Genomic DNA, 56316 nt, shown 5'->3' on the forward strand with positions numbered 1-56316 from the left:
CTGCTCGGGAGGCTCGCGACGTCGGGCGCCGACCTGCTCGTGGCCACGCTCGACGGCATCGCCGAGGGCACGCTCGAGGCCCGGCCGCAGCCGGGCGAGGGGGTGTCGCTCGCGCCGAAGATCACCACCGCCGGCTCGCGGGTCCACTGGGATGCGCCGGCCCCCGCGATCGACCGCCTGGTCCGCTCGGTCACCCCGGACCCGGGGGCCTGGTGCACCTTCCGCGACGAGCGCCTCGGCCTCGGCCCGGTCACACTGCTCGACGCCGAGGCGCCGGCACTGGCACCGGGGCAGCTGCTCGCGGAGAAGCGGCGAGTGCTCGTCGGGACCGGTGGCGGATCGGTGCAGCTGGGCGAGGTACGTCCGGTGGGCAAGCGCGCGATGCCCGCGCCGGACTGGGCGCGCGGTGTGCGGATCGTGGACGGGGAGCGGCTGGCATGAGGCGTGCGGGAACGACACACGTGCAGACACACGCGCACGCGGGGCGCGCCGCGCGCCCCCTCGCGAGTCGCGATCTCCGTGCGCGGGAGTCGCGGGCTGGGTACGTCCGGGCGCGTTCCGCGGGAGGGTCGCGATGAGCGCCCCCGGTCGCGACGGTCCGCGCAGGTCCCCGCGAGCCCGCGGCGCCGGGCGGTCCGGACCCCCGCGCGGGCGTTCGGGCCCGGCGCGCCCGCCGGAACCGGACCTGTCCCGGCTGGCCGCGTTCCAGCTGCTCGTGTCCGTGCGGGTGCGTGACGCGTACGCCAACCTGGCACTGCCCTCGATCCTGCGCCGGCACCGGCTGCGGGGGCGCGACGCCGCGCTGGCCACCGAGCTCGGGTACGGCACGCTGCGGGCCCGCGGGCTGCTCGACGCCGTCATCGAGGCGTGCAGCGACCGCCCGCTCGAGCGCGTGGAGCCGCACCTGCTCGACGCGCTGCGCCTGGGCTCCTACCAGCTGCTGCGCACCCGGATCCCGCCGCACGCCGCGGTGGCCACCACGGTGGAGCTGGTGCGCGCCGAGGCCGGGAGCCGGGCAGGCGGCTTCGTCAACGCCGTGCTGCGGCGGGTGGGCGAGCGCGACGAGGCGGCGTGGGTGGCGCAGCTCGCGCCCTCGGCCGCCGAGGACCCCGTGGGGCACGCCGCTTTCGCCCACGCACACCCGCGGTGGATCGCCCAGTCGTTCGCCGACGCCCTCGGCAAGCCCGCCGACCCCGCCGACGCGGAGCTGGACGCGGCGCTCGCCGCCGACGACGCGCGGCCCGCGGTGCACCTGCTGGCCCGCCCCGGCGAGATCACCGCGGCCGAGCTGGCGCTCGTGACCGGTGGTGCGGAGGCGCCGTACTCGCCCTACGGGGTGCACCTGGAGGCCGGCAGCGGCGACGTCGCCGAGCTCGACGCGGTGTCCGAGGGCCTCGCGCTCGTGCAGGACGAGGGCAGCCAGCTGGTGGCGCTCGCGCTCACCCGCGCCGAGCTCACCGGCACCGACACCGGCCGCTGGCTCGACCTCTGCGCCGGCCCCGGGGGGAAGGCCGCGCTGCTCGGAGGGCTCGCCGACCTCGACGGCGCCACGCTGGACGCGGTGGAACCGAGCGAGCACCGCGCCGAGCTCGTGCGCCGGGCGGTGCCCGAGCTCCCGGTCACGGTGCACCAGGCGGACGGACGCAGCGCCCCGCTGCCCGACGCCGCGTTCGACCGGGTGCTGGTGGACGCGCCCTGCTCAGGGCTCGGCGCGCTGCGTCGCCGCCCGGAGGCACGGTGGCGGCGGCAGCCGTCGGACGTGTCCGCCCTCGCCTCGTTGCAGCGCGAGCTGCTGGCGGCCGCGTTGCGGCACGTGCGGCCCGGCGGGGTGGTGGCCTACGTGACGTGCTCGCCGCACCTGGCCGAGACGGTGGGCGTGCTGACCCGGGTGCTGCGGGCGCACCCGGAGGTGCAGCGCCTCGACGCGCGCGAGTGCCTGCCCGGGGTGCCGGACCTCGGCGACGGGCCGACGGTCCAGCTGTGGCCCCACCGCCACGGCACCGACGCCATGTTCCTCGCGTTGCTGCGGCGCGACTGACCCGCTGGCCGACCACGTGCGGCGCGTGTTCGCGGGGGCGCGGAGGGCGCCGGGTGATCGCGAGACATGTGCTCGACGCAGCCCTGGCTGCCGTGGGGCCATGATCAGCGTTTGGGCGCAGGGGCGGCATCATGTCGCCGTTGTTGCACCGATGTGGCGATCATGGCGCCGAATGCGGGCGGTCCCGGGTGCTGTCGCGTGATCGGCGCTGGAGGCGCGCGAACCGAGGCGACAACTCCTGCGAACTGCTCAACGCGGTCGCCCGGTACCGGGACACCGATCCTCGTGATCGTCGCGAGCAGCACACGGCGGCGCCGCGGACGACGCTGAGGTGCGGCTCGTCGCGATCACGGACGCATGATCAGCGCGAGAGGTACAGCGGAGCGGGGACGACAACCGCCGCGTGCCGCTCGCAACGATCAGATGCGGGCCGTCGCGCACGGCAGCCTGGGCGCACCGGCGCTCGACGAGGCCGCGCCCGGCGCGCCGCGCGCGGGCTGCTGCGCCGCGGTGCCACCACGCCGCCCTCATCGGCCCGAGCCGTACGTCAGAGTCGCCCGGGCGAACGCGCACCACCGGGAACGACCAGCCCCGGCAGTCCTCGTCCCGGCCCGGAGGCGGCGTCACCTGTCCCATGCTGCGCCGATCCCGTGATCACGGCACGCGCCGCGGGCCATGATCAGCGTTTCGGTGCAGGAGCGGCATCATGTTGCCGTTGTCGCGCCGATCTGGCGATCATCGCCCCGGCCCCGGCCCCGGCCCCGGCCCCGGCCCCGGCCCCGGCCCCGGCCCCGGCCCCGGCCCCGGCCCCGGCCCCGGCCCCGGCCCCGGCCCCGGCCCCGGCCCCGGCCCCGGCCCCGGCCCCGGCCCCGGCCCCGGCCCCGGCCCCGGCCCGTTCGTCAACGCCTGCGGGCGGCGGCCTTGTGGTCGGCGCGGTCGAGGGCGGCGTCGACGGCCAGGTCCAGGTAGTCGACCACCACCTCCTCCTCGTCGGGGCCGGCGCCGACCTCCACGCGGACGTCACGGGTGCGCCCGCGGCCGAGCAGCCGTCCGTGGGGGTCGGGCAGGTCGCCGCCGTGCTCGAAGCCGACGTTGACGCCGCCGTCGCGGGGGAACAGCGCCACCACGTACCCGCCGCGGGGGTGGTGGAAGGCGAGGCCGTGCCAGCCGCTGTTGACCCGCTCACCCAGGTCGGGATGCGCGTCGCGGACCACGGCGCGCAGGCGGTGGACCAGCTCCGCCACCGCGGGCGGCTCGGGGGACAGCAGTGCGTGCAGTTGCTCGTCGACGGAAGCAGTGGCGGGCATGGGCCCAGTGAAGCGCGGGGGTCCGACAGAACGCCAGCCGCTCGCACATCGACTCCTGGCCCCCTACACCGACTGCCGTCGGTGTAGGAGCGGGGGAATCGGTGTGTCAGCGCCCACGGGTGGTCGGGCGGGTGGTCCGGCGTACCCTCCTGGGGTGCACCCCATGATCGCCCCGAGCATCCTCGCGGCCGACTTCGCGCGGCTCGCCGACGAGGCCGCCGCCGTGGCCGGGCCGCCCGGAACGGGCGCCGACTGGCTGCACGTGGACGTCATGGACGCGCACTTCGTGCCGAACCTCACGCTCGGCCTCCCCGTGGTGAAGGCCCTGCACGCGGCCACCGACGTGCCGCTGGACTGCCACCTGATGATCGAGGACCCCGAGCGCTGGGCGGTGGGCTACGCCGAGGCCGGTGCCTACAACGTCACGGTGCACGTGGAGGCCTCCCGCGACCCGGTGGCGCTGGCGAAGGACCTGCGCGCGGCCGGGGCCCGCGCGGGGCTGTCGATCAAGCCGGACACGCCGATCGAGCCGCATCTGGAGACGCTGCGGCACTTCGACACCCTGCTCGTCATGAGCGTGGAGCCCGGCTTCGGCGGCCAGGAGTTCCGGCCGTCGGTGCTGGAGAAGGTCCGCACCGCGCGCAGGCTGGTGGACACCGGGCACCTCACGTTGCTGGTGGAGATCGACGGCGGCATCAACGCCGAGACGATCGAGGACGCCGCCGAGGCCGGTGTCGACTGCTTCGTGGCCGGCTCGTCCGTCTACGGCGCCGCCGAGCCGGGCCGGGCCGTGCAGGCGCTGCGCGAGAAGGTGCGGGCGTCGTCGGCGCACCGCGGCTGGTCCGGCTGAGCGCCGGACGAGCGGCCGGAGAAGGGGAGAGCGGGATGTTCACGGGGATCGTCGAGGAGATCGGCGAGGTGCTCGACGTGCGGGAGAGCGCCGACGTCGTCGTGTTCACCGTCCGTGGTGGCACCGTCAGCTCGGACGCCCGGCACGGCGATTCCATCGCCGTCAACGGCGTGTGCCTCACGGTGATCGATCCGGACGGGGGCGCGGGCGGCACGTTCCGCGTCGAGCTGGTGCCGGAGACGCTGAAGCGCTCCAGCCTGTCCGCGGTGGTGCCCGGTACGCGCGTGAACCTCGAGCGCGCCGTGCCGGTGAACGGGCGCCTCGGTGGCCACATCGTGCAGGGCCACGTGGACGGGGTGGCGACGGTGCTGTCGCGTACCCCGGGCGAGCGCACGGACGAGGTGCGCTTCAGCCTCGCGCCCGACCTCGCCCGGTACGTGGTGGAGAAGGGCTCGATCACGGTCGACGGGGTATCGCTCACCGTGGCCGGTGTGAGCAGTGACACGTTCTCGGTGGCGCTGATCCCCACCACCTTGTCCGACACCACACTCGGTTCCCGGGATCCGGGGGATACCGTGAACCTGGAGGTCGACGTGGTGGCGAAGTACGTGGAGCGACTCACAGCGGGATACCGCGGTGCCACGCCGGCGCGCGACGAGGCAGGGGAGCGGTGATGGGTGTGGAGCAGGCGGCAGGCGATGCCGCCCCGCGGCCGGTGGCCGGCAGCGGCTTCGAGGCGATCGAGCGGGCCATCGCCGACCTCAAGGCCGGCCGCGCCGTGGTGGTCGTGGACGATGAGGACCGCGAGAACGAGGGCGACCTGATCTTCGCGGCCGAGATGGCGACGCCGGAGCTGGTGTCGTTCATGGTGCGCTACACGTCCGGCTACATCTGCGTGGCGCTCACCGAGAGCGAGTGCGACCGGCTCGACCTGCCGCCGATGCACCACACCAACGCCGACAGCTTCCGCACCGCGTTCACCGTGACGGTCGACGCGAAGGCGGGCATCACCACCGGTATCTCGGCCTCGGACCGCGCGCACACGATCCGGCTGCTCGCCGACGCGGGGGCGGGCCCGGGGGACCTGGTGCGCCCGGGGCACGTGCTGCCGCTGCGGGCCCGCGAGGGCGGCGTGCTGCGCCGGCCCGGGCACACCGAGGCCGCCGTCGACCTGGCGCGGCTCGCCGGGCTGTCGCCCGCGGGCGCACTGTGCGAGATCGTGTCGCAGAAGGACGACGGCGACATGGCCCGCGGTGACGAGCTGGGCGTGTTCGCCGCGGCCCACGACCTCACCCTGATCACGATCGCGGACCTGATCGCCTACCGGCGGCGGTTCGAGAAGCACGTCGTGCGGGTGGCGCAGGCGCGCATCCCCACCGAGCACGGCGAGTTCATCGCCTACGGCTACGACTCGCTGCTCGACGGCATCGAGCACATCGCGATGGTGCGCGGTGACATCGCAACTCCGGAAGGCACCGGCGAGGACGTGCTGGTGCGCGTGCACTCGGAGTGCCTCACCGGCGACGTCATGGGCTCGCTGCGCTGCGACTGCGGCCCGCAGTTGGACGCCGCGCTCGCGGCGGTGGCCGCGGAGGAACGCGGAGTGGTGCTCTACATGCGCGGGCACGAGGGCCGGGGCATCGGCCTGTTGCACAAGCTGCAGGCCTACCAGCTGCAGGAGGCCGGCGCCGACACCGTGGACGCCAACCTCGCGCTCGGGCTGCCCGCCGACGCCCGCGACTACGGGATCGGCGCGCAGATCCTCGTGGACCTCGGCGTGAAGTCGATGCGCCTGCTCACCAACAACCCCGACAAGCGGGCCGGCCTCGAGGGCTACGGTCTGACGATCACCGGGCGGGTGCCGCTGCCGGTGCGCGCGCACCGGGAGAACCTGCGCTACCTGCGCACGAAGCGCGACCGGATGGGTCACGACCTGCCCGACCTGGGCGACGGCGCGCTGGCCGACGGCACCGGCACCTGACACGGGGAGAGAGTCGATGACTGGCGAGGGCCGTCCGACGACGGACGAGCTCCCGGACGCGTCCGGGTTGCGGCTGGCGATCGCGGCCACCACCTGGCACGCGGACATCGTGGACGTGATGCTGGAGCGCGCGGTCGCAACCGCGGAGAAGGCCGGTGTGCCACGACCCACCGTGGTGCGGGTGCCGGGCACCGTCGAGCTGCCCGTGGTGTGCCAGGAGCTGGCCGTGCGGCACGACGCGGTCGTGGCGCTCGGCGTGGTGGTGCGCGGTGGAACGCCGCACTTCGAGTACGTCTGCGACGCCGTCACCGCGGGCCTGACCCGCGTGGCGCTGGACGAACGCACGCCGGTGGGCAACGGCGTGCTGACCTGCAACACGAAGGAGCAGGCCGTGGAGCGCTCGGGAGCACCGGGCTCGGCGGAGGACAAGGGCGCCGAGGCGTGCGTGGCGGCGCTGCAGACCGCGCTCGTGCTGCGCGGCCTGCGGAGCGGGCGGTGACGGCCGTGCCCGCCGCGCGGCGGGACGTCGCCGAGCCGGTGGTGGTGCGCCCGCGCAAGGTGCTCATCGCGGCGTGGGTCGGGGCCGTGGCCATCGTGGGGCTGTTCGTGGCCATCGCCCTCGTGCTGCGCAACAGCCCCACCGGTGTGTTCTTCCGGCTCGCCGACCAGATCGCGCTCGTGCTCCTGGGCCTGTTCATCGCCGGTGGGCTGCTGCTGCTCGCCCGTCCGCGGGTGCGTGCCGACGCCGAGGGCATCGAGGTGCGCAACATCCTGGTCACCCGCAGGCTGCCGTGGTCGCTGGTGGAGCGGGTGGCGTTCCCCGACGGCGCCTCGTGGGCGCGCCTGGACCTGCCCGACGACGAGTACATGGCGGTGCTGGCCATCCAGGCGGTGGACGGCAGGCGCGCCGTGGACGCGATCACCCGGGTGCGGGCGCTGCACGCCCGGGCCCACGGCCGCTGAGCACTCGCACGTAGCATCGGAGCCGTGCTGCGCACCCGGGAACCCGCAGGTCCGACCGCCTCCGTCGAGGAGAGCGTGCGCCTGGGCGACATCGTCCTCCGCAACCGGCTCGTCACCTCGTCGAGCCTGCTGGGCTACGGCGTCTCGAACACGCCGCTGCTGCCCTACGGGATGAGCCCGATCTCGCTGTTCGTGCCGCTCGCGGAGTTCGGCGCGGTGACCACGCGCACCCTGACCGTCGAGCCGCGCGAGGGCCACTTCACCACCCGCGACGACTGGTCGCTGCCGGAGCTGCCCGGCCTGCTGCGCCGTTACGGCACCGTGCTGCGCGGCACCGACGGCGGATGGATCAACGCGTTCGGCTGGTGCAACGTCGGGATCGACGCCTACCTGCGCGACTACTACCCGCGCACCCGCGACCAGCGCGTGATCATCTCGCTCGGCGGGTTCTCCGCGGAGGAGTTCGTGACGCTCGTGGACCGGGTGAACGCGGTCGTGCCGGTGGGCGACATCGCCGCCGTGGAGCTCAACGTGAGCTGCCACAACGTCAACTTCGACTTCTCGACGATCCTGCAGGACGTGCTCGACGAGGCCGTGCCCCGCAGCAACCACCCGGTGATCCTCAAGCTCTCGCCGGACAACGACTACCTGCGCAACGCGCAGCAGGCGGCGAAGGCCGGGGTCTCCGCGCTGACCGCGATCAACACCGTGAAGGCGCTGCGGCTCGACCCGCGCACGGGCACCCCGCTCCTCGCCAACCGCTACGGCGGCCTGTCCGGCCGCGCGATCAAGCCGATCGGCCTGCGCGTGGTGAGTGAGCTGCGCGAAGCCGGCGTCACGCTGCCGATCATCGCCACCGGCGGCATCCGCACCGTGGACGACTGCCGCGAGTACTTCTGGGCGGGCGCGGACGCTGTGAGCCTCGGAAGCGCGACGTGGCTGGCCAGCTATCCGGGGTACGCTCTGGCCCCTGTGCGCGCGTTGCACGTCCGGCGCGTGCTGCGGGCCATTCGGCGCCACGGCGCTCGCCCGGTCCGTGGCGGCCCGGCGCGCTGAGTCACGATCTTCGTGGACCCGGGCACCCGCCCGGTCGGAGCACGACGGACGAGGTGGCGTGATGCCCACGACGATGTCCGGAGGCACTGCGGAGCAGTTGCGCGCCCCCGACCGGCGGCCGCGTGCCGTGCTCCTCGACGTGTTCGAGACGATGCTGGCGGTGGACGCGCTCGGCTCCCGGTTCGTGGACGTGGGGCGGCCCGCGCACGAGTGGGAGCTGTTCTTCACCCGCGCCCTGCGGGACGGGATGGCCCACACCCTCGCCGGCCCCACGCGTCCCTTCGCCGACGTGGCCCGGGCCGCCCTGCACACCACCACCCACCACACCCTCTCCGACGAGGCGGTCGAGCACGTGCTCGCCGGGTTCGCCACGTTGCCGCCGCACCCCGACGTGGAGCCGGCCCTGATGGCGCTCGCCCGCGCCCGGATCCCGGCCTACGCGTTCACCCACGGCGCGGAGGCGGTGGCCGCCTCCGCGCTGGACGGCGCCGGCCTGCGCACCTACCTGCGCGGTGTGCTCTCCTGCGAACAGATCCACTCCTTCAAGCCGCCCGCTCGCGTGTACCACTGGGCCTGCCGGCAGGTGGACCAGCCCGTCGACCGGGTGGCGCTGGTGGCCGTGCATTCCTGGGACGTTCACGGCGCCGTGCGCGCGGGCCTCGTGACCGGCCTCGCCACCCGGCTCGAGGGTGCGGTGCCCGACGTGGTGGAACTCCCGCACGTGGCGGCCGAACGACTGGACACGGTGGTGGAGCGGATCATCGCCCTGCCGTCCTGACAGGTCCGACGGGTTCCGCCGCCCCGGCTCCGCCCGGCCCCTACGCCCCCACCGCCCGACGGCGCCCCCGGCCGAGCCCGCCGCCCCTCCCGAGGTCGGCCGCCTCCCCGGCCTCGGCTCCGGCCGCCCAGCCCGAGCCGGACAGCACCCTGCGCCGGGCCGTGCCCAGGCGGGGGAAGGCGGTGGCGAACTCGCGGTCGACGCGCTCGCGGCGGTCGGCCAGCACGAGCGCGACGCCGCCCGTGCCCGGGGGAGCGGCCGTGGCGTCGTGGGTGGCGGCGTGGGTGGCGGCGCGCTGCTCGGCCGCCAGGAGCCGGCGGTGCACCTGTTGGGCGAAGCCCTCCAGCCAGGACCGCCGGTAGGCAGCGACCGACTCGCCCGGCCACGGCGGCCGGATCCGCACGAGCTGGCTGGTGGCCTGCAGTTGCAGCGACGTGTAGAGCACCTCGATCCGCTCACGGTCCGATGCGTGCCCGAAGACCGTGACCGCGGCGACCTTGCCTGCCCACGTGCCGTGCAGCACCCAGCGGCAGCCGAGCGCGGCGGCCGTCCAGCCCAGCAGGCGCGCCTTGCCCGCGCTGTACGGATCGCTCATCGCGACCCGAAGCCCGCCGATCTCGTCGCGGCCCGGCTCGGCGGCGTCGAGCAGTGCGGAGTCGATGCCGTGGCGGGCCATCAGCTCCACGGCCTTGGCCGTGTAGATCTCCGCCTCCTCAGCGGTGGCCGCGCGCTCGGCCTTGGCGAGCAGCTTGCGGACGGTGGCCAGCTTCTCGGTGCTCATCGGGTCTCCTCGGGGTCGAACAGGCGTTCGTACTCGCCAGAGGATTTACCACGCGGCGCCGACAGTTCCGCGGGAGGGAGCGCCTACACCACGCCGCGACGCGCCGGGTGGCCGGTCCCCGCCCCGGCGTGTCGGGGGTCCGTCCTACCCTGGGGTGGCCATGCGCGATCCCGCTTCGAACGACCCCTCCCGGTACCGGCCGGCGCCCGGGTCCATCCCGGAGGCCCCCGGGGTGTACCGCTTCTCCGACCCGCACGGCCGCGTGATCTACGTCGGCAAGGCGAAGAGCCTGCGGCAGCGGCTCAACTCCTACTTCGCCGATCTCACCGGGCTGCACCCGCGCACGCGCCAGATGGTCACCACCGCGGCGAAGGTGGAGTGGACGGTCGTCACCACCGAGGTGGAGGCGCTGCAGCTCGAGTACAACTGGATCAAGGAGTACGACCCGCGGTTCAACGTCCGCTACCGCGACGACAAGACCTACCCGGTGCTCGCGGTCACCATGAACGAGGAGTTCCCGCGGCTGCACGTCTACCGGGGTCCCCGCCGCAAGGGCGTGCGCTACTTCGGGCCCTACGCCCACGCGTGGGCGATCCGGGAGACCCTCGACCTGTTGCTGCGGGTCTTCCCGGCGCGCACGTGCAGCGCCGGGGTGTTCAAGCGGCACGGGCAGATGGGCCGGCCGTGCCTGCTGGGCTACATCGACAAGTGCTCCGCGCCGTGCGTCGGGCGGGTCGACGCCGACGAGCACCGCGCCATCGTCGCGGATTTCTCCGACTTCCTCGCCGGGCGCACCGACCACCTGGTCAAGCAGCTGGAACGCAAGATGGCCGACGCCTCCGAGCAGTTGGAGTTCGAGCGCGCGGCACGGCTGCGCGACGACGTCGGCGCGCTGCGCCGCGCGATGGAGAAGCAGGCCGTGGTGCTCGGCGACGGCACCGACGCCGATGTGGTGGCGTTCGCCCAGGACGAGCTGGAGGCCGCCGTCCAGGTCTTCCACGTGCGGGGCGGTCGGGTCCGCGGCCAGCGCGGCTGGGTGGTCGACAAGGTCGAGCCCACCGACACCGCGCAGCTCGTGGAGCGCTTCCTCACCCAGTTCTACGGCGAGCAGGCGGCCCTGGCGGGCTCGGCCGACGACGCCACGCAGCCGGTGCCGAAGGAGATCCTCGTGCCGGAGCTGCCCGCCGAGGCGGGTTCGCTGGCGCAGTGGCTCACCCGGCTGCGGGGCTCGCGCGTGCAGGTGCGGGTGCCGCAGCGCGGCGACAAGCGCGCGCTGGCCGACACCGTGGCGCGCAACGCCGCCGAGGCGTTCACCCAGCACAAGCTGCGCCGGGCGGGGGACCTCACGGCGCGGTCGGCCGCGTTGCAGGAGATCCAGGACGCGCTCGGGCTCGACACGGCGCCGCTGCGCATCGAGTGCGTGGACGTCAGCCACGTGCAGGGCAGCAACGTGGTCGCCTCGCTCGTGGTGTTCGAGGACGGGCTGGCCCGCAAGTCGGACTACCGCCGGTTCGAGATCCGCGGCGGGTCCGAGGGCGGTGACGTCGCGGCGATCGCGGAGGTCGTCCGGCGGCGGTTCAAGCGCTACCTCGCCGAGACCGGGGGAACCGAGACCGGGGGAGCGGCGGACGGGGCGGGTAACACCGCGCAGGGGCCGGGCGAGTCCGGTGAGGTCCCGGCCGCCGTCCCCGACCCTGAACACCGGCCGGGTATCGATCCCGAGACCGGACGCCCGCGCAAGTTCGCCTATCCCCCGAACCTGCTCGTGGTCGACGGCGGCCAGCCGCAGGTCGAGGCCGCAGCCGACGTGCTGGGCCGGCTCGGCATCACCGACGTGGCCGTCTGCGGGCTGGCCAAGCGCCTGGAGGAGGTGTGGTTGCCCGCCGAACCGGACCCGGTGATCCTGTCCCGCACCAGCGAGGGCCTCTACCTGCTGCAGCGCGTGCGGGACGAGGCGCACCGGTTCGCCATCACCTACCACCGGCAGCGTCGTTCGCAGAGCATGATCGTGTCCGAGCTCGACGCCGTGCCGGGGCTCGGGCCCGCCCGGCGCGCCGCGCTGCTGAAGCACTTCGGGTCGGTGCGCAAGCTCAAGGCCGCGGACGCCGAGGAGATCGCCGCACTGCCGGGGTTCGGCCCGCGCACGGCCGCCGCCGTGATCACGGCGCTGCACGGCGAGCCCGGTGCTCCGGTACCGGGCGGGCACGAGGTGCCGGCCTCGTGAACGAGCGAGCGGACGGACCGGCGACCACGCAGGGGCGAGGGGGGATCGTGACGGGCAGCGAGCCGACCGGCAGCGAGCCGGCGGGCATCGAGGTCACGCTGGTGAGCGGCCTCTCGGGAGCGGGGCGCAGCACCGCGGCGAAGGTCCTGGAGGACCTCGGCTGGTTCGTCGTCGACAACCTGCCGCCGGAGCTGATCTCCACGATGGTGGAGCTGGGCTCCCGCGCGCGCGGTGAGATCACGCGGATCGCGGTGGTGATGGACGTGCGGAGCCGGGCGTTCACGGCCGACCTCGGCGCCGTCATCAAGGACCTCGACGCCCGCGGCTACCGGCCGCGCCTGCTGTTCCTGGAGGCCTCGGACGCGGTGCTCGTGCGCCGTTTCGAGCAGGTGCGCCGCAGCCACCCGCTGCAGGGCGAGGGGCGGCTGGTCGACGGGATCGCCGCCGAGCGGGAACTGCTCACACCGCTGCGGGAGAGCGCCGACCTCGTCGTCGACACGTCCACGGTGGCGGTCCCGCAGCTGCGGGCCACCCTGGAGCACGCCTTCGGGGCCGAGTCCGCCAAGGTCACGCGCGTCACCCTGCTGTCGTTCGGCTACAAGTACGGCCTGCCGATGGACTCCGACCTCGTCGTGGACGTCCGGTTCCTGCCCAACCCGTTCTGGATCCCGGAGCTGCGCGAGTTCACCGGACGCGACGAGTCGGTCCGCGACTACGTGCTGAGCCAGGACGGCGCGCAGGAGTTCATCAGCCGGTACCTCGACCTGCTCCGGCTGGTCGGGGCGGGTTACCGCCGTGAGGGCAAGCGGTACCTCACGGTCTCGGTCGGCTGCACCGGTGGCAAGCACCGCAGCGTCGCGATCAGCGAGGAGTTCGCCCGCCGGCTGGCCGGCTCCGAGGGGGTCACGGTGAACGTCGTGCACCGGGACCTGGGGCGCGAGTGACGGCCGGCACCGGGGCACCCGGGGGACCGGTCGCGGTCGCGCTCGGCGGGGGACACGGCCTGCACGCCACGCTGTCGGCGCTGCGGCGGCTCACCGACACGGTCACCGCCGTCGTCACCGTCGCCGACGACGGCGGCTCCTCGGGCCGGCTGCGCCGTGAGCTGGGCCTGCTACCGCCCGGTGACCTGCGGATGGCGCTCGCCGCGCTGGCCTCCGACGACGCCGCGGGACGGCGCTGGGGCGAGCTGGTGCAGCACCGGTTCGGCGGTACGGGCGCGCTCGCCGGGCACGCGGTGGGCAACCTGCTGCTCGCCGGGCTGATGGAGGTGCTCGGGGACCCGGTGGCGGCGCTGGACGAGGTGGCGGCGCTGCTCGGGTTGCGCGGGCGGGTGCTGCCGATGAGCTGCGACCCGCTCGACATCGAGGCGGAGGTGTCGGGCCTGGGAGGCGGGCCGAAGGTCACCGGATCGGGGTCGCCCGATGGGGCGTTGATCCGCGGGCAGGTGGCGGTGGCCTCCACGCCGGGACGCGTGCAGCGGGTGTGGTTGCGCCCGGACCGCCCGCGTGCGTGCCCGGAGGCGGTCGAGGCCGTGCGGAACGCGGACGTGCTGCTCCTGGGCCCGGGCTCGTGGTTCACTAGCGTGCTGCCGCACCTGCTCGTGCCCGAGTTGCGCGAGGCGCTCATCACGAGCCCGGCGCGGCGCATCGTGGTGCTGAACCTGGCGCCGGAGCCGGGGGAGACCGCCGGGTTCTCGCCCGAGCAGCACCTCGCCGTACTCTCACAGCACGCCCCGGCGCTGCGGGTCGACGCGGTGATCGCCGACGTCGCCGCGGTCCCGGTGCCAGAACGGTTGCACCGCACCGCGGCCGCGGTGCTCGCCCCCGGCGGCCGGGTCCACCTGGCGCCGGTGGCCGCGGCCGATCCCGCCGATCCTGAGATGACAGTGCCGCGCCACGATCCGAAAGCCCTGGCCGATGCCCTCGGCGCCGTGCTGGCGGAGTGGGACGAGGACGCCGGCGCCGCCGCCGCGATCGGTGGGGCCGAGAGGAGGAGGTCGAACCCATGGCGATGACCGCAGCGGTCAAGGACGAGCTGAGCAGGCTCGTCGTCACGAAGCCGTGCTGTCGCCGCGCGGAGGTGGCGGCGTTGCTGCGTTTCGCAGGCGGCCTGCACATCGTCGGCGGCCGGGTGGTCGTGGAGGCCGAGGTCGACACCGGCTCGGTGGCGCGCCGTCTGCGGCGCGAGATCCACGAGCTCTACGGGCACACCTGCGAGGCGCACGTGATCAGCGCGGGCGGGCTGCGTCGCGGGGCGCGCTACGTGCTGCGCGTGGTGCGCGACGGCGAGGGCCTCGCCCGCCAGACCGGCCTGCTCGACGTCCGCGGTCGCCCGGTGCGCGGCCTGCCGCCACCCGTCGTCTCCGGCGGGGTGTGCGACTCGGAGGCGGCATGGCGCGGCGCGTTCCTCGCCCACGGCTCGCTCACCGAGCCGGGGCGCAGCTCGGCGCTGGAGGTCACCTGCCCCGGGCAGGAGGCGGCGATGGCGCTGGTGGGTGCCGCGCGGCGGCTGGGTGTCACGGCGAAGTGGCGGGAGGTGCGCGGCGCCGACCGCGTGGTGGTGCGTGACGGCGACGCCATCGGCGCATTGCTCACCCGCATGGGCGGGCACGACAGCGTCCTGGCCTGGGAGGAGCGGCGGATGCGCCGCGAGGTCCGCGCCACCGCGAACCGGCTGGCCAACTTCGACGACGCGAACCTGCGCCGCTCGGCCCGCGCTGCCGTCGCGGCGGCCGCGCGGGTGCAGCGGGCCTTGGAGATCCTCGCGGACGAGGTGCCGGAGCACCTGCTCGCGGCGGGCCGGCTGCGCGCCGAGCACAAGCAGGCGTCGCTGGAGGAGCTCGGGCAGCTGGCCGATCCGCCCATGACCAAGGACGCCGTGGCCGGCCGGATCCGCAGGCTCCTGCACATGGCCGACAAGCGTGCGGCCGATCTGGGCATCCCGGACACGGACTCCGCCGTCACCGCGGAGATGCTGGAAGAGGCCTGACACCGCGGCGCCGCGGTGTGCCTGCGGCCACATGAATCGATACAGGGCCTCCTGACGCCCGCAGCGCTCGCGCGGACTAGGGTTGGGCCCGGTTTCAGCACAAGACATCCAGTACCAGGGGCTAGGCACAGGAGGCGCGCACATGACCGTGCGGGTGGGCGTGAACGGGTTCGGCCGGATCGGCCGCAACTTCTGGCGGGCGGTCGACGCCCAGCGGAAGGCCGGCAGCACCGAGATCGAGATCGTGGCGGTGAACGACATCACCGACAACGCCACGCTGGCGGGCTTGCTCAAGTACGACTCGATCCTCGGTCGGCTGCCCTACGAGGTGACCCACACCGACGACGAGATCGTCGTCGACGGCAAGGGCTTCAAGGGACTCGCGGTGCGCGACCCCGCCGAGCTGCCGTGGAAGGACCTCGGCGTGGACGTCGTGGTCGAGTCCACCGGTATCTTCACCAAGCGCGACGGGGCCACCAAGCACCTCGACGCCGGCGCGAAGAAGGTGGTCATCTCCGCTCCCGCGACCGACCCCGACCTCACCGTCGTGATGGGCGTGAACGACGACGCCTACGACGGTTCGCAGGCCATCATCTCCAACGCGTCCTGCACCACGAACTGCCTTGCGCCGCTCGCGAAGGTGATCGATGACGCGTTCGGGATCGAGAAGGGTCTGATGACCACGATCCACGCCTACACGCAGGACCAGAACCTGCAGGACGGCCCGCACAAGGACAAGCGCCGCGCCCGCGCCGCCGCCCTGAACGTGGTGCCCACCTCCACGGGTGCCGCCAAGGCGATCGGCCTCGTGCTGCCGCACCTCAACGGCAAGCTCGACGGCTACTCGCTGCGCGTCCCGGTGCCCACCGGCTCGATCACCGACCTCACGGTGGACCTGCGCGAGGAGGCCTCCCTCGAGCAGATCAACGCCGCGTACAAGGCTGCGGCGGAGAGCGGCCCGCTCAAGGGCTTCCTGCGCTACAGCGAGGACCCGATCGTCTCCTCCGACATCGTCACGGACCCGGCGTCCTGCATCTACGACGCGCCGCTGACCAAGGTCATCGGCAACCAGGTCAAGGTGTTCGGCTGGTACGACAACGAGTGGGGCTACTCGAACCGCCTCGTCGACATCACCGACCTGGTGGCCTCGAAGCTGTGAGGACGCTCGACGACCTGATCGCCGAGGGCCCGTCCGGGCGGACAGTGCTGGTCCGCTCGGACCTCAACGTCCCGCTGGACGGCTCGCGGATCACCGACGACGGGCGCATCCGCGCCTCGGTCCCCACGCTGCAGAAGCTGCGCGAGGCCGGGGCGCGGGTGGTCGTCACCGCGCACCTGGGCCGGCCCAAGGGCGGTCCCGATCCGAAGTTCTCCCTCGCCCCGGTAGCTGGGCGGCTCGGTGAGCTGCTCGGTGCCGAGGTCACCCTCGCCTCCCACGGCGAGGAGGCGCAGGCCGCCGTGGGTGCGCTGACCGACGGCGGCGTCGTGTTGCTGGAGAACATCCGGTTCGACCCGCGCGAGACCTCCAAGGACGAGGACGAGCGGGCGGCCCTGGCCCACGAGCTGGCGGCGCTCACCGGTGCGAGCGGCGCGTTCGTCTCCGACGGGTTCGGCGTGGTGCATCGCAAGCAGGCCTCGGTCTACGACGTGGCGCAGGACCTGCCCGCCTATGCCGGCGGGCTGGTGCTCGCGGAGGTCGAGGTGCTGCGGCGGCTCACCGAGACGCCCGATCGGCCGTACACCGTCGTGCTGGGCGGTTCCAAGGTCTCCGACAAGCTCGCGGTGATCGAGGCCCTCCTGCCGAAGGTCGACGCGCTGATCGTCGGCGGCGGGATGTGCTTCACGTTCCTCGCCGCCCAGGGCTACGGGGTCGGCGACTCGCTCCTGGAGCGCGACCAGATCGACACCTGCCGTTCGCTGCTCGAGACCGGGAAGATCCTGCTGCCGTCCGACGTGGTGGTGGCCGACGACTTCTCGGCCGAGGCGAACACCCGGACCGTCGGCGCCGACGCGATCCCGGACGGCTGGAAGGGCCTGGACATCGGCCCGGCGTCGGTCACGGCGTTCGCCGACATGCTCGGCGGCGCGGCCACCGTGTTCTGGAACGGCCCGATGGGCGTGTTCGAGCTGGCCCCGTTCGCCGACGGCACGCGGGGCGTGGCGCAGGCGATCATCGATTCGGGCGCGTACAGCGTCGTGGGTGGCGGTGACTCGGCCGCCGCGGTGCGCGCACTCGGCCTGGCCGAGGACGGGTTCTCGCACATCTCCACCGGCGGTGGTGCGTCGCTGGAGTACCTGGAGGGCAAGTCCCTCCCCGGCCTCGCGGTACTGGAGAAGAAGTAGATGCGCAAACCGCTGATCGCCGGCAACTGGAAGATGAACTGCAACCATCTCGAGGCCATCGCGCTGGTGCAGAAGGTGGCGTTCGCGCTGCCGGAGAAGTATTACGACAAGGTCGAGGTGGCGGTGCTGCCGCCGTTCACCGACATCCGCTCGGTGCAGACGCTCATCGACGGCGACAAGCTCCTGATGGTGCACGGCGCGCAGGACCTCTCGCCGCACGAGTCCGGGGCCTACACCGGTGACGTGTCCGCAGCGATGCTCGCCAAGCTCGGCTGCAGCTACGTCACGATCGGGCACTCCGAGCGGCGCGAAGTCCACGGGGAGGACGACGCGCTGGTCAACAAGAAGGTGCGCGCGGCCGTCAAGCACGGGATCGTCCCGATCCTGTGCGTGGGTGAGAACCTGCAGGTCCGGGAGGCCGGCGAGCACGTCGCCCACACCACCCGGCAGGTCGGCGCGGCGCTGGAGAAGGTGGAGAGCCAGCACGCGCAGACGCTGGTGATCGCCTACGAGCCGGTCTGGGCCATCGGCACGGGGCGCGTCGCGAGCGCCTCCGACGCGCAGGAGGTGTGCGCCGCCATCCGGGAGGCCGTGTCGGCGAAGTACGGCGAGGCCATTGCCGCCGGCGTCCGCGTCCTCTACGGCGGATCGGTGAAGGCCAAGAACGTGGGCGAGATCGTCGCACAGCCCGATGTCGACGGTGCCCTCGTCGGAGGCGCGAGCCTCGACGCGGACGAATTCGCCCAGCTGTGTGCCATCGCGGCCGGTGGGCCGCTCCCGTAACACCCCCGTGAGTGGATACGAGTGTTCCAGCACTCGTATCCACTCCCGGCCCCTGTCGGGCGCCGCGCCGGCCCCGGGTACCCTCGACTCTCCGGCACAGGTGGCGACGCCGCGCCCGGAGCCGCACGCGAGGAGAATGAGGATCGGATGGAAATCGCCCTGCAGGTCGTGCTGATCATTTCCAGCGTGCTGCTCGTGCTGCTGATCCTGCTGCACCGCGGTCGCGGTGGCGGGCTCTCCACCCTCTTCGGCGGCGGAGTGCAGTCGAGCCTGTCCGGGTCGAGCGTGGTCGAGAAGAACCTCGACCGGCTCACGCTGTTCGTCGGCGCGATCTGGTTGATCGCGATCATCGGCACCGGGCTGCTGGTCCGGGTCGGGGGCTGAGGGAGGCATGGCGATGTCGGGCGGTAACGCGATCCGCGGCACCCGGGTGGGGGCCGGTCCGATGGGGGAGTCCGAGCGAGGAGAGACCGCTCCCCGCGCGCGCATCCCCTACTTCTGCACGAACGGGCACGTCACGACGCCGTCGTTCGCCTCCGAGGCGGACATCCCGGATTCCTGGGACTGCCCGCGCTGCGGCCTGCCGGCCGGCCGGGACGGGGAGAACCCGCCCGCCCCGCCGCGCACCGAGCCGTACAAGACGCACCTCGCCTACGTGAAGGAGCGGCGCAGCGATTCCGACGGCGCCGCCATCCTGGAGGAGGCGCTCGGCCGCCTCCGCGCGTCGCGCGAGCTCTGATCGTCCCGCCGGTCCGCCCTCTCGGCTGAGGGCGTGCCGGCTCTACGGACGTAGCGCCGCGACCTGCTGGTCGAACGCCACCACCAGGCGGGCTGCCGTGGTGCCTTCGGGCACCGCGGATGCGGCGACCGTCACCAGGCGGCCGTCCCGCACCGCCGCGGCGAACACGCTCCCGCCCTGGAAGCGGCACACCACGCCTGCGTCACCGGCTGCCACCTCGGAGCCGTCCTCGCAGAGCGCGGTGACGGTGTCGAGCGCGGAGTCCGGATCCGCAGCGGGCGCCACCTCCACGGTGACGAAGGCAGGCTCCGCCCCCGGGGCAGCGGACGGGTCGTAGACGCAGCGCGTGTCGCTCGCCGTGCTCGGATCCGGCGCCCAGCCCAGTCCGGTGGCCTCGGCGAGCGCGGCCGTGTCGAGCAGGCACGCGGCCGGTGGCGGGGGCGGAGGTGGCGGCGGGGCAGGCGGCGCCGGGGCGGCGGCCGGCGAGCACGCCCCGGCAAGGCCGGCGGCGGCCGCCACCACCGCGACGGACGCCGCCAGGCGCGCGGTACGGAATCCGATCGGGAGCACGGTGTCAGCCTCCCACGCGCGGCGTTCCCCACCTCTCTCGGAGACCGTGCTGCTGGTTCGCGGGGTGTCGCCGGTGGAGATCCTCGACGGGACGGGGCGCTCCCGGAGGCTGTGATCGTCGGATGGGCGCAAGGACAGCGATATCCGGCCGTTGGTGCACCCGTCTGGTGATCACCGGGCGGATCAGCGGAGATGATCGCGTATCCGGTGCAGAGGCGGCCATATCCGGCCGTCCTCGCACCGATCTGGCGATCTTCGTCCGCCATGGGCCGGCCGCGCGCCCCGCTCATGAAGCGCATTGCCGGTGCGCTCTGCACGAGGGCGGGAGAGTCAGGGGAGGGCGTCCTGGAGGGTGCTCGGGCCCGCGGTCGTGGCGCCCGCGTCGAGCACCTGGGAGCGTAGGGCGCGGTCGGCGGTGATCACCAGGACCGGGGCGTCCGCGCCCGCCAGATCGCCGGCGAGGGCGGTGATCGTGGTGTCGCCGTCGGCGGGGGCGTGCACGACGTCCAGGTGGGGGTGCGTGGGCAGGTCGGCGACGCGCGCGGCGCCCTCCAGCACGAGGTGCACCCGGAGGTCGGAGCCGGGGTGCCCGAGCGCCGCCGCGAGGTGGGCCGGGTCCTCGGCCAGCACGGCGACGAGCCGCCCGGCCAGCGTGCGCGCCGCACCGGCCCGGTCGCGCCACCACCCGTCCGGGCGGGACCCGACGACGTTGGCGCCGTCGACGACGACGTGCAGGGTGGCCATCAGCCGATGGACGGCACAAGGTCTCGTGGCAGCTTCGACGCCGCGGCCCGGTCGAGCAGCCAACGGGTGCGGCGCGTGCCCTGGGCCCCGGCCACCGGGATCGCGACCTCGCCCGCCCCACCGAGCCCCATCGCCACGGCTGCGGCCTTCCCCCCACCGGTGGTCATGATCCAGACCTCGGTGGCGCGGCGGATCGCGGGCAGCGTCAGCGACACGCGGGTCGGTGGTGGCTTCGGGCAGCCGTGCACGCCCACCACGGTGCGCTCGGTCTCGTAGACGGCGGGGGAGTGCGGGAACACCGACGCGGTGTGGCCCTCGCCGCCCATCCCGAGCATCAGCACGTCGAAGGTGGGCACCGGGCCGTGATCCTCGGGCCGGGCCGCGCGGGCGAGTACCGCGGCGTAGGCCTCGGCGGCGGCATCGGCGCCGGCGGGCCCGCCGCCCTCGTCCGCTCCCATCGGGAAGACCTTCGCCGGGTCGATCGGCACGTGGTCGAGCAACGCCGCGCGGGCCTGGGTCTCGTTGCGCTCCGGGTCCCCGGGCGGGAGGAAACGCTCGTCGCCCCAGTAGAACTCGACCTTCCCCCAGTCGACGGCGTCGCGGGCGACGGTGGCGCGGATCTGCTCGAGCACCGCGGTGCCGGTGCCGCCGCCGGTGAGCACGATCTTCGGGATCGTGCCGGCGGCCTGCAGATCGACCAGCTTCGTGACCAGGCGCGCAGCCACCGCGGCGGCGAGCACGTCCGGGTCGGCGTGGACCGCGACGTCCGGTGTGGCCATCAGTAGCCTGCCAGCGCGGGGACCTTCACCGGGGTGCGACCGCGGCCGATCCGTCCCACGCCGGTGAGGGCGGCGCCGTAGATCTCGTCCGGGTCGAGGCGACGCAGCTCCTCGGCCAGGCAGTCACGCACCTCGCGGCGCGCCAGCGCGACGAGGCGGTCCGGCTGCCCGGGCTGGCGCAGCGTGCCCACCTTGCCGTCCGGACGCACCAGCTCGACGGGTCCGGAGCGCCGCTCGAGGCGCACCGACACCAGGCCGGGGCCACTTTCCGCGGGCGAGCGCTTCACCCGCGCGTCCAACCGCACCGCCAGCCAGCCGGCGAGGAGATCGGTGGACGGCGACACCGCCTCGCCCGCCACCACGGCACCGGTCACCGGTTCGTGCGGCGGCGCGTCGAGCGCCGTGGCGAGCAGGGCGCGCCACGACGTGAGCCGGGTCCAGGTGAGATCCGTGTCGCCGGCCACGTACTGGGCCCGGCGCTGCTCGAAGGCGCGCAGCGGGTTGCGTGAGGAGAGCGCGTCGGTGATCCGCCGTTGTGCGAGCCGGCCGACCGCGTCCTCCGACGGCACCGCGGGCGCGTCGCTCGGCCACCAGGCGACGACCGGCGCGTCCGGCAGCAGCAGCGGCATCACCATGCCTGCGCCGGCCTCGTCGGCGGCGAGCGGCCCGTAGCCGCGCAGGACGATGACCTCGCTGGCGCCGGCGTCGCCGCCCACGCGGATCTGCGCGTCCATCCGCGGCGCCGCGCGGCGCTGCCCGCGCGCCAGCACGATCACCCGGCACGGGTGCTCGCGGCTGGCCTCGTTGGCGGACTCGATGGCGTCCTCGATGCCCGCACCGTCGTCGGTGACGATCACCAGCGTGAGCACGCGACCCAGGGCCAGGACGCCCCCGCGCTCGCGCAGCTCGACGATCTTCTTGTTGACCGCGGACGTGGTGCTGGACGGGAGGTCGACAATCATGACCCGCTCCTGGGGCTCGTAGCGGTCGGGTTCGTGGGAGTTGACTCCGTGGGACTCACGGTCGCCGCCAGTGGCGGCCGGTGCGGGCGAGCATCGTGTTCGCCGACTCGGGTCCCCAGCTGCCCGCCGGGTACGGGTCGGGGCCCTCCTCCTGCTCGGCCCAGTGCTCGATGACGGGGTCGAGGATCTTCCAGGAGCGCTCGACCTCCTCGTTCACCGGGAACAGCGACGGCTCCCCGAGCAGCACGTCGAGGATGAGCCGCTCGTAGGCCTCCGGGGAGGCCTCGGTGAACGCGGTGCCGTAGCCGAAGTCCATCGTGACGTCGCGGACCTCCATCTGGCTGCCCGGCACCTTCGATCCGAAGCGCATCGTGACGCCCTCGTCCGGCTGCACGCGGATGACCAGCGCGTTCTGGCCGAGCTCCTCGGTCATCGTGGCGTCGAACGGCAGGTGCGGGGCCCGCTTGAAGATCACAGCGATCTCCGTGACGCGCCGGCCGAGCCGCTTGCCCGTACGCAGGTAGAACGGCACCCCCGCCCAACGCCGGGTGTCGACCTCGCACGTGATCGCCGCGAACGTCTCCGTGCGGGAGTTGGGGTCGAAGCCCTCCTCCTCGGTGAGACCGCGGACGAGCTCGCCGCCCTGCCACCCGCCGTTGTACTGGCCGTGAGCCGTGGTCTCGGTGAGCGGACCCACGAGCTTGGTGGCGTTGAGCACCTTGATCTTCTCGGCCCGCAGCTCGTCGGACGAGAACGAGACCGGCTCCTCCATCGCCGTGAACGCGAGCAGCTGCAACAGGTGGTTCTGGATGACGTCGCGGGCCGCGCCGATGCCGTCGTAGTAACCGGCCCGGCCACCGAGGCCGATGTCCTCGGCCATCGTGATCTGCACGCTGTCGACGTAGTGGCTGTTCCAGATCGGCTCGAACAGCTGGTTGGCGAAGCGCAGCGCGAGGACGTTCTGCACCGTCTCCTTGCCGAGGTAGTGGTCGATGCGGAACACCGAGTCCTCGGGGAAGACGTCGCCGACGATGTCGTTGAGCTCCCGCGCCGAGCGCAGGTCGTGCCCGAACGGCTTCTCGATCACCACCCGGCGCCAGCGGTCGCCGTCCTGGCTGGCCAGCCCGGACCGCGAGAGCTGCTTGAGCACCACGGGGAACGCGTTGGGCGGGATGGACAGGTAGAACGCGTGGTTGCCACCGGTGCCGCGTTCGCGATCGAGGGCATCGACGGTCTCCTCGAGCCGGTCGAACGCGTCGTCGTCGTCGAAGCTGCCGGACACGAAGCGGAAACCCTCGGCGAGGCGGTCCCACACGGTCTGGCGGAACGGCGTGCGCGCGTGCTCCTTCACCGCCTCGTACACGACCTGTCCGAAGTCCTGGTCGGCCCAGTCGCGGCGGGCGAAGCCGGTGAGGGCGAAGCCGGGCGGCAACAGCCCGCGGTTGGCGAGGTCGTAGATGGCCGGCATGAGCTTCTTGCGCGCGAGGTCGCCGGTGACCCCGAAGATGACCAGGCTGCACGGCCCCGCGATGCGTGGGAGCCGCTTGTCCCGCGGGTCGCGCAGCGGGTTGGTCCACCCCGTTGCAGCGGACGTGGCGGCGCTCATCTCTCTCCTCATGATTCGGTTCGGGGGATCATCGCAGGTTCTTCACAGCTGTTGCACGGCGTGCGCCAACGTGACCAGGCCCGCCACCCGGTCGGTGAAGTGCAGGCGCAGCACCGGGCGGCCGCGAGCGGCGAGCGCGGTGGCGTCGGCGCCTGCCTGGGCGAGCTGGACGCGGGCGAGGGCGTCGACGTCGGCGGACGTGGCGCCCGGCTCCCCGTCGAGGGCGCCGGTCAGCTGGCAGACGCGCCCCCCGGGCGGGCCGCCCTTGGCGTGCTGGCCCGCGCCGGGCAGGCAGCGCGGTGCCCAGTCGAACGTGGTGGGCCGTCCGGTGCGCCGGGTGAGCTCCGGCCGCAGTACGGCGGCCGAGGCGTCCTCGATGCGGTCGAGGTAGGCGTGCACGGCGAGGTGCTGCGCGTCGTCGGCCAGGGCGCGCAAGGCATCGGCGACGGTGGCGGTGCCGGCGGGCAGCCAGGAGTCGGCGTAGACCTCGACCGCCCCGTCGGTGAACGCCGGTGTGGCGCCGGAGTTCCCGGGCGCCGGGGTGGCATCGGGCCGGTCGGTGGGGTCGACCTCGAGCAGGTGCGCCGCCACGGCGACGGCGTACTGCCAGGTGAGCATCTGCGCGGCGGGGGAGCCGTCGGTGTGCAGCGCCGCTGCGGGGACCTCACCGACGCCGACGGCGGGCAGGTCGCCCCACTCGGGTGCGTCCGGCCCCTCGACCAGCACCGGGAGCGGGCCGCGCCCCTCCTTGCCGAGCCCGCCCGCGACGAGCTGCGCCGCCCACTCGGCGAGTGCGGCGCAATCGGGGCCCGGTGCCAGTGCCACGGCGGTGGCACCGGCGAGCAACGCTCCGAGCTCCAGCGCGGGGTTGGTGGGGGAGTCGAGGGCGAGCGCGTCCCGCGCGGCGTCGGCCTCGGCGAGGGCCGCGCCGATGTCGGCGCCCGCCAGCCCGGCCGGCACCAGCGCGTACGCGGTGAGGGCCGCCCACGGTCCGTCGACGTCGTCGGGGCCCAGGACGACGATCCCGGCGTCGGCCCCGGGGGCACCTGCCTGCAGTGGCCCGCCGGGCGGGGTGACCACGACGGTGTGCGCCGCCGGCTCGAGGCCCTCGGCGCGGAACGCCGCGTGCACGGTGTCGCGCAGCAGCGCCACCGGCTCCGGGTCCTCTCCGGGCGGCACGGACACGACGAGCACCGTGGCGGCGAGCTCGCCCGCGAGCGCGTCGAGGACCTGGACCGGGTCGGTGGTGTCCAGGACGATCAGCCGTGGATCGGCGTGGGCCAGCGCCTCGGCGGCGACGCCGACCCCGCCGGCCGCGGCGAGCACGACGCGGATCTGCCCCGCCACCCGACGCTCCTCGTGCAGGGCCGCGATCTCACCGACGAGCGGCCGGGCGGCGCGCGCGGCGCCGGTCCAGCCGGGTCGGGCGACCCGGGGCCAGAGCGCGCGGTCACCCGCCGCGGTCCGGGTGGCGACGGCGGCCTCCACGAGCTGCGCGGTCACGGGGTTCGTGCTCGGCCCGCTCGTCAGCGCGCTCCTTCGAGCTGACCGGTGACCGTCTCGCCGAGCTCGGTCCAGGACTTCTCGAACTTCTCGACGCCCTCGTTCTCCAGCACGAGGAACACGTCGGTGAGGTCGACGCCGACGCGGTCGAGCGCGTCGAACACCTCCTGCGCCTCGCCCGCGGTGCCCGTGACGCGGTCGCCGTGCACCTCGCCGTGGTCACCGAACGCCAGCAGGGTCTGCTCCGGCATCGTGTTCACGGTGTCGGCGACGACGAGCTCGGTGACGTAGAGCGTGTCGGAGTAGTCGGGGTTCTTCACACCGACCGAGGCCCACAGCGGCCGCTGCTTGCGCGCGCCCTTGGCCTCCAGCGCCTGCCACCGGTCGGAGGAGAACACCTCCTCGTAGGCGGCGTAGGCCAGCCGGGAGTTGGCGACGGCCGCCTTGCCGCGCAGGGCGAGGGCCTCGTCGCCGCCGATGGCCTCGAGCCGCTTGTCGATCTCGCTGTCGACCCGCGAGACGAAGAAGCTGGCGACCGAGGCGATGCGGGAGAGCTCCTGCCCGTTCGCGGCGGCCTGCTCGAGGCCGTCGAGGAAGGCGCCCATCACCGCGCGGTAGCGCTCCACCGAGAAGATCAGCGTGACGTTGACGCTCACGCCCTCGGCCAGCGCCCGCGTGATGGCCGGCAGCCCCGCTTCGGTGGCCGGGATCTTGACCAGCAGGTTGGGCCGGTCGACGGCCTTCCACAGGTCCAGCGCCTGCGCGACGGTGCCCTCGGTGTCGCGGGCGAGGCCGGGGTCGACCTCGAGCGAGACCCGGCCGTCGACGCCGCCCGTGGTCTCCCACGTGCCGCTGAAGACGTCACAGGCCTGCTGGACGTCGGCGACGGTGATCTCGCGGACGGCGTCGACGACCGATGCGCCACGGGCGGCGAGCTCCCGGACCTGCTCGTCGTACGCGTCGCCCTTGGCGAGCGCGCCCGCGAAGATCGTGGGGTTGGTGGTGACGCCGACGACGTGCTTGTCGGTGATCAGCTCCCGGAGGTTGCCGCTCCTCAGGCGCTCACGCGACAGGTCGTCGAGCCAGATGGACACGCCGGCGTCGGCCAGCTGCCCCAGACGGTCGTTGCTCATAAGTCCTCCTAGGAAAGGGTCGCGAGGCTGCGGCGGGCGGCGTCGACCACGTGCTCGTGGGTGAAGCCGAACTCGCGGAACAGCGTCTGGCAGTCGGCGCTGGCGCCGAAGTGCTCGATCGAGACGTTCTCGCCCGCGTCACCGGTGAACCGGTGCCACGGCTGCGCGACGCCGGCCTCCACGCTCACCCGCGCCCGCACGGCGGCGGGCAGTACGGACTCGCGGTAGGTCGCGTCCTGCGCGTCGAACCACTCCACGCACGGCATCGACACCACCCTCGTGGCAACGCCGTCTGCCTCGAGGACCTTCCGCGCCTCGACGGCGATCTGCAGCTCGGAGCCCGTGGCGATGAGGATCACCTCGGGCTCGCCGGACGGGGTGTCGGCGAGCACGTAGCCACCGCGCGCCACGCCCTCGGCCGAGGTGCCCTCCAGCACGGGCAGGTTCTGCCGGGTGAGCGCGAGGCCCTTCGGGCCCTCGGGGCGCTCGAGAGTGGCGCGCCAGGCGTAGGCGGTCTCGTTGGCGTCGCCGGGGCGGACCACGGCGAGGCCGGGGATCGCGCGCAGCGCCGCCAGGTGCTCGATCGGCTGGTGGGTGGGGCCGTCCTCGCCGAGCCCGATCGAGTCGTGGGTCCAGACGTACACGACGCTGGAGCGCATCAGCGCCGCGAGCCGCACCGCGGGGCGCATGTAGTCGCTGAACACGAGGAACGTGCCGCCGTAGGGACGGGTGGGGCCGTGCAGCGCGATGCCGTTGAGGATCGCGCCCATCGCGTGCTCGCGGACGCCGAAGTGCAGCGTGCGCCCGTACGGGTGGGCGTTCCACATCTTGGTGGCGGTGGAGGTGGGGCCGAACGAATCGGCGCCCTCCATCGTGGTGTTGTTGCTCTCCGCGAGGTCGGCCGAGCCGCCCCACAGCTCCGGCAGCAGGTCGGCGAGGGACTTGAGCACCTCGCCGGACGCCTTGCGGGTGGCCACGCCCTTGGGGTCGACGTCCCAGCTCGGCAGGGCCTTCTCCCAGCCCACCGGCAGGTCGCGGCCCAGCACGCGGTCGAGGAGCTCCTTGCGCTCCGGCTCGCGGGCGGCCCAGTCGTCGTAGGTGGCGGTCCACGCCTGGTGCGCCTCGCGGCCGCGGTCGACGACCTTGCGGGCGTGCGCGAGCACCTCGCCGTCGACCTCGAAGCTCTGCTCCGGGTCGAAGCCCAGGATCGTCTTGACCTCGGCCACCTCGTCGGCGCCCAGAGCGGAGCCGTGGGCCTTGCCGGTGTTCATCTTGTTCGGCGCGGGGAAGCCGATCACCGTGCGCAGCAGGACGAACGACGGGCGGGTGGTCTCGGCGCGCGCGTTCTCCAGCGCCTCGAGGATGCCGGTGACGTTCTCGCCGCCGTCGACGACCTGCACGTGCCAGCCGTAGGACTCGTACCGCTTCGCGGTGTCTTCGGACAGCGCGATGTCGGTGTCGTCCTCGATGGAGATCTTGTTGTCGTCGTAGATCACCGTGAGGTTGCCCAGCTGCTGGTGCCCCGCCAGCGAGGAGGCCTCGGAGGTGATGCCCTCCTCGATGTCGCCGTCGGAGGCGATCACGTAGATCTGGTGGTCGAACGGGCTCTGCCCGGGAGCGGCGTCCGGGTCGAACAGGCCCCGCTCGCGGCGGGCGCCGATGGCCATGCCGACGGCCGAGGCGAGACCCTGGCCCAGGGGGCCCGTCGTGATCTCGACGCCGGGGGTGTGCCGGTGCTCCGGGTGGCCGGGGGTCTTGGAGCCCCAGGTGCGCAGCCCCTGGAGGTCCTCGAGCTCGAGGCCGTACCCGGAGAGGTAGAGCTGGATGTAGAGCGTGAGGCTGGAGTGGCCCGCGGACAGCACGAACCGGTCGCGCCCGATCCAGTCGGCGTCGGCGGGGTCGTGGCGCATGATGCGCTGGAACAGCGTGTACGCCAGGGGTGCGAGGCTCATGGCCGTGCCCGGGTGGCCGTTGCCCACCTTCTGCACGGCGTCGGCGGCGAGGACCCGCACAGTGTCGACGGCGCGCCGATCGAGGTCGGTCCAGTCGTCGGGGAGGCTCGCTCGGGTCAGGGTGTCGATGTCGGTGTCGGCCACAGCACTTCCCTCGGGTTCGGGTGGGGGCGCGGGCGGTGCGCCTCGACGCGCCCTGCCCTGCGCGGACGAACGCTTCCGCAGGTTCCGCTCGCGGTCCAGCCTAGTCACTCGTGGCGGCCACGGTGATCGCCCGTGCGACGACCGTCGACCGGTCGCGCACGGGGGCTACCCGGCAGTGGGGAGCACCATGCCCCGGGCTATCATCGACAAGCCGTAGAAGTCGGCCCCTGGATCAAGGGGCCCGAGCTTCCCCACCACGCGGATCGAGGTTGTGCCGGTGAGTCTGCCCGTGTCTCAGCAGCCGCCTGCGCAAGGCGCCCGGGCAGGGTGGCGGGCGCGGCGGCAGCGGGCTGCCCACACGGTGCGCGCCTACCTGGGCCTGACCAAGACCCGCATCATCGAGCAGCTGCTCGTGGTCACGGTGCCGGCGATGTTCCTGGCCGAGCGCGGCGTCCCGTCGGTGTGGTTGATCATCGCCACGCTGGTCGGTGGCGCCATGGCAGCCGCGAGCGCCCACGCGCTGAACTGCGTGGTCGACGCCGACATCGACGCCGTCATGAAGCGCACCGCGCGCCGGCCGCTGGCCAAGGGGCAGGTGCCCACGCGCCACGCGCTCGTCTTCGGCCTGGTGCTCGGGGCGTTGAGCTCGGTGTGGCTGGGGCTCACCACCAACTGGCTGGCCGCAGGCCTGTCCGTCGCGGCCATCGCCTTCTACGTCCTCGTCTACACGCTCCTGCTCAAGCGACGCACCTCGCAGAACATCGTGTGGGGTGGCGCCGCCGGCTGCATGCCGGTGGTGATCGGCTGGGCCGCGGTCACCGGCACCGTGGAGTGGCCGGCGCTCGTGATGTTCGCCGTGATCTTCTTCTGGACGCCGCCGCACTTCTGGGCGCTGGCCATGCGCTACCGCGAGGACTACGCCAACGCCGGGGTTCCGATGCTGCCGGTGGTGGCGAAGCCGGCCCAGGTGACGATCCGGATCGTCGCCTACTCGTGGGTGATGGTGGCCGCCACGCTCCTGCTCGTGGCGGCCACGTCGTGGATCTACGCCACCGTCGCCGTGCTCGGCGGCACCTGGTTCGTCTACCAGGCCCACCGCCTGCACCAGGACACCACCGCAGGCCGCGAGGTCAGCACGATGAAGCTGTTCCACCTCTCGAACGGTTACCTCTGCGTCCTGTTCGCCGCCATCGCCGTCGACGCCGCGATCGGGCTGCCCGTCCTCGTTTCGTGACCCCCGCGCTCAGGCGGCCGGGACCATCCCGTGCGGGTCGAGCACGTACTTGCGCGCCGCGCCCTGGTCGAACTCCTGGTAGCCGCGCGGCGCGTCGTCCAGGGAGATGACGGTGGCGTTGACCGCCTCCGCGATGCGCGCCTTGTCGTACAGGATGCTCATCATCAGGTTGCGGTTGTAGCGCAGCACCGGGCACTGGCCGGTGGCGAGCGAGTGGCTCTTCGCCCAGCCCAGCCCCAGGCGCACCTTGAGGGTGCCCTCCTGCGCATCGGGGTCGGCGGCGCCGGGATCGCCGGTGACGTACAGCCCGGGGATGCCGAGCCGGCCACCTGCGCGCGTCACGGCCATCACCGAGTTCAGCACGGCCGCGGGTGCCTCCCCGCCCGCAGCGCCGTGCCCGGTGGCCTCGAACCCCACTGCGTCCACGGCGCAGTCCACCTCGTTCGTGCCCAGGATCTGCGCGATCTGGTCCTCCAGCGTGGCGTCCTGGGAGATGTCGACGGTCTCGCACCCGAACGAGCGGGCCTGGGAGAGGCGGTCGGCGTTGAGATCGCCGACGATCACCACGGCGGCCCCGAGCAGTTGGGCGGCGTGGGCGGCGGCGAGCCCCACGGGACCGGCGCCCGCGACGTAGACGGTGGAGCCGGTCGTGACGCCCGCCGTGTAGGCACCGTGGTAGCCGGTGGGGAAGATGTCCGAGAGCATCGTCAGGTCGAGGATCTTCTCCAGGGCCTGGTCCCGGTCGGGGAACTTCAGCAGGTTGAAGTCGGCGAACGGCACCATGACGTACTCGGCCTGGCCGCCCTCCCAGCCGCCCATGTCCACGTAGCCGTACGCGGAGCCCGCGCGCGCCGGGTTGACGTTGAGGCAGACACCGGTCTGGCCCTCCCGGCAGTTGCGGCACCGCCCGCAGGCGATGTTGAACGGCACCGAGCAGATGTCGCCGACGTCGACGAACTGGACGTCGCTGCCCTTCTCCACCACCTCGCCGGTGATCTCGTGGCCGAGGGTCTGCCCCGGCGGGGCGGTGGTGCGCCCGCGCACCATGTGCTGGTCGGACCCGCAGATGTTGGTGGACACGCACCGCAGGATGACCGCGTGGTCGGCCTTGCGCGTCATACCCATCGCCTCGGCGACCTCGGCGGGCACCTCGAGCGTCGGCATGTCGTGGTCCTCCACCGCGACCACGCCCGGCTCCTTGTAGACGACGATCCTGTTGCCACCCATAGTGATGCACCTCACTTCATCGGTCGGCCCAAGGCCTACCCGCCGCGAGGCGCCTTTACAAGTGGAGGGCGCGAGCATGTGGTCACGACCGTCCGTCGAGCGGCCACCCGACACACCCCCCTCTCCTCCGATGAGGCTCCTCGACGGGGTTGCGTGAGCCCCCCTCGCCTCATGCCCCGCCATCGCTGCTCCCCGGGCCCTGCCTCGTAGGCCGGGTTGCGGTGGGCGCGCCGTTCTCGGCTCGAGGCTTCCTGTCCCACCCCGCAGCTGGGCCTCACTCGCAGTGGGTCCGGCGCCGGGCTCGTCCTCCGCGCCGAGGGTGGCCGGGTTGGGCGCTACCCACGAATATCGTGGTCGTTCGGGCGACCGCTCCCGGCTTGGCCCAGGCCCGTTCTGGACGAGCCCGTCTCCGCCGGGTGCGACTCAACCGGCTGTGGTGCCGTCCCCGAACCCCTCCGACAACGGCCTTGATCAGTGAAGCAGGGCCATGAGCTGCACCCCTGCCACTGTTCGTCCCGATCCTGCCGATCATGAGAGGTGGGCACGCCGCAGACCTGACTGATGATCATCGATAGGGAGTGTGGAACGGGACCACCGCAAGGTGCGCACGCACGCGACAGGGACGGTCTCGTCCCGAACGGGCCTGGGCCAAGCCGGGAACGGCCGCCCACCCAACTCCGGTACTCAGCAGTTCTGCCAACCCGGCCACCCCGGCCGACGGGCGGGGTCAGGGAACCCGGCCGACTGCGCAGAAGACCGGGGCCGGGGGTGAGGCAGTGGTCGTGAGCCGGGACGGCGCGCCCACAGGCGATTTCACGACCACATAGAGGTGATGGGGGTTGGATCTTTCCTGAACCCCGATCACGTCTATCTGGTCATGAAACGGGCGCGTTCCGCGGAACGCGAGGCGGCCATGATCAGCGGGAGAGCGGCAGATCGAGCCGAATCGGACGGTCGGATGCCGGAGGGTGATCGCTGCCAGACGCACCTGATCGTCGCCACGACAGCACCCACGCACCGCTCGGACCGATCATCGCGGGCCGTCTCCCGGCCCGCAGTGGCGATCACGACGGTGAGTCGACGTGGGCGACTTGCAGCGCGCGCCTGCACGTGACCACAGCCCGGGTCGACGCATCAACGCAGCAGGTCGGGCGTCTCCCAGCCCTTGCCCAGGACGTGGTGGTCGAGGAAGGCGGTGACCGTTCGTACCAGACGGCGGCGTTCTGCGGCGTGAGCACCCAGTGGTTCTCGTCCGGGAACAGCAGGAAGCGGTGGGGGAGGTCGTCGGGGTCGCCCTCGTGCCGCGACACCAGGTCCCACCACAGGCGCAGTGCCTCACCCACCGGCACGCGGTAGTCCTTGTCGCCGTGGATGACCAGCATCGGCGTGGTGATCGCGTCGGCGAAGCGGTGCGGGCTGTAGCGGTGCGCCATGTCCGCGGTCATCTCGCGCAGCCAGTAGTGCGGCGCGTCGGTGGTCGGCCCGAACTGGTCCAGCGTCCAGAGGCTCGCGTGCGAGACGATCGCGCGGAACCGGTCGGTGTGCCCGGCGATCCAGTTGGCCATGTAGCCGCCGAAGGACCCGCCGATGGCCGCCGTGCGCCCCGCGTCGAGGTCCGGACGGGTGAGTGCGGCGTCGGTGACCGCCATCAGGTCGGTGAACGGCGCGCCGCCCCATTCGCCCCAGCCACGGGTCACGAAGTCCAGGCCGTAGCCGGTGGACAGGGCGGGGTCGGGCAGCAGCACGGCATACCCGCGGGCGGCCAGCACCCACGGGTTCCAGCGCCAGTGCCAGGAGTTCCAGCTGTTCAGCGGACCGCCGTGCACGGCCAGCAGCAACGGTGCCGGTGCCGCTGCCGACGCCCCGCCGGGCAGCACGAGCCAGGCCCGCAGCGCGCTGCCGTCCTCGGCGGTGGCGTGCACCTCGGTGAGTGAGCCCGGCAGGACGGGCGGGGCCGCCGGGCCCCGCAGCGCCACCGGTTGCTGGTCCGCCCGGGCCGGGTCGAGCCGGACCGGGGCGGGCGGGGAGTCGACGCTGCTGCGCAGGGCGTAGACCGCACCGCCGTCCGGCGCGACGACCAGATCGGAGTACGCGCCGTCGTCGGCCGTGAGGCGGGTGACCGAGCCGTCCGCGAGCGCGATGCGGAACACCGGGGCGCGCCCGCCGTCGTCGGCGACGACGAGGAGCGCGCTGCCGTCGGGCATCCACCGGGGGGCGGCAGCCCAGCGGTCCCAGCCCGGTGCGACGTCGCGGGGGGTTCCACCGGCGAGCGGGAGGACGACCAGTCGCGTGTCCGGCGGGCTGGCGGGGGTGGACAGCGACTCGCGCCAACACACCACCTGCGTACCGTCCGGGCTCACCACCGGACCCCCGAACTCGTGCCCGGGGTCGTCGGCCAGGACGCGGCGCTCCCCGCCGGCGACGTCGATCGCCACGAGGACGCTGCGCGTAGCCCCGCGCGGCTGCGCCAGCCGCCAACCGGCCACGACGGTGCGGCCGTCCGGGCTGATGTCGTGCTCGGACTCCACGAGCGCGTCGCCGGGGGAAGGGGTGAGGTCGCGCCACTGCGCCGCCGAGCCGTCGTCCGGGAGGTCGGCCGCCACCAGCCGCGGCTGGGCCGGGCCGAGGTCCGCGTCCCAGAACCGCACCGGGTGCCCGGCGTGCAGGATGCCGCTGACCTTCCGGTCGCGCCGGGCCTTGCGCCGCTCCGCATCCTCGCCGGCCGAGCGGGCGCCGGGCAGGGTCATCGAGGTGGCGACCACCGTGGCGACGTCCGCGGCCACGGAGGGCGCGGCGAGCCCGCCGGGGCGCGTGCCGGCGACGTGCGCCTCCCCGGCGGCGGGCAGCCGCCACAGCGCGGCGGGGTCGTCCGGCTGCGGCTCGGCGCGTCCGGGATCGGTGCGGGCCGAGGTGAACAGCAGGTCCCCGCCGGGGGTGAACACCGGTGACGTCTCGCCGGTGGCACCGCGGGTGAGCCGCCGCGCCGGCCGCGTCCCGGACGGGTCGATCTCCCACAGCGCGGTGCGCAGTCGCGTCCGCTCGGGGTCCGGGACGGCCGCCGTGGTGACGAGGCGGGTGCCGTCGGGGGAGAGGGCCAGCCCGGCCAGACGCGGGAGTGCGAGGAAGTCCTGCAGGTCGCGGAAGGGGGAGCCCGGGGTGTCGGTCACCGGGCTTGTCTAGCACGGCCTCCGGGCGGTCGTGAGCGGATACGAGTGCTCCAGCACTCGTATCCACTCACGGGGGCCGAGCGGCTGGGCTCAGGGGATCAGCAGGAGCTTCCCGGTCGTGCGCCGCGCCTGCAGGTCCTCGTGGGCCCGGCGAGCCTCGGCGAGCGGGTACCGGTTCCCGATCCGCACGTCGAGTGCGCCCTCACCGACGACGTCGTAGACGGCCGCGGCGCGCGCGGCGAGCGCGTCCGGGGTGGCGACGTAGTCGAACAGCTTCGGGCGGGTGAGGTACACCGACCCGGCCGCGTTGAGCCGCTGCGGATCCAGCGGCGGCACCGGGCCGCTGCTCGCCCCGCAGAGCACGAGCAGCCCGCGCGTGCGCAACGAGGCCAGGCTCGCGTCGAACGTCGTGGCCCCGACGCTGTCGTAGACCACGTGCACGCCCGCGCCGCCGGTGTGCGCGCGCACGGCCTCGGCGAGGTCGTCGACCTCGGTGTAGCGCACGACCTCGGCGGCGCCGGCAGCCCGGGCCAGGCGCTCCTTCTCCGGTGTCGAGACCGTGCCGATCACGCGGGCGCCGCGGGCGGTGGCGAGCTGGGTGAGCATGAGCCCGAGCCCGCCCGCGGCCGCGTGCACGAGCACGTCCTCGCCCGGCCCGACCGGGTGGGTGTCGGTGATGAAGGCGTGGGCGGTCATCCCCTGCAGCAGGGCGGCCGCCGCCACGTCGTCGGGCAGGGCGTCGGGCACCGGCACGGCCTTCGTGGCCGACACCGCCACGAGCTCCGCGTAGCTGCCGAGCTGCTCCGCCCACGCCACCCGGTCACCGACGGCGAACCCGCTCACGTCCGGGCCGACCGCGCGCACCCGCCCGGCGCCCTCGAGGCCGGGCACGTAGGGCAGCTGCATCGGGTAGATGCCCTCGCGCTGGTAGGTGTCGATGTAGTTGACGCCGGCCGCGGCGACCTCCACGAGGAGCGTGCCGGGCCCGGCATGGGGGTCGGGCAGTTCCATCGGGTTCAGGACGTCGGGACCGCCGGTCGAGCTGATCTGGATCGCGCGCATCGCCCGATCATCCCTGCCCGGTCACGACCCCTTGTCGGCAAGTGCCGATTCCTGGGCCGCGCCCGGAGCCGGTTGCGCGGCCGGGGCGAGCGCGGGTCGCTCGCTGAGTGCCGCCCACAGCGCGGCGGCCGCCACCGTCACGAGGGCGGCGCCGAGCACGTGCAGCGACACGAGGATCTCGGGGACACCGAGTGCGTACTGGACGGCGCCGAGCAGCCCCTGCGCGGCCACGACCGCCACGAGGACGCCGTAGCGGCGCAGTACCCGCGCCGGCGCGGCCACGGCGCGCAGCGCGAAGCCGAGCCCGACGAGCAGGCCGAGGTAGCCGACCAGCAGTTCGGCGTGCACCTGCGCGACGGTCTCCACGCTCACGTCCAGCCGGGGAGTGGCGGCGTCACCGGCGTGCGGGCCCGCAGCGGTGACGAACGACCCCGCGACGAGCACGGCGGCGAGTACGGCCGTGCACGTGGCGACGAGGCCGCGCACGGCGCCGCCCACCAGCCGCCGGGCCGGACCGTCCCCGTCGGAGGCGGCGGCCACGAGTTGCACGGCGAGCCAGACCAGGACCATCGACACGAGCAGGTGCACGCTGACGCTCCACCACACCAGCCCCAGCTGCACCACCGCGCCGCCGATCGCCGCCTGGGCGACCACGCCGAGCGGCTGCACGAGGGCGAGGCGGGTGAGCCGGGTGCGGCGCGGGCGGGTGGCCAGCGCGGCGAGCAGGCAGGCGCCCGCGACGAGCACGACGGCGAACGTCAGCAGCCGGTTGCCGAACTCGATCCACTGCGTGAGGGGCTCGACCTCGGGATGCGGCGTGGGCACGAGGCTGCCGGGGAAGCACTCCGGCCACTCCGGGCAGCCCAGCCCCGATCCGGTGACGCGCACGACCGAGCCGGTGACCGCGATCCCGGCCTGCGCCACGACCGCGGCGATCGCCAGCGCCCGCACCAGCGACGGCGGGGCGGCGGGTAGGCGGTCGAGGAACGCGGGCCGGGTCACCGACACATCGTAGAAGCTGAATGAACACGACCCCGGCGGGGCACCCGTCGATCGGGGGGCTGACAGACCGGTCACCGGCTCCTACCGTCATCGCAGGAGCCCCGGGCCCTGCCGAGGGAGGCACCATGACCGCCGTCGAACCGAAGCCGGTCGCGCCGCAGTACCCGGCGCGGCGCGCAGCCAAGGGCTCCACGTTCCTGAAGATGCTGCACACGACGGACCCCAAGGACATCGCGATCCTGTACATGGTCACGTCGTTCGGCTTCTTCCTCGCCGGTGGCGCGATGGCGCTGCTCATGCGCGGCGAGCTGGCGGTGCCGGGGCAGCAGTTCCTGTCCAACGAGCAGTACAACCAGCTGTTCACCATGCACGGCACGATCATGCTGCTGCTCTACGCCACGCCGATCCTGTTCGCCTTCGCCAACTACATCGTGCCGCTGCAGATCGGCGCCCCCGACGTCGCGTTCCCCCGGCTCAACGCCTTCTCGTACTGGCTGTTCCTGTTCGGCGGGCTCACGGTCCTGTCCGGTTTCCTGACCCCGGGCGGTGCGGCCGACTTCGGCTGGTTCGCCTACGCGCCCCTGCACAGCAGTTCCTTCTCGCCCGGCCCGGGCGGCGACCTGTGGGCCGTCGGGCTGATCGTGTCCGGTCTGGGCACGATCCTCGGTGCCGTCAACTTCACGACCACCATCGTCTGCATGCGCGCGCCCGGCATGACGATGTTCCGGATGCCGATCTTCACCTGGAACATCCTCGCGACGGCGATCCTGATCCTCATCGCGTTCCCGGTGCTCACCGCCGGGCTGTTCGGCATGCTGGCCGACCGGCACCTGGGCACCCACGTGTTCGACCCGGCCAACGGTGGCGCGGTGCTGTGGCAGCACCTGTTCTGGTTCTTCGGCCACCCCGAGGTCTACATCGTGGCGCTGCCGTTCTTCGGCATCATCACCGAGATCATCCCGGTGTTCAGCCGCAAGCCGCTGTTCGGCTACACCGGCATGGTCTTCGCCACGATCGCGATCACGATGCTGTCGGTGGCCGTGTGGGCGCACCACATGTACGCCACGGGCGCGGTCCTGCTGGCGTTCTTCTCGCTCACCACGTTCGCGATCGCAGTGCCGACCGGGATCAAGTTCGTGAACTGGATCGGCACGATGTGGAAGGGCAAGCTGACCTTCGAGACGCCGATGCTGTTCAGCGTCGGGTTCCTGGTCACGTTCCTGTTCGGCGGGCTCACCGGGGTGCTGCTGGCGTCGCCGCCGGTGGACTTCCAGGTCTCGGACACCTACTTCGTGGTGGCCCACTTCCACTACGTGCTGTTCGGCACGATCGTGTTCGCCACCTACGCGGGCATCTACTTCTGGTTCCCCAAGATGACCGGCCGGCTGCTGGACGAGACGTGGGGCAAGGCCCACTTCTGGCTCACGTTCGTCGGCTTCCACCTGACGTTCCTGGTGCAGCACTGGCTGGGCAACGAGGGCATGCCCCGCCGCTACGTGGACTACCTGCCCGTCGACGGGTTCACGACGTTGAACGCGATCTCCTCGATCGGGGCGTTCGTGCTGGGCGCGTCGGTGCTGCCGTTCATCTGGAACGTGTTCCGCAGCTACCGCTACGGGCGCGTGGTCACCGTCGACGACCCGTGGGGCTTCGGCAACTCGCTGGAGTGGGCCACCTCGTGCCCGCCGCCGAGGCACAACTTCACCGAGCTGCCCCGCATCCGCTCGGAGCGTCCGGCGTTCGAGCTGCACTACCCGCACCTGGTGGAGCGTTACCGGGACGAGGCCCACATCGGGCGCAGGGCTGCGCCGTCGGAGGAGATGGCGCACGCCACGAGCCGTGAGCAGAAGCCCGACGACGACCCGAAGTCCCGCTGAGGGGTGGCGCTCAGCGCAGCCGGACCGTGCGGACGGCGACCGCGGTGGCCACCAGGGTCCACGCGATCAGCACCAGCAGGGACGCGCCGCTCGGCGCGCCGCCGTCGGTGAGCGTGGTGCGCAGGCCCTCCGCGAGCGCGCCGGAGGGCAGCAGCGCGGCGATCGCGGCCATCGGGGCGGGCAGCTGCGCGAGCGGGACCACGATCCCCCCGGCCAGCAGCAGCACGAACCAGACCAGGTTGGCCACGGCAAGGGTGACCTCGGCGCGCAGGGAACCGCCGAGCAGGATCCCCAGCGCGCCGAACGCGGCGCAGCCCAGCAGCACCAGCAGCAGGCCCCAGCCGAGGCCGGACGCGGCCGGCCGCCAGCCCAGCGCCACGGCGATCGCGCCGAGCACCACGACCTGCACCGCGACGACGCCGAGCACGGCGGTGAGCCGTCCGGCCACGAGCAGCCAGCGGGGGAGCGCGGTGGCTGCGAGCCGGCGCAGCACCCCGTAGCGGCGGTCGAAGCCCAGCGAGATCGCCTGCCCGGTGAACGCCGTGGACATCACGGCCAGCGCCAGCACCCCGGGTGCGACGGCGGCGACCCGCGGCTCGGGCAACGGCACCACGGCGAGCAGGGTGAGGCCCACCAGCAGGACCACCGGGATCAGCATCGTCAGCAGCACCTGCTCGCCGTGTCGCAGCGCGAGGCGCAGCTCCGTGCCCGACTGGGCGGCGAGCATCCGCAGCGGCGAGCCCGGCCCGGGGCGCGGGGTGAAGGTGCCCTCGGGGAACGTTTCCCCCGTCGTGGGCCGTGCGGTCATGACCGCAGCTCCCGTCCGGTGAGCTCCAGGAAGACGTCCTCCAGGCTGCGCCGGGCGACGTGCACGTCATCGGCGAGCGCGCCGTGCGCCGCGCACCACGTGGTGATCGTGGAGAGCACGGCGGGGTCGATGCGGCCCTGCACGACGTAGCGGCCCGCCGCCGGTTCGGCGGCGCCGTAGCCGGTCGGCAGCGCGGCGGCGAGCTCGGCGACGTCCATGCCCGCGCGGGCGCGGAAGCGCAGCTCCTGCTGCCCGGATGCCGCGGTGAGCTGCGCGGGCGAGCCCTGCGCCACCACCCGGCCGTGGTCGACGATCACGACGTCGTCGGCCAGCGCCTCCGCCTCCTCCATCAGGTGGGTGGTGAGCAGTACGGACACACCGTCGCGGCGCAGGGCGCGGATGAGGTCCCAGACGAGCCTGCGGCCCTGCGGGTCCATGCCGGCGGTCGGCTCGTCGAGGAACACCAGCTCCGGGCGGCCGACGATGGCGCAGGCGAGCGCGACGCGCTGCTGCTGGCCGCCGGAGAGGCGCTTGTAGGGGGTGCGCGCGCAGCCGTCGAGGCCCAGGACCGAGCCGAGCCACCCGACGTCGAGCGGGTGGGCCGAGCACGCCGCAACCAGGCGCAGCATCTCCGCGGCGTGCACGCCCGGGTAGGCGCCGCCGCCCTGGGGCATGACGCCGATGCGGGCGCGCAACGCGTCCGGGGCGCCCGCCGGGTCGACGCCGAGGACGCGCACCTCGCCGCCGTCGGCGCGCAGGAAGCCCTCGCACACCTCGACGGTGGTGGTCTTGCCGGCGCCGTTGGGTCCGAGCAGGGCGAGGACGGTGCCGGTCCGGAGCTCGAGGTCGAGACCGTCGACCGCGGTGGTGCGGCCGTAGCGCTTCACCAGCCCCCGGACCACGACGGCGGGCGGCACGGTGTTCACGGCCGACGAGCTTAGGCTCGTGACGGGGCTCTCCGGCTGGAGGGTCAACGCGGCGCCGGGTCCGGTCCGGGCGCCACCACGGGGGACCGGCCGGGCAGGGCGTCGATGTCCACCCCGCTCTGGCCGGCCATGTGCCGGCGCAGCACCAGCAGCATGACGATCAGGATGCCCAGGCCTGCGATGATCGCCATCGGCAGTTGGAAGGCACGGAAGTTGAAGTCGGCGCCGGTGGGCGGCACGAGGAGCGCGAGCACGGCCGAGGCGGCGAGCGCGAGGCGCCGGTAGCGCGGCAGCCCGCGGGTGGCGGCGAGCGGGATGGCGGCCCACAGCAGGTACCAGGGGTGCACGATCGGGCCCAGCAGCACGACGGCGCCGAGGCCTGCGCCCATGCCGGTGATGGCGTCGAGCCGGCCGCGCAGCACGGCGAACAGCAGCAGGACGACCAGCACGCCCGACACCGCGAGCCCGATCCCGCGCGCGACCACGAGCGTGGTGTCGGTGTGGTCGCCCATCCCGGCGATGATGCCCACCTGCCCCGACAGCAGGCCGAAGTCGGTGGACACCGACATCCAGCTGCGGATGAGGCTGGGCACGCCGAGGGTCTGCAACCAGCCGATGCCCACACCCGTGCCCACCGACAGCGGTATGTAGCAGAGCAGGGTGAGCAGCAGGAACACGGAGGCGACGGCCACGACGTGACCGGCCTTCGCGCCGCGGCGGCGCGCCCACTCCATGCCGAGGAACCCGAGCGCGAGCAGGGCGGGCAGCTTGACCGCCGACGCCGCCACGATGAGCAGGGCGCCACCGAGCAGCCGGGGGTCGAGCAGCCGGGAGCCCGCGCGCAGGCCGATCTCCATCCCGGCGAGCATCAGCCCGATCATGATGGCCTCGTTGTGGATGCCGCTCACGAGGTGGAACAGGACGAGCGGGTTGGCCGCGCCGAGCCACATCGCGAGGCCGGTGTCGAGGCCGCATCGGCGCGCCAGCTTCGGCAGCGCCCACACGATGAGCCCGACGCCCGCCAGCGCGAGCAGGCGGTGCTCGAAGAGCCCGAGCACGACGTCGTTGCCGGACAGGGCCGTGATCACCCGGCCCATCACCAGGAACAGCGGCCCGTACGGAGCCGGGGTGTCGCGCCAGATGGTGGGGATGCTGCGGGTGAGCGGGTCGTCGACGCCCAGCGCCTCGGCGGGCCCGAGGACGTAGGGGTCCAGGCCACGGGCGAGCGTGGCGCTCTGGGCGAGGTAGCTGTAGACGTCGCGGGAGAACAGCGGAGGCGCGACCGCGAGCGGCACCGCCCACATCACCGCGGTGCGGGCCAGCTGGCTGCGGCTGGGCGCGGGCGCCACGGCGCCGCGGGCGCGCAGCATCTTGCCGATCCACAGCCACGCGAGCACCAGGAGGCAGATGCCCGTGTAGCTGACGGCGATGGCGATGGTGGTGTTGCGGCTGGGCAGGCCGAGCAGTCGCAGGCCGAACACCGGGTTGGGAACGGGCAGCGCGCCCGCGCCGAGGCCGCTGACCGCCATCAGGAGCGTGCCGGTGAGGCCCACGCGGCGTGCGATGCGGCTCGGATCGCGGGGAGCGGCGCCCGCAGGCCCGGGTTCCGCGTCCGCCGCGGCGGCATCGATCTCCCGGGCGACCATGACGGGCAGCGTAACCATGCCCCCTGACGTGACCGTCCTCACCTGTGGGTGGGCCGACTTTGCCCTCGCCGGGGATATAGGCAACACTGGTGTTGTGAAAAGCGCCGGGCCTGTCGCTCCGGTCGACGTCCGTCCTTCCGAGGCGCCGTCGACCGGTGAAGGCGGCACGCGCGAGGCCGTGGCCCGTCTGCTGATGGAGCAGGGGCCGATCACGGCCGCAGCGGTGGCCGCCGAGCTGGAGCTGTCCGCCCCGGCGGTACGTCGCCATCTCGACGCGCTGCTGGCCGACGGGGAGGCCGAGGCGCGCAGCGCGCCGCGCCGCGGCCCGCGCGGACGCGGCCGTCCGGCCCGGCAGTACCTGCTCACCGACTCCGGGCGCGCCCGGTTCGGTCACGGCTACGACGAGCTCGCGGTCGCGGCGCTGCACTACCTGGCCGAGCACGGCGGGGAGGCGGCGGTCCGCGGGTTCGCGCGCAGCCGGGTCGAGACCCTGCTCGGTGCAGGCGCCCAGCAGGTCACTGCGGCGTCCGGGCCGCACGAGCGGACGGAGGCGCTGGCCGCGCTGCTCACCGCGCGCGGCTACGCGGCACAGGCCCGCGAGTCGCACACGGGTGTGCAGCTGTGCCAGCACCACTGCCCCGTGGCCCACGTCGCGACCGAGTTCCCGGAGCTGTGCGAGGCTGAGACCGAGGCGTTCGCCGCCCTGCTCGGCACCCACGTGCAGCGGTTGGCCACCATCGCGCGCGGTGATTCCGCGTGCACCACACACGTTCCGCTGGACGCTCCCGAGATCCGGCGGCTCGACACCACCACGATCCCAACTGGGAGGCAGTCCGAATGACGACCGCTCCTGAGGCCCTCACCCAGGAGGAGACGCTCGCGACGCTCGGCCGCTACGACTTCGGCTGGGCCGATCCGGACGCCGCCGGTGCCACTGCACGTCGCGGCCTGTCCGCCGACGTCGTCGCCGACATCTCCGCCCTGAAGAACGAGCCGAAGTGGATGCTCGAGTTCCGGCTCAAGGCGCTGGACCTGTTCGAGCGCAAGCCGATGCCGCGCTGGGGCGCCGACCTGTCGGGCATCGACTTCGACAACATCAAGTACTTCGTGCGCTCCACGGAGAAGCAGGCGGCCAGCTGGGACGATCTGCCGGCCGACATCAAGAACACCTACGACAAGCTGGGCATCCCGGAGGCCGAGAAGGCCCGCCTCGTGTCCGGTGTCGCCGCACAGTACGAGTCCGAGGTCGTCTACCACCAGATCCGTGAGGATCTGGAGGAGCAGGGCGTGATCTTCCTCGACACCGACACGGCGCTCAGGGAGCACCCCGAGCTGTTCAAGGAGTACTTCGGCTCGGTCATCCCCAGCGGTGACAACAAGTTCTCCGCGCTGAACTCCGCGGTGTGGTCGGGCGGCTCGTTCATCTACGTGCCCAAGGGTGTGAAGGTCGACATCCCGCTGCAGGCCTACTTCCGGATCAACACCGAGAACATGGGCCAGTTCGAGCGCACCCTGATCATCGTCGACGAGGGTGCCTACGTGCACTACGTCGAGGGCTGCACCGCGCCGATCTACAAGTCCGACTCGCTGCACTCGGCCGTGGTCGAGATCATCGTGAAGAAGGGCGGCCGCTGCCGCTACACGACCATCCAGAACTGGTCGAACAACGTCTACAACCTGGTGACCAAGCGGGCCAAGGCCGAAGAGGGCGCCACCATGGAGTGGGTCGACGGCAACCTGGGCTCCAAGGTCACGATGAAGTACCCGGCCGTCTGGCTGATGGGGGAGCACGCCAAGGGCGAGGTCCTGTCCGTCGCGTTCGCAGGCGAGGGCCAGCACCAGGACGCCGGGGCGAAGATGGTGCACCTCGCGCCGCACACGTCCTCGACGATCATCTCCAAGTCGGTGGCGCGCGGCGGTGGCCGCACGTCCTACCGCGGACTGGTGCAGGTCAACCCGAGGGCGCACCACTCGCGCTCCACCGTCAAGTGCGACGCGCTGCTGGTCGACACGATCAGCCGCAGCGACACCTACCCCTACGTGGACGTCCGCAACGACGAGGTGTCGATGGGCCACGAGGCCACGGTCTCGAAGGTCAGCGGCGACCAGCTGTTCTACCTGATGAGCCGCGGGCTCACCGAGGACGAGGCCATGGCCATGGTCGTGCGCGGGTTCGTCGAGCCCATCGCGCGCGAGCTGCCCATGGAGTACGCGCTGGAACTCAACCGGCTCATCGAGCTGCAGATGGAGGGCTCCGTCGGATGACGACCGAAGTTGCCGGCCTCGCGCCGGAGCTTGCCGGTGCCAAGGAAGGCCAGGGCTCGAAGCCACTCGCGTCGGCGAAGGAGCGATTCACCGCTTACGACGTCGACGCCTTCGAGGTGCCGGGCGGCCGTGAGGAGAACTGGCGTTTCACACCGCTGCGCCGCCTGCGCGGGCTGCACGACGGTTCCGCGGCGCTGGACGGCAAGGTGGCGTTCAGCGTCGAGGGTGTGGACGGTGCCGATCCCGTCGGCGTCACGGTCGAGACCGTCGGCCGCGACGACCCCCGCATCGGCGAGGGCGGCGTCCCGGCCGACCGGGTCGCCGCAACGGCGTGGTCGGCGTTCCGCGAGGGCACGCTCGTCACGCTCGACGGCACCCCGGGCCCGGTCACGGTCACCGTCACCGGGCCCGGCGAGGGCTCCACGGCCGTGAGCCACCTGCAGCTGCGCACCACGCCGCACACCGAGGCCACCGTGGTGCTCACCTACCGCGGCTCGGGCGCGCTGGCCGACAACGTGGAGGTCGTGCTCGCCGACGCCTCGCGGCTCACCCTCGTCGTCACCGGCGAATGGGCCGACGACGCCGTGCACGTCGGGGCGCAGCACCTGTCGATCGGCCGCGACGCCGTCCTGCGCGCCACATCGGTGGCGCTGGGCGGCGACCTGGTGCGGATCAGCCCCACGGTGAAGTACCGCGGCCCCGGCGGCGACGCCGAGCTCGCCGGGCTCGGGTTCGCCGACGCCGGGCAGCACCTGGAGCAGCGGCTGCTGGTCGACCACGCCGTGCCGAACTGCACCTCCAACGTGATCTACAAGAACGCGCTGCAGAGCGTGAAGGGCTCCAGCGCCCACACGGTCTGGATCGGCGACGTGCTCATCCGCGCGGCCGCCGAGAACACGCAGACGTTCGAGCTCAACCGCAACCTGGTGCTCACCGAGCACGCACGCGCCGACTCGGTGCCGAACCTGGAGATCGAGACCGGTGAGATCGCCGGCGCTGGCCACGCCAGCGCCACCGGCCGGTTCGATGACGAGCAGCTGTTCTACCTGCAGAGCCGCGGCATCCCCGAGGCCGTGGCGCGGCGGCTCGTCGTCCGCGGCTTCTTCGGCGAGATCCTGAGCCGGATCACCCTGCCCGAGCTGCGCGAGCGGCTCGAGGCGGCGATCGAGACCGAGCTCGCCGTCACCGGCGTCTGAACCCACCACACGGAGTCGAAACACACATGTCCACCTTGGAGATCAAGGACCTGCACGTCTCGGTCGCGACCGAGGACGGCGCCAAGGAGATCCTCAAGGGCGTCGACCTGACGGTCCGCGCCGGCGAGACCCACGCGATCATGGGGCCGAACGGCTCCGGCAAGTCCACGCTGGCCTACGCCGTCGCGGGCCACCCGAAGTACGAGATCACGTCCGGCAGCGTCGTGCTCGACGGTCAGGACGTCCTCGCGATGACCGTCGACGAGCGCGCCCGCGCCGGCCTGTTCCTCGCGATGCAGTACCCGGTCGAGGTGCCCGGCGTCTCGATGTCGAACTTCCTGCGCTCGGCGGCCACCGCCACCCGTGGGGAGGCGCCGAAGCTGCGCACCTGGGTCAAGGAGGTCAAGGCCGCGATGAGCGACCTCGACATCGTCCCGGAGTTCGCCGAGCGCTCGGTCAACGAGGGCTTCTCCGGCGGCGAGAAGAAGCGCCACGAGGTGCTGCAGCTCGCGCTGCTCAAGCCGAAGTTCGCCATCCTCGACGAGACCGACTCCGGCCTCGACGTCGACGCGCTGCGCGTGGTGTCCGAGGGCGTCAACCGCTACCGGGCCGGCGGTGAGACCGGGGTGCTGCTGATCACGCACTACACCCGGATCCTGCAGCACATCACCCCGGACGTCGTGCACGTGTTCGCTGCCGGTCGCGTGGTCGAGTCCGGCGGCCCGGAGCTGGCGGACGAGCTCGAGAAGAACGGCTACGTGCGGTTCACGGGTGGGAAGGCCGAGGCGGCGGTCTGATGACTGTCGTGTCGGCCGAGGGCACACGGGCCCTGGACGTCGCGACGATCAGGGCCGACTTCCCGATCCTGTCGCGCACGGTGCGAGAGGATCGGCCCCTGGTCTACCTGGACTCCGGCGCCACCTCGCAGCGGCCGCGCCAGGTGCTGGACGCAGAACGGGCGTTCCTCGAGCAGCACAACGCGGCGGTGCACCGCGGTGCCCACCAGCTCGCCGAGGAGGCCACCGACGCCTACGAGTCGGCCCGCGCGCGGATCGCCGCGTTCGTCGGCGCCGACCCCGGCGAGGTGGTCTTCACGAAGAACGCCACCGAGGGGATCAACCTCGTCGCCTACGCGATGGGGAACTCGTCGGTGCGCACCGGGCTCGGCCCCGAGACCGAGCGGTTCGCGCTCGGGCCCGGCGACGAGATCGTGATCACCGAGCTGGAGCACCACGCGAACCTGGTGCCGTGGCAGGAGCTGTGCCGGCGCACCGGCGCCACCCTGCGCTGGTACTCGGTCGACGAGGACGGGCGGCTCGACCTCGACTCGGTGCAGCTGTCCGAGCGCACCAAGCTCGTGGCCTTCGCCCACCAGTCCAACGTGCTGGGCACGATCCTGCCGGTGGCCGAGCTCGTGCGGCGCGCCCACGCGGTGGGCGCGCTCACCCTGCTGGACGCGTGCCAGTCGGTGCCGCACATGCCCGTGAACCTGGGGCAGCTGGGCGTCGACTTCGCCGCGTTCTCGGGCCACAAGATGCTCGGCCCGTCCGGCGTCGGGGTCCTGTACGGGCGCGCGGAGCTGCTGTCGGCGATGCCGCCGTTCCTCACCGGTGGGTCGATGATCGAGCTGGTGCGGATGGAGGGGTCCACCTACGCCCCGCCGCCGCAGCGGTTCGAGGCGGGCGTGCCGATGACGTCGCAGGCCGTGGGGCTGGGCGCGGCGGTGGACTACCTGTCGGGCATCGGCATGGACCGCGTGCACGCCCACGAGATGGCGCTCACCCGGGCGGCGCTCGAGGGCCTCGCCGAGGTGCCAGGGGTCCGGATCATCGGGCCCCGAACGCTGGACGAGCGTGGCGGCTCGGTCGCGTTCGTCGTCGACGGGGTGCACGCCCACGACGCCGGGCAGGTGCTGGACGACCGCGGAGTGGCCGTGCGGGTCGGGCACCACTGCGCGTGGCCGTTGCACCGCCGCTTCGGCGTGGCGGCCACCGTGCGGGCGTCGTTCGCGGTGTACAACACCCCGGACGAGGTCGACGCGCTGATCGACGGCGTGCGCGCGGCCCGCGACTTCTTCGGTGTCGATGCTCGCTCCGGCGAGCCTTCGCGAGGGGCGAGCTGAGCCGACATGCAGCTGGAACAGATGTACCAGGAGATCATCCTGGATCACTACCGGTCGCCGCACGGCGCCGGTCTACGCGAACCGTTCGACGCCGAGTCGTTCCAGATCAACCCGACCTGCGGCGACGAGATCACGCTGCGCGTCAAGATGGACGGCTCGACGATCGCCGACGTCTCGTACGAGACGCTCGGCTGCTCGATCAGCCAGGCGTCGGCGTCGGTGCTCACCGACCTCGTCGTCGGGCGGTCGGTGGATGAGTCCCGCGAGGTCCTCGGGGCGTTCCAGGAGATGACACAGGGCCGTGGCCAGGTCGAGCCGGACGAGGACGTGCTCGGCGACGGCGTCGCGTTCGCGGGCGTGGCCCGCTACCCGGCCCGCGTCAAGTGCGCGCTGCTCGGGTGGATGGCGTTCAAGGACGCCGTCGCGAAGGCCGGTGCCGGTAGCGTCGAGACCGAGGAGGCAACCACATGAGCGACCAGACGAGCGACACCCAGGTGAGCGGCACGCCGGTGAGCGACACGGACGAGGTCGTGCGGGGCGCAGCCGGGATGCCCGAACCCCCGGCGCAGCCCGCGGGCGCGGTGTCGTCCGAGGACCTCGAGGAGGCCATGCGCGACGTGGTCGACCCCGAGCTGGGCATCAACGTCGTCGATCTCGGCCTGGTGTACGGCATCCAGGCGGAGAAGGGCGTCGCCACGATCGACATGACGCTCACGTCGGCGGCGTGCCCGCTGACCGACGTCATCGAGGAGCAGGCGCGTGGCGCGCTGATCGGCCCGGGCCTGGTGGACGACATCAAGATCAACTGGGTCTGGATGCCGCCGTGGGGCCCCGACAAGATCACCGAGGACGGCCGCGAGCAGCTGCGAGCCCTCGGCTTCCGCGTCTGACCTGCATCATCTGAAACGAACGGCATTCTCGTCGCTTCCTAGCCGACGAGAGTGCCGTTCGTTGCGTGAGGGGTGGGGGAGAGAGCCAGGTCCGCCGCTGCTCGGGCGTGCGTCCGCGCCGTCGCGATCAGCGGCAGTGCTGCGTCCGCCTGCGTGAGCGCCAGTTCCAGTTCCGTGCACGCCAGCGCCACGGCCTGCGCGCCCGCCGCAGCGAGCTCCCGGACGGCCGCCTGCAGCGCCGTCGTCGACTCCGGGCGGACCTCCCCGACCGTGAGCTCGTCGAAAATGATCTCGTTCAGCCGGTGCCGCGTGGGCGCCTCGGGCACCACGGTGTCGACGCCGTGGCCAGCCAGGCGCTCGGCGTAGAAGCCGTCCTCGAGCACCGGCCGGGTGCCCAGCAGCCCGATCCGCCGCGTGCCGAGGCGCGCGGCTTCCTGCGCCACCGCGTCGCCGATGTGCAGGAACGGGACGCCGAGCCCGTCCTCGATCGCGCCCGCGGCCTTGTGCATGAGGTTCGTGGCGAGCACGACCAGCTCGGCGCCGGCGCCGACGAGGCCGTCCGCGCTCGCCCTCATGATCGTTCCGGCTCGCTCCCAGTCGCCGTCGACCTGGCACTGCCGGATCTGCGCGAAGTCGAGCGAGTGCACCAGCAGGTCGGCGCTGTGGTGCCCGCCGCGCCGCTCCTGCACCCGCTCGTTGATCACCCGGTAGTACTCGGCCGTCGAGTACCAGCTCATCCCACCGATCACGCCGATCCGTCGCATGAGGCCATGGTGCGTGGAACCCGGCGGCCATAGGTAGCCGTGTTCTCCTGTGGGGAGCCATCGCCCATGCTTATGGCATGGACCCCCGTCGGCTTCTCACCTTCCGCGCGGTCGTGCGCGCCGGCTCGATCAGCGCAGGGGCCCGCGATCTGGGGTGGACCCAGCCCGCCGTGAGCCAGCAGCTCGCCGGGTTGGAACGGGACGCGGGCACCCCGCTGCTGGTGCGTGGCCCGACCGGCGTGGTCCCGACGGAGGCGGGTGCGGTGGTGCTGCGGCACGCCGCGGCGGTGGACGCAGCGTTGCGCGCGGCGCGCGAAGAGGTCGACGAGCTGATCGGATTGCGGTCGGGCACCGTCCGGATCGCGGCCTTCCCCTCGGCGGGTGCCGTCATCGTGCCCGCCGTCGCGGCAACCCTGCACGAGCGCGCCGCGGCGACGCAGAGCCCCGGCGTGCAGCTGCAGATGGAGGAGGCCGAGCCGCCCGAGGCCGCCGCCCTGGTCCGGTCCAACGACGTGCACCTCGCACTGGCGTTCCGCTACCCCGGCCCCGCGGAGGCGGATGACCTCGTGTGGCGCCCGCTCGCCCGGGACCCGATCCGCATCGTGCTGCCCGCCGCGCGCCCGCCGGTGGACGGGCTCGAGGCGCTGCGCGACGAGGCGTGGGTGGCCGGCTGCACCCGGTGCCGCGCCCACCTGCTCGCGGCGTGCGCGGCCGCCGGTTTCGCCCCCGACGTCCGGCACGTCACCGACGACTACGTGGCGGTGCAGGCGTTCGTCGCCCGCGGGGTGGCCGTTGCGCTCCTGCCGGAGCTCGCGCTGCGCGCCGCGACCCTCGACGGAGTGCGCGCCCACCCCACCCCCGAGCTCGCCCCGAGAACGATCGGGGTGCTGCACCGACGAGGGGTGGAGCGGGTGCCGGCGGTGGCCGCGGTCCTGACGGCCCTGGAAGCGACGGCCGGCGGATAGGCGCGGGCGGGTCAGCGGGCGGAGCGGGCCAGGCGTTCGCTCAGGGCAACAACGTGTGCGCGTAGCTCCGGTGGCTCGTGCACCTCGAACTCGCAGCCGAGCCGGACCAGCGCGATAGCCAGCCATTCGAGGGTGTCGGTGTGGCTGCGCAGGCGGCAGCGGGTGGCGTCGATCGGCTCCAGGTCGCCGGGACCGTCCCCGATGCGGCCGCGGACCTGCTCGATCGGCGCGTGCAGCGTGGCGACGGCCGAGTAGACGGGCACGAGCGAGTACAGCCGGTCGGTGACGTAGGCGGCGGCGTCCGGTGCGGGCAGGGTCCGCGGGGTGGCGCGGGCGCCCGTCGGCTGCGTCGCCGTGATCCGGTCCACGCGGAAGGTGCGCCAGTCCTCGCGGTCGAGGTCGTAGGCGACGAGGTACCAGCGCCGGCCCGCGGTCACCAGCCGGTGCGGCTCGACGTGGCGCCTGCCTGCGGGGTCGTCGGTGCCGCCGGGGCCGTCGGCCCGGTGGTAGCGCAGGCGCGCCCGCTCGCGGTTGGCGATCGCGGCGGCCAGCGCCGTCAGCTGGGCGGGATCGACGGGCGTGGCGTACGCGTCCGGCGCCGGGACGGTGGCGGCACCCAACGTCCCGACCCGGCGGCGCAGCCGGGAGGGCAGCACCTGCTCGAGCTTGGCGAGGGCGCGCACGGCCGCCTCGTCGATGCCGGTGACGGCCTGCCCCGCGGCGGTCCGCAGGCCGACCGCGATGGCGACCGCCTCGTCGTCCTCGAGCAGCAGCGGCGGCATCGCGGTGCCCGCCACCAGCCGGTAGCCGCCCTGCGCACCCATGCTGGCCTCGACCGGGTACCCGAGATCGCGCAGCCGGTCGACGTCGCGGCGGACCGTGCGCAGGCTCACCTCCAGCCGCCGGGCGAGCTCGCTGCCGGGCCACTCGCGCGGGGTCTGCAGGAGCGAGAGCAGGGTCAGCAGCCGGGCCGGGGTGTCTGCCACGACTCAGAAGGATGCCAGCGAAGTGTGCCGGAAGCTGACCTACAGGGGGAGCGGGATCAGCTCGCGCGTTCCAGCAGCCACGGGTGCAGGTGCCGGTAGCCGCGTACGGCCACCGACCGCAGCGGGCGCAGGGTGAAGGCAGGGTCGTCGACCAGCGTGTCGGCCACGCCGCGGTCGACCAGGACGCTGCCGGGTCGGGCGTGTGCGGTGAGCCTGGCGGCGATGTTCACGACCTCGCCGAAGACGTCGCCGTAGCGCATCAGCACCGGGCCCGCCGCCACCCCGATGCGCAGGTCGGGCAGCGCGGGCTCGGTCCGGACGCGCTCGAGCAGGGAGAGGGCGATGCCGGCGCCCTCGGGCACGGTGTCGGCGACGAAGAGCACCTCGTCGCCCACGGTCTTGACGATGCGGCCGTGCCCGTCGGCGATCACCTCGGTGGTCGCCGAGCCGAACCGCTCGATCATCTCGCCGAGCTCGGCCGTGGAGCGGCGGCGGGTGGCGCGGGTGAAGCCGACCATGTCGGCGAAGCCCACGACCAGCGGCCAGGTGCCGGCCTCGTCGCCGCGCTCGACCGGCACCAGCATCCGGCGGACCGCCGCGGCCAGGTGCCGGCGCCACACGTAGTTCTGCAGCTCCTCCAGCCCGGGCAGGGCAGCTGCGGCGATCTCCTGGGAGCCCTCGGGCGTCACCGCCCCGTGCTGCGCCTCGATGACGCGCACGAGCATGCCGACCTGCCACTCCGCGAGGCGCGACATCGACTGCGCCACCGCACGCGCCACCGCCTCGCGGACGTCGGGCTCGAGCACCCCGGCGTCGGTGAGGCGGGTCATCAGCCGCACCGCGTCGAGGTCGCGCTCGGTGAACAACACCGCGTCGTCGGCCGCCTCGGGGAAGCCCAGCGCACGCCACAGCCGCCGGGTCTCACCGGGGTCGAGCCCGGCGGCCTCGCTCACCTGGCGGCGGGTGTAGCGGCGCGGGGCGCCGAGGACCAGCTCCTCCAGCGCCTCCTCGAGCGGGCGGCCGTCGGTCACGTCAGGTGGTGTGCACGATCAGCACGTCCACGCCGGCGCGGCGGGCAACGTCGGACGGCACGGAGCCGAGCAGCCGCCCGCTGAGCGTGTTGAGACCCCGGTTGCCGACGACGAGCAGATCGGCGCGCGAATCGCGCACGGCCTTGCGCAGCACGTCCACGGGCGGCCCGTCGCCGGCCACGGTGCGGATCGTGCGCGCCCCCGCGGCGGTGGCGCGCTCCTCGGCGGCGCGCAGCGTCTCCTCGGCGGGTGTCCAGCCGACGACCAGGTAGGCCTCGTCCTTCAGGGCGTCCTCGGCCTCGACGGTGTCCTCCCGCGACGGCGGCGTGTAAGCGCACACGATCACGAGCTCGGCGTGGCTGTCGCCGGCCACTGCGGCGGCGCGGTCGACTGCGGCGAACGAGGTTTCGGAGCCGTCGGTGCCGACGACGATCGTGCGGTAGGCGGGCATGGGGAGCCTCCGGCGTCGGGGAACGTGGGCAGCAGGTTACCGCCGGTAGCAACGCGGGCGCGCATGCCGTCACCCTCCCGTGGGCGTCGCCGGGGCCGGGGGGAGCAGGGCGGGTGCGACCAGCCGGGCGCGCAGGCGCCAGTCGGCGCGGGCGAACAGGGCGCACATCGTGGCCGCCGTGCCGGCGACGTCGGCACGTCCGGTGAGGTAGGTCCACCGGTGGCGCGGCGGCAGCCCGAGGAACACCTCGAAGAACGCGGGCACCTCGGCGGGGGGCATCCGCAGCAGGGCCTCCAGACCGATGCGCCGGAACCGGTGGACCGCTCTCGATCCCCGCGGCCACACGACGGCCCGCGCGGCGGCGAGCGCGGCGGCGGGCCCCGCCGGGAGGTGGTCGGCGACGGCGTCCGCCACCGCGGGCGCGAGGCCCAGCGCGGCGGCCACGCTGAACCCGCTCGCGGGGTGGACGAGCGGGGCGGCCGCGCCGAACCCGACCACACCACGCGTGCGGTGGCGTGGGGAGTCCACCGGGAACCGCACGGTCTCGCGGATCGCATCGGCGGGCGGGGCGATGCCGTGGTGTGCGAGGCGGGCGTGCAGCCGCCGCCGCAGCACCGGGATCGGAAGGCCGGGACGCCGCGCCAGCGAGGTCTCCTCGAGCAGTACCGCGTCGCCGCCGAGCGGGACCGCGTAGAGGAAGGTCGGCGCGTGGCCGGTGTCGCCGTGGTCGGGCCGCCAGTCCATGAACAGCGCCTCGCCCGGGGCCACCAGCGCGGCGGCGGTCGTGACGTCGACGACCACGCCCGCGGCCGTCTGCTGCGCCGCGACGCGATCGCGGGCGGGGCCGCGCCGCAGCGGCTGGCGGTGCCCGCCCGCGTCCACCACGACCGCGGCCCGCAGCACGGTGCCGTCGGCGAGCCGGACCGCGCCCGCTCCCACCGGCCCGGCAGCCCGCCCGGTCCGGACCTGCGCGCCCGCGCGTTCGAGGGTGGTGTCCAGGTGCGCGCGCAACGCGGGCACGTCCAGCACGGCGTAGTCCCAGCCCAGGCGGTGTTCGGTGTGCGCGATCGCCCGACCCGCCGCCCGCGCGGCCACGACGGCACCCGGGAGCCCGGCGGGCAGCTCGTCGGCCCAGCAGCCGTAGGTCGCCCGCCACGGGGCGTCCGGCGCCGGGTCGAGCAGGACGGTGCGCAACCCGCGAGCGGCGAGGGCGGCCGCCAGCGCCCGGCCCGCGGGGCCGCCGCCGACGACGAGCGCATCGGGATCCGGCGGCACCCGGACATCCTCCCCGGCCCGTGAGCCGGGCGCCCAGGGGAGGGCGCGCTAGCCTGCGTGGCGTGGCAGACGATCTTCTTGTGGTCGACCGCCGTGCCGCGCGGCGCTCCGGTGTGGGGGAGACGGGGGCGGGGCTGGCCGCCAGCCCCTTCCGGGTCGATCGGGACCGGATCGCGGCGTCGCCGTTCTTCGCCCGCCTCGCCGGCGTCACGCAGGTGGTGAGCCCGACGGGCAGCGGGCTGTTGCTGCACAACCGGCTCACGCACAGCCTGCAGGTGGCCCAGGTCGCCCGGGCGATCGCCGAGCGGTTGGTCGAGGACGCGGGGGTCCGCGGGGTGCTGGACCGGCTCGGCGGCTGCGACCCCGACGTCGTCGAGGCCGCCGCGCTGGCCCACGACCTGGGGCATCCGCCCTTCGGGCACCTCGGCGAACAGGTCCTCGACCGGCTCGGCCGGGAGCAGCTGGGGCTGCCCGACGGGTTCGAGGGCAACGCGCAGAGCTTCCGGGTGATCACCACCATCGACCTGCACGGGCCCGGCGGCGCGGGCCTCGACCTCACCGCCGCGGTGCGCGCCGCGGTTCTGAAGTACCCGTGGGCGCGACGCGGCCACCCCGACCCGCACCCGAGCGCGGCGGTGACCCCACCGCGCGGTGCGGGCCCGCTGCCGGGCGCGGTGGAGGCCGGCTCGGCGAAGTTCTCCTGCTACCTCACCGAGCTCGACGACCTCGTGGAGAGCCGTGACGCGGTCGGCGGCGCGACCGGGCCGTGGCAGCAGACCGTGGAGGCGGCGGTGATGGACACCGCCGACGACGTGGCCTACGCCATCCACGACCTGGAGGACTTCCACCGCGTGGGGGTGCTCGCCCAGCCGGGTGTGGCCGCGGAGCTGGGCGGGTGGCTGCGCGACCGGACGGGCCTGGCCGCTGCCGACCCGTCGGCGCTCGGATCGTTGCGTCCCGGCGCCGACCTGGAGCGGCTGCGCAGGCGGCTGCACGCCAAGGACGCGTGGGCGTTCGACGACGAGGCCTTCGGCGCGGCTGTCGGGGTGGTGCGCGAGGAGCTCGTCGACGGGTTGCTCGCGTCGCCGTTCGACGGGTCGATGGCCGCGGAACGCATCGTTGCGGAGTTCTCCGCGCGCTGGACGGCTCGGCTGGTCGCCGGGGTTCGGGTGCTGACGGCCCCGCCGGTGCGGGCGGCACCGGTGACGCTGGCGAACGGTCCGTGGCACGAGGTGGCCGTGCTGAAGTTCGTCCACCAGCGGTTCGTGCTGCAGCGCGCCGATCTCGCCTCCCACCAGCGCGGCCAGTCGACCGTGCTGGCCGGGCTGGTCGGGGCGCTCGCCGACTGGCTCTCCGGTGACGACGACCCCGTGCGCCTCCCGCCCCGGCTGCACGACCTCGTGGCGCTGGCGCACGAGGAGTACGGGCGGCTGGCCGCGGACGAGCGGCTCGGTGCCACTCCCGACGTCGATGCGCTGTCCCGTGGACGCGCGGTCGTCGACTACGTCGCCTCCCTCACCGACGGGCAGGCCGGTGCGCTGCTCGACGTGCTCACCGGCCGCTCCGCACGGCTCTGGACGGATGCGGTGGTGCTCTAGATCTCGGGCTACGCGTCGCGGAACGCCCGCAGCTGCGCGACGACGAACTCGTGGTCCTGCACCTGCGGCAACCCGGAGACCCCGACGGCGCCGACCACGCCGGTGCCGTGCAACCGGATCGGGAAGACGCCGCCGTTCGCGGCGTACCGGTCGGCCGGCAGCCGGGAGTCCGTCTCGTACACCCGCCCGTTCACCCGGAACTGCTCGCCGACGCCCATCGAGCTGCGCTGGAAGTGCAGCGTCGCCCGGGTCTTGCGCTCCAGCCAGCTGTCGTTGTCCGGAACGGCGCCGTCCAGCGCGCAGTGGAACACCCGCTGGCCGCCGAGCACGATCCCGATCACGATCGGCAGCTCGCGCTCGACCGCGGCCGCCCGCATCCGGCAGCCGAGCTGCCAGGCGTCGGCGCGGGTGAACGCGTCGAACACCAGCTCCCGCTCCTCGGCCAGGATCCGGTCGTGGAACTCCGTCGAGTAGGTCATCAGGCCTCCGACGACGCGGCCCAGATGTTGAGCCCCCCGTCGCGGGCGTGCTCGTCGATCGCGGCGAGCTCGTCGGCGGTGAAGCCGGGGCTCTCGACGCTCGCGACGGTGTCCTCGAGCTGCTCGGGCCGGCTCGCCCCGATGAGCACGGAGGTCACCCGCGGGTCGCGCAGCACCCACGACACGGCCATCTGCGCGAGCGACTGGCCCCGCGCCTCGGCGATCTTGTGCAGGGCCTGCACGTGCTCGAGGTTCTCCTCGCTGAGCATGTGCTCGCGCAGCGTCTTGCCCTGGGTGGCGCGGGAGCCCTCCGGAATGCCGTTGAGGTACTTGTTCGTGAGCAGGCCCTGCGCGAGGGCCGAGAACGCGATGCACCCGACGCCCTCGTCGGCCAGCACGTCGAGCAGGCTCGGCTCGCCCTCCTCGATCCACCGGTTGAGCAGCGAGTACGACGGCTGGTGGATCACCAGCGGCGTGCCGAGATCGCGCTGGATCGCCGCCATCTGCCGGGTCCGTTCGGCCGAGTACGACGAGATCCCGATGTAGCGGGCCTTGCCGGAGCGCACTGCCGCGTCGAGCGCCGCGGCGGTCTCCTCCAGCGGCACCTCCGGGTCGAAGCGGTGGCTGTAGAAGATGTCGACGTGGTCGAGCCGCAGGCTCGACAGCGAGTGGTCGAGGCTGGCGAGCAGGTGCCCGCGCCCGCCTCCCGAGCCGTGCGGCCCCGCGAAGAACGGGTAGCCCGCCTTCGTCGAGATGATCAGTTCCTGGCGGAGACCGGAGAAGTCCTCCTGGAGGATCCGGCCGACGTTCTTCTCCGCCGACCCGAACGGCGGGCCATAGCCGTTGGCCAGGTCGAAGTGCGTGATCCCCAGGTCGAACGCCTTGTGGATGATGGCGCGCTGGCGGGCGATCGGGGTGTCGTCGCCGAAGTTGTGCCACATGCCGAGCGAGACGGACGGCAGCTTCAGGCCGCTGTGGCCGACCCGCCGGTGCGGCATCGACTCGTACCGGTCGGGGGCGGGGACGTAGGCGGGCGTGACGTGCACGGGCACGGGAGTTCCTTCCTCGGGGATCAGACGGCTGCGGCGAGCTGGTCGAGCTGGGCGGGGTCCTCGAGC

The 56316-nt window shown here is 73.4% G+C and carries 54 protein-coding genes (2 of these 54 running past the window's edge); 29 read left to right on the plus strand and 25 right to left on the minus strand.

Annotation, left to right across the window (positions count from 1 at the left end; genetic code table 11):
* Together fmt and CFP66_RS31585 are read left to right on the plus strand one after the other, a co-directional pair.
* Positions 1-441: the final stretch of a methionyl-tRNA formyltransferase gene (gene fmt / locus CFP66_RS31580; RefSeq protein ID WP_094928878.1), read on the plus strand. The gene continues 489 nt to the left of window position 1, outside the view; 441 of the gene's 930 nt are visible here — the last part of the coding sequence; its start codon lies beyond the left edge, outside the window; its stop codon occupies positions 439-441.
* Between the two features lie 133 nt (positions 442-574).
* The gene (locus CFP66_RS31585) at positions 575-2038 is read left to right on the plus strand and encodes an RsmB/NOP family class I SAM-dependent RNA methyltransferase (protein ID WP_094928879.1); all 1464 of its coding nucleotides are present in this window, start codon (positions 575-577) and stop codon (positions 2036-2038) included.
* 899 nt (positions 2039-2937) lie between these two features.
* Here CFP66_RS31585 and CFP66_RS31590 read toward each other — a convergent pair.
* Positions 2938-3345, minus strand: a complete 408-nt coding sequence (locus tag CFP66_RS31590; RefSeq protein WP_094928880.1) for a DUF1801 domain-containing protein — start codon at positions 3343-3345, stop codon at positions 2938-2940.
* 163 nt (positions 3346-3508) lie between these two features.
* Between CFP66_RS31590 and rpe the strand changes: the two genes are divergently transcribed.
* From rpe to CFP66_RS31625, 7 genes are all read left to right on the plus strand, one after another.
* Positions 3509-4195, plus strand: coding sequence for a ribulose-phosphate 3-epimerase (rpe, locus tag CFP66_RS31595; protein WP_094928881.1), 687 nt, complete (start codon positions 3509-3511; stop codon positions 4193-4195).
* Between the two features lie 35 nt (positions 4196-4230).
* Complete coding sequence (locus CFP66_RS31600) at positions 4231-4869, plus strand: riboflavin synthase (protein WP_094928882.1); 639 nt, start codon at positions 4231-4233, stop codon at positions 4867-4869.
* Positions 4869-6176 (plus strand): bifunctional 3,4-dihydroxy-2-butanone-4-phosphate synthase/GTP cyclohydrolase II, encoded by a 1308-nt coding sequence (locus CFP66_RS31605; protein ID WP_094928883.1) that lies wholly within the window; start codon positions 4869-4871, stop codon positions 6174-6176. The genes CFP66_RS31600 and CFP66_RS31605 overlap by 1 nt, the downstream gene beginning before the upstream one ends.
* Positions 6177-6192: 16 nt before the next feature.
* A complete protein-coding gene (ribH, locus tag CFP66_RS31610) occupies positions 6193-6675 on the plus strand; it encodes a 6,7-dimethyl-8-ribityllumazine synthase (RefSeq protein WP_094928884.1) in 483 nt (160 codons plus the stop codon).
* A 5-nt stretch (positions 6676-6680) separates the two neighbouring features.
* Positions 6681-7139 carry a PH domain-containing protein gene (locus CFP66_RS31615; protein ID WP_094928985.1) on the plus strand — a complete coding sequence of 153 codons (459 nt, stop codon included), beginning with the start codon at positions 6681-6683 and terminating at the stop codon, positions 7137-7139.
* 24 nt (positions 7140-7163) lie between these two features.
* A complete protein-coding gene (locus tag CFP66_RS31620; protein ID WP_094928885.1) occupies positions 7164-8195 on the plus strand; it encodes a dihydroorotate dehydrogenase in 1032 nt (343 codons plus the stop codon).
* A 61-nt stretch (positions 8196-8256) separates the two neighbouring features.
* Positions 8257-8973 carry an HAD-IA family hydrolase gene (locus CFP66_RS31625; protein WP_233159880.1) on the plus strand — a complete coding sequence of 239 codons (717 nt, stop codon included), beginning with the start codon at positions 8257-8259 and terminating at the stop codon, positions 8971-8973.
* Between the two features lie 40 nt (positions 8974-9013).
* On the opposite strand, the gene CFP66_RS31630 is transcribed toward CFP66_RS31625, so the two are convergent.
* The gene (locus CFP66_RS31630; RefSeq protein ID WP_094928886.1) at positions 9014-9754 is read right to left on the minus strand and encodes a DUF2786 domain-containing protein; all 741 of its coding nucleotides are present in this window, start codon (positions 9752-9754) and stop codon (positions 9014-9016) included.
* A gap of 160 nt (positions 9755-9914) precedes the next feature.
* On the opposite strand from CFP66_RS31630, the gene uvrC reads away from it, so the two are divergent.
* The 9 genes from uvrC to CFP66_RS31675 all read left to right on the plus strand — a co-directional run bounded on the left by uvrC (position 9915) and on the right by CFP66_RS31675 (position 18834).
* The gene (gene uvrC / locus CFP66_RS31635) at positions 9915-11978 is read left to right on the plus strand and encodes an excinuclease ABC subunit UvrC (protein ID WP_094928887.1); all 2064 of its coding nucleotides are present in this window, start codon (positions 9915-9917) and stop codon (positions 11976-11978) included.
* A 47-nt stretch (positions 11979-12025) separates the two neighbouring features.
* Positions 12026-12922, plus strand: coding sequence for an RNase adapter RapZ (rapZ, locus tag CFP66_RS31640; RefSeq protein ID WP_233159882.1), 897 nt, complete (start codon positions 12026-12028; stop codon positions 12920-12922).
* Entirely contained in the window at positions 12919-13995 is a 1077-nt protein-coding gene (gene yvcK, locus CFP66_RS31645) for a uridine diphosphate-N-acetylglucosamine-binding protein YvcK (protein WP_094928888.1), read from the plus strand. Before rapZ ends, yvcK begins: the two co-directional genes overlap by 4 nt.
* Complete coding sequence (gene whiA, locus CFP66_RS31650; protein WP_094928889.1) at positions 13986-14969, plus strand: DNA-binding protein WhiA; 984 nt, start codon at positions 13986-13988, stop codon at positions 14967-14969. The genes yvcK and whiA overlap by 10 nt, the downstream gene beginning before the upstream one ends.
* 142 nt (positions 14970-15111) lie before the next feature.
* Positions 15112-16128: a type I glyceraldehyde-3-phosphate dehydrogenase gene (gene gap, locus CFP66_RS31655; RefSeq protein WP_094928890.1), complete on the plus strand. Its 1017-nt coding sequence runs from the start codon at positions 15112-15114 to the stop codon at positions 16126-16128.
* A complete protein-coding gene (pgk, locus tag CFP66_RS31660) occupies positions 16125-17312 on the plus strand; it encodes a phosphoglycerate kinase (protein WP_094928891.1) in 1188 nt (395 codons plus the stop codon). The genes gap and pgk overlap by 4 nt, the downstream gene beginning before the upstream one ends.
* Complete coding sequence (gene tpiA, locus CFP66_RS31665) at positions 17313-18095, plus strand: triose-phosphate isomerase (protein WP_094928892.1); 783 nt, start codon at positions 17313-17315, stop codon at positions 18093-18095.
* A gap of 147 nt (positions 18096-18242) precedes the next feature.
* Positions 18243-18479 carry a preprotein translocase subunit SecG gene (gene secG / locus CFP66_RS31670; RefSeq protein WP_094928893.1) on the plus strand — a complete coding sequence of 79 codons (237 nt, stop codon included), beginning with the start codon at positions 18243-18245 and terminating at the stop codon, positions 18477-18479.
* Between the two features lie 13 nt (positions 18480-18492).
* Positions 18493-18834 carry an RNA polymerase-binding protein RbpA gene (locus tag CFP66_RS31675; RefSeq protein WP_094928988.1) on the plus strand — a complete coding sequence of 114 codons (342 nt, stop codon included), beginning with the start codon at positions 18493-18495 and terminating at the stop codon, positions 18832-18834.
* A gap of 42 nt (positions 18835-18876) precedes the next feature.
* Here the strand turns inward: CFP66_RS31675 and CFP66_RS31680 are convergent, their stop codons facing one another.
* The 8 genes from CFP66_RS31680 to tkt all read right to left on the minus strand — a co-directional run bounded on the left by CFP66_RS31680 (position 18877) and on the right by tkt (position 28227).
* On the minus strand, positions 18877-19404 hold the full coding sequence (locus CFP66_RS31680) for a hypothetical protein (RefSeq protein WP_094928894.1): 528 nt from the start codon (positions 19402-19404) through the stop codon (positions 18877-18879).
* Positions 19405-19734: 330 nt separating this feature from the next.
* Complete coding sequence (locus CFP66_RS31685) at positions 19735-20148, minus strand: hypothetical protein (RefSeq protein WP_094928895.1); 414 nt, start codon at positions 20146-20148, stop codon at positions 19735-19737.
* Positions 20148-20927 carry a 6-phosphogluconolactonase gene (gene pgl / locus CFP66_RS31690; protein ID WP_094928896.1) on the minus strand — a complete coding sequence of 260 codons (780 nt, stop codon included), beginning with the start codon at positions 20925-20927 and terminating at the stop codon, positions 20148-20150. Before pgl ends, CFP66_RS31685 begins: the two co-directional genes overlap by 1 nt.
* On the minus strand, positions 20927-21889 hold the full coding sequence (gene opcA, locus CFP66_RS31695) for a glucose-6-phosphate dehydrogenase assembly protein OpcA (RefSeq protein ID WP_094928897.1): 963 nt from the start codon (positions 21887-21889) through the stop codon (positions 20927-20929). The genes pgl and opcA overlap by 1 nt, the downstream gene beginning before the upstream one ends.
* Before the next feature lie 55 nt (positions 21890-21944).
* Positions 21945-23495, minus strand: coding sequence for a glucose-6-phosphate dehydrogenase (zwf, locus tag CFP66_RS31700; protein WP_094928898.1), 1551 nt, complete (start codon positions 23493-23495; stop codon positions 21945-21947).
* 42 nt (positions 23496-23537) lie between these two features.
* Positions 23538-24998 carry a hypothetical protein gene (locus CFP66_RS31705; protein ID WP_094928899.1) on the minus strand — a complete coding sequence of 487 codons (1461 nt, stop codon included), beginning with the start codon at positions 24996-24998 and terminating at the stop codon, positions 23538-23540.
* A 23-nt stretch (positions 24999-25021) separates the two neighbouring features.
* Positions 25022-26131 (minus strand): transaldolase, encoded by a 1110-nt coding sequence (tal, locus tag CFP66_RS31710; RefSeq protein WP_094928900.1) that lies wholly within the window; start codon positions 26129-26131, stop codon positions 25022-25024.
* Between the two features lie 8 nt (positions 26132-26139).
* A complete protein-coding gene (tkt, locus tag CFP66_RS31715) occupies positions 26140-28227 on the minus strand; it encodes a transketolase (protein ID WP_094928901.1) in 2088 nt (695 codons plus the stop codon).
* Positions 28228-28504: 277 nt separating this feature from the next.
* Here tkt and CFP66_RS31720 point away from each other — a divergent pair, with 277 nt between their 5' ends.
* The gene (locus tag CFP66_RS31720) at positions 28505-29461 is read left to right on the plus strand and encodes a heme o synthase (RefSeq protein WP_255413906.1); all 957 of its coding nucleotides are present in this window, start codon (positions 28505-28507) and stop codon (positions 29459-29461) included.
* A 9-nt stretch (positions 29462-29470) separates the two neighbouring features.
* Here CFP66_RS31720 and fdhA read toward each other — a convergent pair whose 3' ends face one another.
* The 4 genes from fdhA to CFP66_RS31740 form a co-directional block, all read right to left on the minus strand.
* Complete coding sequence (gene fdhA / locus CFP66_RS31725) at positions 29471-30688, minus strand: formaldehyde dehydrogenase, glutathione-independent (protein ID WP_094928903.1); 1218 nt, start codon at positions 30686-30688, stop codon at positions 29471-29473.
* A 1064-nt stretch (positions 30689-31752) separates the two neighbouring features.
* Positions 31753-33855 carry a prolyl oligopeptidase family serine peptidase gene (locus CFP66_RS31730; protein ID WP_233159883.1) on the minus strand — a complete coding sequence of 701 codons (2103 nt, stop codon included), beginning with the start codon at positions 33853-33855 and terminating at the stop codon, positions 31753-31755.
* A 90-nt stretch (positions 33856-33945) separates the two neighbouring features.
* A complete protein-coding gene (locus CFP66_RS31735) occupies positions 33946-34917 on the minus strand; it encodes a quinone oxidoreductase (RefSeq protein WP_094928904.1) in 972 nt (323 codons plus the stop codon).
* Positions 34918-34938: 21 nt separating this feature from the next.
* Positions 34939-35919, minus strand: a complete 981-nt coding sequence (locus tag CFP66_RS31740) for a heme A synthase (protein ID WP_094928905.1) — start codon at positions 35917-35919, stop codon at positions 34939-34941.
* Between the two features lie 125 nt (positions 35920-36044).
* Between CFP66_RS31740 and ctaD the strand changes: the two genes are divergently transcribed.
* Positions 36045-37796 (plus strand): cytochrome c oxidase subunit I, encoded by a 1752-nt coding sequence (gene ctaD, locus CFP66_RS31745; protein ID WP_094928906.1) that lies wholly within the window; start codon positions 36045-36047, stop codon positions 37794-37796.
* A 10-nt stretch (positions 37797-37806) separates the two neighbouring features.
* Here the strand turns inward: ctaD and CFP66_RS31750 are convergent, their stop codons facing one another.
* Genes CFP66_RS31750 through mptB form a run of 3 tightly spaced genes read right to left on the minus strand, consistent with a single transcriptional unit; the run spans position 37807 to position 41176 of the window.
* Positions 37807-38604 (minus strand): ABC transporter permease, encoded by a 798-nt coding sequence (locus CFP66_RS31750; protein ID WP_094928907.1) that lies wholly within the window; start codon positions 38602-38604, stop codon positions 37807-37809.
* Positions 38601-39530 (minus strand): ABC transporter ATP-binding protein, encoded by a 930-nt coding sequence (locus CFP66_RS31755; protein ID WP_094928908.1) that lies wholly within the window; start codon positions 39528-39530, stop codon positions 38601-38603. Before CFP66_RS31755 ends, CFP66_RS31750 begins: the two co-directional genes overlap by 4 nt.
* Positions 39531-39574: 44 nt before the next feature.
* Positions 39575-41176: a polyprenol phosphomannose-dependent alpha 1,6 mannosyltransferase MptB gene (mptB, locus tag CFP66_RS31760; protein ID WP_233159884.1), complete on the minus strand. Its 1602-nt coding sequence runs from the start codon at positions 41174-41176 to the stop codon at positions 39575-39577.
* A gap of 16 nt (positions 41177-41192) precedes the next feature.
* Between mptB and CFP66_RS31765 the strand changes: the two genes are divergently transcribed.
* The 7 genes from CFP66_RS31765 to CFP66_RS31795 all read left to right on the plus strand — a co-directional run bounded on the left by CFP66_RS31765 (position 41193) and on the right by CFP66_RS31795 (position 47649).
* On the plus strand, positions 41193-42017 hold the full coding sequence (locus tag CFP66_RS31765; protein ID WP_094928909.1) for a metalloregulator ArsR/SmtB family transcription factor: 825 nt from the start codon (positions 41193-41195) through the stop codon (positions 42015-42017).
* Positions 42014-43441: a Fe-S cluster assembly protein SufB gene (gene sufB / locus CFP66_RS31770; RefSeq protein WP_094928910.1), complete on the plus strand. Its 1428-nt coding sequence runs from the start codon at positions 42014-42016 to the stop codon at positions 43439-43441. The genes CFP66_RS31765 and sufB overlap by 4 nt, the downstream gene beginning before the upstream one ends.
* Positions 43438-44637, plus strand: coding sequence for a Fe-S cluster assembly protein SufD (gene sufD, locus CFP66_RS31775; RefSeq protein WP_094928911.1), 1200 nt, complete (start codon positions 43438-43440; stop codon positions 44635-44637). Before sufB ends, sufD begins: the two co-directional genes overlap by 4 nt.
* Before the next feature lie 26 nt (positions 44638-44663).
* Entirely contained in the window at positions 44664-45434 is a 771-nt protein-coding gene (gene sufC / locus CFP66_RS31780) for a Fe-S cluster assembly ATPase SufC (protein ID WP_094928912.1), read from the plus strand.
* Positions 45434-46759, plus strand: a complete 1326-nt coding sequence (locus CFP66_RS31785; RefSeq protein WP_094928913.1) for a cysteine desulfurase — start codon at positions 45434-45436, stop codon at positions 46757-46759. The genes sufC and CFP66_RS31785 overlap by 1 nt, the downstream gene beginning before the upstream one ends.
* 6 nt (positions 46760-46765) lie before the next feature.
* The gene (gene sufU, locus CFP66_RS31790; RefSeq protein ID WP_094928914.1) at positions 46766-47230 is read left to right on the plus strand and encodes a Fe-S cluster assembly sulfur transfer protein SufU; all 465 of its coding nucleotides are present in this window, start codon (positions 46766-46768) and stop codon (positions 47228-47230) included.
* A gap of 77 nt (positions 47231-47307) precedes the next feature.
* Positions 47308-47649: a metal-sulfur cluster assembly factor gene (locus CFP66_RS31795; RefSeq protein ID WP_233159895.1), complete on the plus strand. Its 342-nt coding sequence runs from the start codon at positions 47308-47310 to the stop codon at positions 47647-47649.
* A gap of 38 nt (positions 47650-47687) precedes the next feature.
* On the opposite strand, the gene CFP66_RS31800 is transcribed toward CFP66_RS31795, so the two are convergent.
* Entirely contained in the window at positions 47688-48413 is a 726-nt protein-coding gene (locus CFP66_RS31800) for an aspartate/glutamate racemase family protein (protein ID WP_094928916.1), read from the minus strand.
* Between the two features lie 77 nt (positions 48414-48490).
* On the opposite strand from CFP66_RS31800, the gene CFP66_RS31805 reads away from it, so the two are divergent.
* On the plus strand, positions 48491-49378 hold the full coding sequence (locus CFP66_RS31805; protein ID WP_094928917.1) for a LysR family transcriptional regulator: 888 nt from the start codon (positions 48491-48493) through the stop codon (positions 49376-49378).
* An 11-nt stretch (positions 49379-49389) separates the two neighbouring features.
* Here the strand turns inward: CFP66_RS31805 and CFP66_RS31810 are convergent, their stop codons facing one another.
* The 4 genes from CFP66_RS31810 to CFP66_RS31825 all read right to left on the minus strand — a co-directional run bounded on the left by CFP66_RS31810 (position 49390) and on the right by CFP66_RS31825 (position 53121).
* A complete protein-coding gene (locus tag CFP66_RS31810) occupies positions 49390-50364 on the minus strand; it encodes a YafY family protein (RefSeq protein ID WP_094928918.1) in 975 nt (324 codons plus the stop codon).
* A gap of 56 nt (positions 50365-50420) precedes the next feature.
* Complete coding sequence (locus CFP66_RS31815) at positions 50421-51395, minus strand: adenylate/guanylate cyclase domain-containing protein (protein WP_094928919.1); 975 nt, start codon at positions 51393-51395, stop codon at positions 50421-50423.
* A gap of 1 nt (position 51396) precedes the next feature.
* Positions 51397-51846 (minus strand): universal stress protein, encoded by a 450-nt coding sequence (locus CFP66_RS31820; protein ID WP_094928920.1) that lies wholly within the window; start codon positions 51844-51846, stop codon positions 51397-51399.
* 69 nt (positions 51847-51915) lie between these two features.
* Positions 51916-53121: a lycopene cyclase family protein gene (locus CFP66_RS31825; protein ID WP_094928921.1), complete on the minus strand. Its 1206-nt coding sequence runs from the start codon at positions 53119-53121 to the stop codon at positions 51916-51918.
* A gap of 62 nt (positions 53122-53183) precedes the next feature.
* Here CFP66_RS31825 and CFP66_RS31830 point away from each other — a divergent pair, with 62 nt between their 5' ends.
* Positions 53184-54719 (plus strand): deoxyguanosinetriphosphate triphosphohydrolase family protein, encoded by a 1536-nt coding sequence (locus CFP66_RS31830; protein WP_369805220.1) that lies wholly within the window; start codon positions 53184-53186, stop codon positions 54717-54719.
* An 8-nt stretch (positions 54720-54727) separates the two neighbouring features.
* Here the strand turns inward: CFP66_RS31830 and CFP66_RS31835 are convergent, their stop codons facing one another.
* The 3 genes in view from CFP66_RS31835 to CFP66_RS31845 are tightly spaced (at most 20 nt apart) and all read right to left on the minus strand, a layout consistent with a single transcriptional unit that may run on beyond the window.
* The gene (locus tag CFP66_RS31835; protein WP_198961792.1) at positions 54728-55198 is read right to left on the minus strand and encodes a heme-degrading domain-containing protein; all 471 of its coding nucleotides are present in this window, start codon (positions 55196-55198) and stop codon (positions 54728-54730) included.
* Entirely contained in the window at positions 55198-56250 is a 1053-nt protein-coding gene (gene mgrA / locus CFP66_RS31840; protein ID WP_304528780.1) for an L-glyceraldehyde 3-phosphate reductase, read from the minus strand. The genes CFP66_RS31835 and mgrA overlap by 1 nt, the downstream gene beginning before the upstream one ends.
* 20 nt (positions 56251-56270) lie before the next feature.
* Positions 56271-56316 carry the 3' end of a bifunctional 4-hydroxy-2-oxoglutarate aldolase/2-dehydro-3-deoxy-phosphogluconate aldolase gene (locus tag CFP66_RS31845; RefSeq protein WP_094928923.1) on the minus strand. The gene runs 557 nt beyond the window's last position, so only the last 46 of its 603 coding nucleotides appear in the window; the start codon falls outside the window, past its right edge — the gene reads right to left on this strand; the stop codon is at positions 56271-56273.

This window comes from Pseudonocardia sp. MH-G8 (assembly GCF_002262885.1).
Lineage (GTDB): Bacteria > Actinomycetota > Actinomycetes > Mycobacteriales > Pseudonocardiaceae > Pseudonocardia.

Bases quoted from the DNA above. Each gene is read 5' to 3' on its own strand.
- gap (WP_094928890.1), top strand. From the start codon at position 15,112: ATGACCGTGCGGGTGGGCGTGAACGGGTTCGGCCGGATCGGCCGCAAC.
- CFP66_RS31795 (WP_233159895.1), top strand. From the start codon at position 47,308: ATGCCCGAACCCCCGGCGCAGCCCGCGGGCGCGGTGTCGTCCGAGGAC.
- CFP66_RS31630 (WP_094928886.1), bottom strand. From the start codon at position 9,754: ATGAGCACCGAGAAGCTGGCCACCGTCCGCAAGCTGCTCGCCAAGGCC.
- CFP66_RS31585 (WP_094928879.1), top strand. From the start codon at position 575: ATGAGCGCCCCCGGTCGCGACGGTCCGCGCAGGTCCCCGCGAGCCCGC.
- CFP66_RS31625 (WP_233159880.1), top strand. From the start codon at position 8,257: ATGCCCACGACGATGTCCGGAGGCACTGCGGAGCAGTTGCGCGCCCCC.
- whiA (WP_094928889.1), top strand. From the start codon at position 13,986: ATGGCGATGACCGCAGCGGTCAAGGACGAGCTGAGCAGGCTCGTCGTC.
- CFP66_RS31675 (WP_094928988.1), top strand. From the start codon at position 18,493: ATGTCGGGCGGTAACGCGATCCGCGGCACCCGGGTGGGGGCCGGTCCG.
- opcA (WP_094928897.1), bottom strand. From the start codon at position 21,889: ATGATTGTCGACCTCCCGTCCAGCACCACGTCCGCGGTCAACAAGAAG.
- sufB (WP_094928910.1), top strand. From the start codon at position 42,014: ATGACGACCGCTCCTGAGGCCCTCACCCAGGAGGAGACGCTCGCGACG.
- CFP66_RS31800 (WP_094928916.1), bottom strand. From the start codon at position 48,413: ATGCGACGGATCGGCGTGATCGGTGGGATGAGCTGGTACTCGACGGCC.
- CFP66_RS31600 (WP_094928882.1), top strand. From the start codon at position 4,231: ATGTTCACGGGGATCGTCGAGGAGATCGGCGAGGTGCTCGACGTGCGG.
- ribH (WP_094928884.1), top strand. From the start codon at position 6,193: ATGACTGGCGAGGGCCGTCCGACGACGGACGAGCTCCCGGACGCGTCC.
- rpe (WP_094928881.1), top strand. From the start codon at position 3,509: ATGATCGCCCCGAGCATCCTCGCGGCCGACTTCGCGCGGCTCGCCGAC.
- CFP66_RS31820 (WP_094928920.1), bottom strand. From the start codon at position 51,846: ATGCCCGCCTACCGCACGATCGTCGTCGGCACCGACGGCTCCGAAACC.
- CFP66_RS31735 (WP_094928904.1), bottom strand. From the start codon at position 34,917: ATGCGCGCGATCCAGATCAGCTCGACCGGCGGTCCCGACGTCCTGAAC.
- zwf (WP_094928898.1), bottom strand. From the start codon at position 23,495: ATGAGCGCCGCCACGTCCGCTGCAACGGGGTGGACCAACCCGCTGCGC.
- sufC (WP_094928912.1), top strand. From the start codon at position 44,664: ATGTCCACCTTGGAGATCAAGGACCTGCACGTCTCGGTCGCGACCGAG.
- pgl (WP_094928896.1), bottom strand. From the start codon at position 20,927: ATGGCCACACCGGACGTCGCGGTCCACGCCGACCCGGACGTGCTCGCC.
- tpiA (WP_094928892.1), top strand. From the start codon at position 17,313: ATGCGCAAACCGCTGATCGCCGGCAACTGGAAGATGAACTGCAACCAT.
- sufD (WP_094928911.1), top strand. From the start codon at position 43,438: ATGACGACCGAAGTTGCCGGCCTCGCGCCGGAGCTTGCCGGTGCCAAG.
- CFP66_RS31685 (WP_094928895.1), bottom strand. From the start codon at position 20,148: ATGGCCACCCTGCACGTCGTCGTCGACGGCGCCAACGTCGTCGGGTCC.
- CFP66_RS31590 (WP_094928880.1), bottom strand. From the start codon at position 3,345: ATGCCCGCCACTGCTTCCGTCGACGAGCAACTGCACGCACTGCTGTCC.
- ctaD (WP_094928906.1), top strand. From the start codon at position 36,045: ATGACCGCCGTCGAACCGAAGCCGGTCGCGCCGCAGTACCCGGCGCGG.
- CFP66_RS31835 (WP_198961792.1), bottom strand. From the start codon at position 55,198: ATGACCTACTCGACGGAGTTCCACGACCGGATCCTGGCCGAGGAGCGG.
- tal (WP_094928900.1), bottom strand. From the start codon at position 26,131: ATGAGCAACGACCGTCTGGGGCAGCTGGCCGACGCCGGCGTGTCCATC.
- mptB (WP_233159884.1), bottom strand. From the start codon at position 41,176: ATGGTCGCCCGGGAGATCGATGCCGCCGCGGCGGACGCGGAACCCGGG.
- sufU (WP_094928914.1), top strand. From the start codon at position 46,766: ATGCAGCTGGAACAGATGTACCAGGAGATCATCCTGGATCACTACCGG.
- uvrC (WP_094928887.1), top strand. From the start codon at position 9,915: ATGCGCGATCCCGCTTCGAACGACCCCTCCCGGTACCGGCCGGCGCCC.
- CFP66_RS31805 (WP_094928917.1), top strand. From the start codon at position 48,491: ATGGACCCCCGTCGGCTTCTCACCTTCCGCGCGGTCGTGCGCGCCGGC.
- CFP66_RS31605 (WP_094928883.1), top strand. From the start codon at position 4,869: ATGGGTGTGGAGCAGGCGGCAGGCGATGCCGCCCCGCGGCCGGTGGCC.
- CFP66_RS31750 (WP_094928907.1), bottom strand. From the start codon at position 38,604: ATGACCGCACGGCCCACGACGGGGGAAACGTTCCCCGAGGGCACCTTC.
- secG (WP_094928893.1), top strand. From the start codon at position 18,243: ATGGAAATCGCCCTGCAGGTCGTGCTGATCATTTCCAGCGTGCTGCTC.
- CFP66_RS31765 (WP_094928909.1), top strand. From the start codon at position 41,193: ATGCCCCCTGACGTGACCGTCCTCACCTGTGGGTGGGCCGACTTTGCC.
- fdhA (WP_094928903.1), bottom strand. From the start codon at position 30,688: ATGGGTGGCAACAGGATCGTCGTCTACAAGGAGCCGGGCGTGGTCGCG.
- CFP66_RS31785 (WP_094928913.1), top strand. From the start codon at position 45,434: ATGACTGTCGTGTCGGCCGAGGGCACACGGGCCCTGGACGTCGCGACG.